The organism is Streptomyces glaucosporus (genome assembly GCF_039533345.1).
In the GTDB taxonomy this organism is placed as follows: domain Bacteria; phylum Actinomycetota; class Actinomycetes; order Streptomycetales; family Streptomycetaceae; genus Streptomyces; species Streptomyces glaucosporus.
On the sequence record NZ_BAAATJ010000006.1, the window covers coordinates 111121 to 167491 of the forward strand.

58 protein-coding genes (2 of these 58 running past the window's edge) are annotated in these 56371 nt (G+C 74.2%); 43 read left to right on the forward strand and 15 right to left on the reverse strand.

The genetic code is table 11. From position 1 onward, the window contains the following. From dop to prcA, 4 genes are all read left to right on the forward strand, one after another. Positions 1-256: the 3' end of a depupylase/deamidase Dop gene (gene dop / locus ABD358_RS09595; RefSeq protein WP_344630467.1), read on the forward strand. It extends 1256 nt beyond the left edge of the window; 256 of the gene's 1512 nt are visible here — the last part of the coding sequence; its start codon lies off the left edge, out of view; the stop codon is at positions 254-256. Between the two features lie 173 nt (positions 257-429). After that, complete coding sequence (locus ABD358_RS09600) at positions 430-648, forward strand: ubiquitin-like protein Pup (RefSeq protein WP_344630468.1); 219 nt, start codon at positions 430-432, stop codon at positions 646-648. Positions 649-771: 123 nt separating this feature from the next. Next, positions 772-1617 carry a proteasome subunit beta gene (gene prcB, locus ABD358_RS09605; protein ID WP_344630469.1) on the forward strand — a complete coding sequence of 282 codons (846 nt, stop codon included), beginning with the start codon at positions 772-774 and terminating at the stop codon, positions 1615-1617. 23 nt (positions 1618-1640) lie between these two features. Further along, entirely contained in the window at positions 1641-2432 is a 792-nt protein-coding gene (gene prcA / locus ABD358_RS09610) for a proteasome subunit alpha (RefSeq protein ID WP_344630470.1), read from the forward strand. A 33-nt stretch (positions 2433-2465) separates the two neighbouring features. Here the strand turns inward: prcA and ABD358_RS09615 are convergent, their stop codons facing one another. Continuing rightward, positions 2466-3530, reverse strand: coding sequence for a LacI family DNA-binding transcriptional regulator (locus ABD358_RS09615; protein ID WP_344630471.1), 1065 nt, complete (start codon positions 3528-3530; stop codon positions 2466-2468). 139 nt (positions 3531-3669) lie between these two features. Between ABD358_RS09615 and ABD358_RS09620 the strand changes: the two genes are divergently transcribed. The 11 genes from ABD358_RS09620 to ABD358_RS09670 all read left to right on the forward strand — a co-directional run bounded on the left by ABD358_RS09620 (position 3670) and on the right by ABD358_RS09670 (position 15765). Next, positions 3670-4929, forward strand: coding sequence for an MFS transporter (locus ABD358_RS09620; RefSeq protein ID WP_344630472.1), 1260 nt, complete (start codon positions 3670-3672; stop codon positions 4927-4929). A 161-nt stretch (positions 4930-5090) separates the two neighbouring features. Continuing rightward, positions 5091-6452, forward strand: a complete 1362-nt coding sequence (gene pafA / locus ABD358_RS09625; protein ID WP_344630473.1) for a Pup--protein ligase — start codon at positions 5091-5093, stop codon at positions 6450-6452. 123 nt (positions 6453-6575) lie between these two features. Then, positions 6576-7589 carry an FKBP-type peptidyl-prolyl cis-trans isomerase gene (locus ABD358_RS09630; protein WP_344630474.1) on the forward strand — a complete coding sequence of 338 codons (1014 nt, stop codon included), beginning with the start codon at positions 6576-6578 and terminating at the stop codon, positions 7587-7589. 77 nt (positions 7590-7666) lie between these two features. After that, the gene (locus ABD358_RS09635) at positions 7667-8038 is read left to right on the forward strand and encodes an FKBP-type peptidyl-prolyl cis-trans isomerase (RefSeq protein ID WP_344630475.1); all 372 of its coding nucleotides are present in this window, start codon (positions 7667-7669) and stop codon (positions 8036-8038) included. Positions 8039-8196: 158 nt separating this feature from the next. Beyond that, positions 8197-9186: a helix-turn-helix transcriptional regulator gene (locus ABD358_RS09640; protein ID WP_344630476.1), complete on the forward strand. Its 990-nt coding sequence runs from the start codon at positions 8197-8199 to the stop codon at positions 9184-9186. A gap of 15 nt (positions 9187-9201) precedes the next feature. Continuing rightward, positions 9202-10167, forward strand: a complete 966-nt coding sequence (locus ABD358_RS09645; protein WP_344630477.1) for a helix-turn-helix transcriptional regulator — start codon at positions 9202-9204, stop codon at positions 10165-10167. A 58-nt stretch (positions 10168-10225) separates the two neighbouring features. Further along, complete coding sequence (locus tag ABD358_RS09650; RefSeq protein WP_344630478.1) at positions 10226-10426, forward strand: hypothetical protein; 201 nt, start codon at positions 10226-10228, stop codon at positions 10424-10426. A gap of 251 nt (positions 10427-10677) precedes the next feature. Continuing rightward, entirely contained in the window at positions 10678-10962 is a 285-nt protein-coding gene (gene tatA, locus ABD358_RS09655; protein WP_344630479.1) for a Sec-independent protein translocase subunit TatA, read from the forward strand. 116 nt (positions 10963-11078) lie between these two features. Then, a complete protein-coding gene (gene tatC, locus ABD358_RS09660; RefSeq protein WP_344630480.1) occupies positions 11079-11984 on the forward strand; it encodes a twin-arginine translocase subunit TatC in 906 nt (301 codons plus the stop codon). A 16-nt stretch (positions 11985-12000) separates the two neighbouring features. Continuing rightward, entirely contained in the window at positions 12001-12909 is a 909-nt protein-coding gene (locus ABD358_RS09665) for a diacylglycerol kinase (protein WP_344630481.1), read from the forward strand. A gap of 45 nt (positions 12910-12954) precedes the next feature. Continuing rightward, the gene (locus ABD358_RS09670) at positions 12955-15765 is read left to right on the forward strand and encodes a DEAD/DEAH box helicase (RefSeq protein WP_344630482.1); all 2811 of its coding nucleotides are present in this window, start codon (positions 12955-12957) and stop codon (positions 15763-15765) included. 161 nt (positions 15766-15926) lie between these two features. Here the strand turns inward: ABD358_RS09670 and ABD358_RS09675 are convergent, their stop codons facing one another. Together ABD358_RS09675 and ABD358_RS09680 are read right to left on the reverse strand one after the other, a co-directional pair. Then, entirely contained in the window at positions 15927-16796 is an 870-nt protein-coding gene (locus ABD358_RS09675) for a siderophore-interacting protein (RefSeq protein ID WP_344630483.1), read from the reverse strand. Positions 16797-16870: 74 nt separating this feature from the next. Continuing rightward, the gene (locus tag ABD358_RS09680) at positions 16871-17803 is read right to left on the reverse strand and encodes a 5'-3' exonuclease (protein WP_344630576.1); all 933 of its coding nucleotides are present in this window, start codon (positions 17801-17803) and stop codon (positions 16871-16873) included. Between the two features lie 240 nt (positions 17804-18043). Here ABD358_RS09680 and ABD358_RS09685 point away from each other — a divergent pair, with 240 nt between their 5' ends. The 3 genes from ABD358_RS09685 (at position 18044) to ABD358_RS09695 (ending at position 21628) form a co-directional block, all read left to right on the forward strand. Next, positions 18044-19747 (forward strand): BCCT family transporter, encoded by a 1704-nt coding sequence (locus ABD358_RS09685; protein WP_344630484.1) that lies wholly within the window; start codon positions 18044-18046, stop codon positions 19745-19747. A gap of 117 nt (positions 19748-19864) precedes the next feature. Further along, a complete protein-coding gene (locus ABD358_RS09690; protein ID WP_344630485.1) occupies positions 19865-20614 on the forward strand; it encodes a helical backbone metal receptor in 750 nt (249 codons plus the stop codon). Positions 20615-20719: 105 nt separating this feature from the next. Further along, on the forward strand, positions 20720-21628 hold the full coding sequence (locus tag ABD358_RS09695) for a DUF2510 domain-containing protein (protein WP_344630486.1): 909 nt from the start codon (positions 20720-20722) through the stop codon (positions 21626-21628). A gap of 50 nt (positions 21629-21678) precedes the next feature. Here the strand turns inward: ABD358_RS09695 and ABD358_RS09700 are convergent, their stop codons facing one another. Continuing rightward, positions 21679-22830, reverse strand: a complete 1152-nt coding sequence (locus ABD358_RS09700; protein ID WP_344630577.1) for an amino acid deaminase/aldolase — start codon at positions 22828-22830, stop codon at positions 21679-21681. A gap of 531 nt (positions 22831-23361) precedes the next feature. Here ABD358_RS09700 and ABD358_RS09705 point away from each other — a divergent pair. The 3 genes from ABD358_RS09705 to ABD358_RS09715 are packed head-to-tail and all read left to right on the forward strand — an operon-like array spanning position 23362 to position 26158. Continuing rightward, the gene (locus ABD358_RS09705) at positions 23362-24126 is read left to right on the forward strand and encodes a hypothetical protein (protein ID WP_344630487.1); all 765 of its coding nucleotides are present in this window, start codon (positions 23362-23364) and stop codon (positions 24124-24126) included. Then, positions 24123-25388, forward strand: a complete 1266-nt coding sequence (gene mycP, locus ABD358_RS09710) for a type VII secretion-associated serine protease mycosin (protein WP_425576284.1) — start codon at positions 24123-24125, stop codon at positions 25386-25388. Before ABD358_RS09705 ends, mycP begins: the two co-directional genes overlap by 4 nt. Before the next feature lie 29 nt (positions 25389-25417). Beyond that, positions 25418-26158 (forward strand): SseB family protein, encoded by a 741-nt coding sequence (locus ABD358_RS09715; RefSeq protein WP_344630488.1) that lies wholly within the window; start codon positions 25418-25420, stop codon positions 26156-26158. Positions 26159-26190: 32 nt separating this feature from the next. Here the strand turns inward: ABD358_RS09715 and ABD358_RS09720 are convergent, their stop codons facing one another. Beyond that, positions 26191-26607, reverse strand: a complete 417-nt coding sequence (locus ABD358_RS09720; protein ID WP_425576285.1) for a DUF1844 domain-containing protein — start codon at positions 26605-26607, stop codon at positions 26191-26193. Between the two features lie 332 nt (positions 26608-26939). Here ABD358_RS09720 and infC point away from each other — a divergent pair, with 332 nt between their 5' ends. From infC to pheT, 7 genes are all read left to right on the forward strand, one after another. Next, positions 26940-27632 (forward strand): translation initiation factor IF-3, encoded by a 693-nt coding sequence (gene infC, locus ABD358_RS09725; protein ID WP_425576286.1) that lies wholly within the window; start codon positions 26940-26942, stop codon positions 27630-27632. 165 nt (positions 27633-27797) lie between these two features. Then, on the forward strand, positions 27798-27992 hold the full coding sequence (gene rpmI, locus ABD358_RS09730) for a 50S ribosomal protein L35 (protein ID WP_045865535.1): 195 nt from the start codon (positions 27798-27800) through the stop codon (positions 27990-27992). 137 nt (positions 27993-28129) lie between these two features. After that, positions 28130-28513 carry a 50S ribosomal protein L20 gene (rplT, locus tag ABD358_RS09735; RefSeq protein ID WP_031507618.1) on the forward strand — a complete coding sequence of 128 codons (384 nt, stop codon included), beginning with the start codon at positions 28130-28132 and terminating at the stop codon, positions 28511-28513. A 165-nt stretch (positions 28514-28678) separates the two neighbouring features. After that, a complete protein-coding gene (locus ABD358_RS09740; RefSeq protein WP_344630489.1) occupies positions 28679-29539 on the forward strand; it encodes a TrmH family RNA methyltransferase in 861 nt (286 codons plus the stop codon). A gap of 37 nt (positions 29540-29576) precedes the next feature. Beyond that, the gene (locus ABD358_RS09745; protein ID WP_425576287.1) at positions 29577-30716 is read left to right on the forward strand and encodes a sensor histidine kinase; all 1140 of its coding nucleotides are present in this window, start codon (positions 29577-29579) and stop codon (positions 30714-30716) included. Between the two features lie 175 nt (positions 30717-30891). Further along, positions 30892-32013 carry a phenylalanine--tRNA ligase subunit alpha gene (gene pheS, locus ABD358_RS09750; protein ID WP_344630490.1) on the forward strand — a complete coding sequence of 374 codons (1122 nt, stop codon included), beginning with the start codon at positions 30892-30894 and terminating at the stop codon, positions 32011-32013. Then, positions 32013-34532 carry a phenylalanine--tRNA ligase subunit beta gene (gene pheT / locus ABD358_RS09755; protein ID WP_344630491.1) on the forward strand — a complete coding sequence of 840 codons (2520 nt, stop codon included), beginning with the start codon at positions 32013-32015 and terminating at the stop codon, positions 34530-34532. Before pheS ends, pheT begins: the two co-directional genes overlap by 1 nt. A 129-nt stretch (positions 34533-34661) precedes the next feature. On the opposite strand, the gene ABD358_RS09760 is transcribed toward pheT, so the two are convergent. Then, positions 34662-35522, reverse strand: a complete 861-nt coding sequence (locus tag ABD358_RS09760) for a 3-hydroxybutyryl-CoA dehydrogenase (RefSeq protein ID WP_344630492.1) — start codon at positions 35520-35522, stop codon at positions 34662-34664. A 718-nt stretch (positions 35523-36240) separates the two neighbouring features. Between ABD358_RS09760 and ABD358_RS09765 the strand changes: the two genes are divergently transcribed. Next, positions 36241-37509, forward strand: coding sequence for a glycoside hydrolase family 10-like protein (locus ABD358_RS09765; protein WP_344630493.1), 1269 nt, complete (start codon positions 36241-36243; stop codon positions 37507-37509). Positions 37510-37528: 19 nt separating this feature from the next. Here ABD358_RS09765 and ABD358_RS09770 read toward each other — a convergent pair whose 3' ends face one another. Next, complete coding sequence (locus ABD358_RS09770; RefSeq protein WP_344630494.1) at positions 37529-37732, reverse strand: DUF1918 domain-containing protein; 204 nt, start codon at positions 37730-37732, stop codon at positions 37529-37531. A 226-nt stretch (positions 37733-37958) separates the two neighbouring features. On the opposite strand from ABD358_RS09770, the gene ABD358_RS09775 reads away from it, so the two are divergent. Beyond that, the gene (locus ABD358_RS09775) at positions 37959-38525 is read left to right on the forward strand and encodes a histidine phosphatase family protein (protein ID WP_344630495.1); all 567 of its coding nucleotides are present in this window, start codon (positions 37959-37961) and stop codon (positions 38523-38525) included. Positions 38526-38567: 42 nt separating this feature from the next. Here ABD358_RS09775 and ABD358_RS09780 read toward each other — a convergent pair whose 3' ends face one another. Together ABD358_RS09780 and ABD358_RS09785 are read right to left on the reverse strand one after the other, a co-directional pair. Continuing rightward, complete coding sequence (locus ABD358_RS09780; protein WP_344630496.1) at positions 38568-39317, reverse strand: MerR family transcriptional regulator; 750 nt, start codon at positions 39315-39317, stop codon at positions 38568-38570. A gap of 122 nt (positions 39318-39439) precedes the next feature. Continuing rightward, on the reverse strand, positions 39440-40228 hold the full coding sequence (locus tag ABD358_RS09785) for a LysR family transcriptional regulator substrate-binding protein (RefSeq protein WP_344630497.1): 789 nt from the start codon (positions 40226-40228) through the stop codon (positions 39440-39442). 57 nt (positions 40229-40285) lie between these two features. Here ABD358_RS09785 and ABD358_RS09790 point away from each other — a divergent pair, with 57 nt between their 5' ends. The 6 genes from ABD358_RS09790 to ABD358_RS09815 all read left to right on the forward strand — a co-directional run bounded on the left by ABD358_RS09790 (position 40286) and on the right by ABD358_RS09815 (position 45938). Then, on the forward strand, positions 40286-40723 hold the full coding sequence (locus ABD358_RS09790; RefSeq protein WP_344630498.1) for a DUF5997 family protein: 438 nt from the start codon (positions 40286-40288) through the stop codon (positions 40721-40723). Positions 40724-41009: 286 nt separating this feature from the next. Then, positions 41010-42038: an N-acetyl-gamma-glutamyl-phosphate reductase gene (gene argC / locus ABD358_RS09795; protein ID WP_344630499.1), complete on the forward strand. Its 1029-nt coding sequence runs from the start codon at positions 41010-41012 to the stop codon at positions 42036-42038. A gap of 58 nt (positions 42039-42096) precedes the next feature. Beyond that, entirely contained in the window at positions 42097-43251 is a 1155-nt protein-coding gene (argJ, locus tag ABD358_RS09800) for a bifunctional glutamate N-acetyltransferase/amino-acid acetyltransferase ArgJ (RefSeq protein ID WP_344630500.1), read from the forward strand. Beyond that, the gene (gene argB / locus ABD358_RS09805) at positions 43248-44150 is read left to right on the forward strand and encodes an acetylglutamate kinase (RefSeq protein ID WP_344630501.1); all 903 of its coding nucleotides are present in this window, start codon (positions 43248-43250) and stop codon (positions 44148-44150) included. Before argJ ends, argB begins: the two co-directional genes overlap by 4 nt. Next, a complete protein-coding gene (locus ABD358_RS09810) occupies positions 44147-45376 on the forward strand; it encodes an acetylornithine transaminase (protein WP_344630502.1) in 1230 nt (409 codons plus the stop codon). The genes argB and ABD358_RS09810 overlap by 4 nt, the downstream gene beginning before the upstream one ends. Positions 45377-45383: 7 nt before the next feature. Beyond that, on the forward strand, positions 45384-45938 hold the full coding sequence (locus ABD358_RS09815; protein WP_344630503.1) for an arginine repressor: 555 nt from the start codon (positions 45384-45386) through the stop codon (positions 45936-45938). A gap of 199 nt (positions 45939-46137) precedes the next feature. Here the strand turns inward: ABD358_RS09815 and ABD358_RS09820 are convergent, their stop codons facing one another. Continuing rightward, on the reverse strand, positions 46138-46704 hold the full coding sequence (locus tag ABD358_RS09820; protein ID WP_344630504.1) for a GNAT family N-acetyltransferase: 567 nt from the start codon (positions 46702-46704) through the stop codon (positions 46138-46140). A 134-nt stretch (positions 46705-46838) separates the two neighbouring features. Further along, a complete protein-coding gene (locus ABD358_RS09825; protein WP_344630505.1) occupies positions 46839-47405 on the reverse strand; it encodes a GNAT family N-acetyltransferase in 567 nt (188 codons plus the stop codon). 201 nt (positions 47406-47606) lie between these two features. Between ABD358_RS09825 and ABD358_RS09830 the strand changes: the two genes are divergently transcribed. From ABD358_RS09830 to argH, 3 genes are all read left to right on the forward strand, one after another. Continuing rightward, a complete protein-coding gene (locus ABD358_RS09830) occupies positions 47607-48011 on the forward strand; it encodes a DUF488 domain-containing protein (RefSeq protein ID WP_344630506.1) in 405 nt (134 codons plus the stop codon). A 149-nt stretch (positions 48012-48160) separates the two neighbouring features. Then, positions 48161-49357, forward strand: coding sequence for an argininosuccinate synthase (locus tag ABD358_RS09835; RefSeq protein ID WP_344630507.1), 1197 nt, complete (start codon positions 48161-48163; stop codon positions 49355-49357). Between the two features lie 119 nt (positions 49358-49476). Continuing rightward, positions 49477-50940, forward strand: a complete 1464-nt coding sequence (gene argH, locus ABD358_RS09840; protein WP_344630508.1) for an argininosuccinate lyase — start codon at positions 49477-49479, stop codon at positions 50938-50940. Between the two features lie 83 nt (positions 50941-51023). On the opposite strand, the gene ABD358_RS09845 is transcribed toward argH, so the two are convergent. Both ABD358_RS09845 and ABD358_RS09850 read right to left on the reverse strand, forming a co-directional pair. Beyond that, complete coding sequence (locus ABD358_RS09845; protein ID WP_344630509.1) at positions 51024-51173, reverse strand: hypothetical protein; 150 nt, start codon at positions 51171-51173, stop codon at positions 51024-51026. Between the two features lie 110 nt (positions 51174-51283). Next, a complete protein-coding gene (locus ABD358_RS09850; protein WP_344630582.1) occupies positions 51284-51964 on the reverse strand; it encodes a lysophospholipid acyltransferase family protein in 681 nt (226 codons plus the stop codon). A 245-nt stretch (positions 51965-52209) separates the two neighbouring features. Here ABD358_RS09850 and ABD358_RS09855 point away from each other — a divergent pair, with 245 nt between their 5' ends. The 3 genes from ABD358_RS09855 to ABD358_RS09865 all read left to right on the forward strand — a co-directional run bounded on the left by ABD358_RS09855 (position 52210) and on the right by ABD358_RS09865 (position 54668). Next, on the forward strand, positions 52210-53352 hold the full coding sequence (locus ABD358_RS09855) for a glycerophosphodiester phosphodiesterase (RefSeq protein WP_344630510.1): 1143 nt from the start codon (positions 52210-52212) through the stop codon (positions 53350-53352). 144 nt (positions 53353-53496) lie between these two features. Then, a complete protein-coding gene (locus tag ABD358_RS09860) occupies positions 53497-54063 on the forward strand; it encodes a sigma-70 RNA polymerase sigma factor region 4 domain-containing protein (RefSeq protein ID WP_425576288.1) in 567 nt (188 codons plus the stop codon). Positions 54064-54152: 89 nt separating this feature from the next. Further along, positions 54153-54668, forward strand: a complete 516-nt coding sequence (locus ABD358_RS09865) for a GNAT family N-acetyltransferase (protein ID WP_344630511.1) — start codon at positions 54153-54155, stop codon at positions 54666-54668. 111 nt (positions 54669-54779) lie between these two features. On the opposite strand, the gene ABD358_RS09870 is transcribed toward ABD358_RS09865, so the two are convergent. Then, positions 54780-55229 carry a hypothetical protein gene (locus ABD358_RS09870; protein ID WP_344630512.1) on the reverse strand — a complete coding sequence of 150 codons (450 nt, stop codon included), beginning with the start codon at positions 55227-55229 and terminating at the stop codon, positions 54780-54782. Then, positions 55222-55593 (reverse strand): hypothetical protein, encoded by a 372-nt coding sequence (locus ABD358_RS09875; protein ID WP_344630513.1) that lies wholly within the window; start codon positions 55591-55593, stop codon positions 55222-55224. The genes ABD358_RS09870 and ABD358_RS09875 overlap by 8 nt, the downstream gene beginning before the upstream one ends. A 642-nt stretch (positions 55594-56235) precedes the next feature. On the opposite strand from ABD358_RS09875, the gene ABD358_RS09880 reads away from it, so the two are divergent. Continuing rightward, a protein-coding gene (locus tag ABD358_RS09880) for a methionine ABC transporter ATP-binding protein (protein ID WP_344630514.1) crosses the window boundary here: on the forward strand, positions 56236-56371 show its 5' portion. 929 nt of this gene lie beyond the right edge of the window; only the first 136 of its 1065 coding nucleotides appear in the window; the start codon lies at positions 56236-56238; its stop codon lies beyond the right edge, outside the window.

Consider the following 56371-nt stretch of genomic DNA (forward strand, 5'->3'; position numbering starts at 1 on the left):
GGCCGAGGTGGAGCGGGCCTGCAGCAAGCCTCCGGAGGACACCAGGGCGTACTTCCGCGGCCGCTGCCTGGAGCAGTACGCCGACGCGGTGGCCGCCGCCTCCTGGGACTCGGTGATCTTCGACCTGCCCGGCCGCGACTCCCTGCAGCGGGTGCCCACCCTGGAGCCGCTGCGCGGCACGCGGGCGCACGTCGAGGGGCTGCTGGACCGCTGCCGCACGGCCGAGGAGCTGGTCCGCACGCTCTCCGGGCGCTGATCCCTGCCGCGGCGGACGGCTGAACACCGCCGTGCCGGGGAATCATGGAGGTGGCTTCCGGGCGTTGCGGCGACGAGTGGCAGTGAATCGTCGGAGACAGGAGAGAAGGGCCGATGTCGGACCCGGCCTGTAGGGTCCGATCTTGTACCGTCCAACCGAGCGGGGTGAGGTATATGGCGACCAAGGACACCGGCGGCGGTCAGCAGAAGGCGACGCGCTCCACCGAGGAGGTCGACGAGCAGGCGCAGGACGCGCAGGTCTCGGAGGACCTCAAGGAGCGCCACGAGGCGCTGTCGGACGAAGTGGACTCCGTCCTGGACGAGATCGACGACGTCCTCGAGGAGAACGCCGAGGACTTCGTGCGGTCCTTCGTCCAGAAGGGCGGCGAGTAAGGATGTCTCCCCGTCCCGCGCCCCCGCGACCGCGGGGGTGCGGGACGGATGACATCGGCCGCCGGGGGTAAGGTCCGTGCAGTGTTCCATGATCTGCTTTCATGATCTCGTGGAAGGAAACGTGTGGAAGCCAACACTCGTAGCTCAGGGCGTCTGCCGGCTGCCTTCCTGACGCCGGGCTCGTCCTCGTTCCTGGACTTCCTGTCCGAGCATGCGCCCGAGCAGCTCCCCGGCAACCGTCCGCTGCCCCCCGTGAAGGGCGCCGTCGAGGCGCCGCACGGCACGACGATCGTCGCGGTCGCCTTCCCCGGCGGCGTGGTGCTGGCCGGCGACCGGCGGGCGACGATGGGCAACATGATCGCGCAGCGCGACATCGAGAAGGTCTTCCCGGCCGACGAGTACAGCGCGGTCGGCATCGCCGGAACCGCCGGGATCGCCGTGGAGATGGTCAAGCTCTTCCAGCTCGAACTGGAGCACTTCGAGAAGGTGGAGGGCACCACCCTCTCGCTGGAGGGCAAGGCCAACCGTCTGTCCACGATGATCCGCGGCAACCTCGGCATGGCGATGCAGGGCCTGGCGGTGATCCCGCTGTTCGCCGGGTACGACATCGACCGGGAGAAGGGACGCATCTTCTCCTACGACGTCACCGGCGGCCGCTCGGAGGAGCTGGGCTTCGCGGCCGTCGGCTCCGGTTCGGTCTTCGCGCGCGGCTCCCTGAAGAAGCTCCACCGGGACGACCTCACCGAGCGGGAGGCGACCACGGTGGTCGTCCAGGCGCTGTACGACGCGGCGGAGGACGACTCCGCGACCGGCGGTCCCGACCTCGTCCGCCGCATCTACCCCGTGGTCACGGTGATCACCGAGGACGGCTTCAGGAAGCTCGCCGAGGACGAGGTCGCCGAGATCGCCCGTTCGGTGCACGACGGCCGGCTCCAGTCGCCCAACGGGCCCCAGGCCCCGGTGCTCTAACACAAGAAAGGGACGGATAGCCGGTGTCGACGCCGTTCTATGTCTCACCCCAGCAGGCGATGGCGGACCGCGCCGAGTACGCCCGCAAGGGCATCGCGCGCGGTCGCAGCGTGGTCGTTTTGCAGTACACCGACGGCATCGTGTTCGTCGCCGAGAACCCCTCTCGCGCACTGCACAAGGTCAGCGAGATCTACGACCGGATCGCCTTCGCGGCGGTGGGCAAGTACAACGAGTTCGAGAACCTCCGCATCGGCGGCGTCCGCTACGCCGACCTGCGGGGCTACACCTACGCCCGGACCGACGTCACCGCGCGGGGCCTGGCCAACGTGTACGCCCAGACCCTGGGCACCATCTTCTCCAGCGTGGCGGAGAAGCCGTACGAGGTGGAGCTGATCGTCGCCGAGGTCGGGGAGGGCCCCGAGGACGACCAGATCTACCGGCTCCCGCACGACGGCTCGATCGTCGACGAGCACGGCTCGGTGGCGGTGGGCGGCAACGCCGACCAGATCAGCAGCTACCTCGGCCAGCGCCACCGGGACGGGATGACCCTGGGCGAGGCGCTGAGGCTGGCGGTGGAGTCCCTGAGCCGGGACACCAACGGCGGTGAGCGGACCCTCACCGCCGACCAGCTGGAGGTCGCCGTCCTGGACCGCACCCGGCCCCGGCAGCGCAAGTTCAGGCGCATCCTGGGCGGCCAGCTCTCCCGGCTGCTGGAGGAGGGCGGCGCGCCCGCCGGCGGCGCCGCGGCCGAGGGAGCCGGGGGCGGGTCCTCCGGCTCTCCGGGCACCCCGGGGGACGACGCCTCCGGCGAGTGACCTCCGCTCCGACGCCCGCGCGCCCCGGCGGCCTCAGCGCCCGCCGGGGCGCGCGGGCGTGTCCGGAGGCGGGGCGGTGGAGCCCCGCACGGTCAGTGCCACCGGAAGGGTGGTGACCTCCGCCGGGCCGCCCTGGGCGCCACCGGGCACCCCGGTGGCGCCCAGGGCGGCCAGCAGGGCCCGCATGCCGGCCGCGCCCGCCTCCTCCGCGGGCAGCCGCACGGTCGTGAGCTCCGGTTCGAGCGCGGTGGCGAGGGAGAGGTCGTCGAAGCCGGTGACGGAGACGTCCTCCGGCACCCGCAGTCCCAGCCGCCGCGCCGCCTTGCAGGCGCCCGCGGCGAGCAGGTCGTCGTCGCACACCAGCGCGGTCGGGCGGGGGTCGGCCGCCAGCAGGTCCCGGGCGGCGCGCATCCCGCCGGCCACGGTCAGCGCGGCCGGCCGCGCGAGGGGCGGTTCGCACCCGGCCGCGCGCACCGCCGCGGCGAGGGCCTTCGCCCGCACCCGGAAGGTCCAGGAGTCCACGTCCGCAAAGATGTGGGCCAGCCGCCGGTGCCCCAGGCCGAGCAGGTGGGCCGCCACCTGCCGCATGCCGTCGGCGATGTCGAGGTTGACGGTGGCCGCCGCCCGGGTCCGCTCCGGTTCGCTGTCGAGCATGACCAGCGGCAGGTCGCCGCCGGCGTGCAGGGCGGCCAGCGCCTCGGAGGCCATCGAGGAGGCGATCACGCCGTCCAGCGCGGCGCTCGCGGAGTCGAAGGGGTCCCGCGCGGGCCCGACCCCTTCCGGGGACGGGTAGAGCACCACGCCGAAGCCGTGCTCGGCGGCGACCCGGGCGGTGCCCGCGTGGAGGCGGGCGAAGAACTCGTTGGTGAGTGCCGGAACGACCAGCAGGGCGGTGCGGGTCCGGCCCAGACGCAGGCTGCGCGCGGCCTGGTTGGGCCGGTAGCCCAGCTCGCGCGCCGCCGCGCGCACCGCCTCCGCCTTCCCCGGCGACACCCTGCCGCGCCACTTGCCGCGCAGCACCAGGGAGACGGCCGCCTGCGAGACCCCGGCCGCGCGGGCCACGTCCCGGCTCGTCGGCCGGGAACGGTCGCTGGTCACGGGCGGACTCCTCGGGGAAGGGGACGGGGCGGGCGGTCAGGCATGGACCGCGGGGCTGCCTCATGGTACGTATGACGGAGCACGTTATACGTAACACTCCACGAGTGCCGGGGAGAACCGGCGGAAGAGGGGCCGACACATGGCGACGGGCTACGCCGAACTGCTGCGGGCCAGACACGCGGTACGGCTCCTCGTGGGCACCCTGGTCGGACGACTGCCGAACGCCACGGCCGCCCTGGCCATCGTGCTGTTCGTCCGGGCGGAGGGCGGCGGCTACACGCTGGCGGGCGTCCTGTCGGCCGTCTACGGCCTGTCCAACGCCGTCGGCCAGCCGCTGCTGGGCCGCGCGGTGGACCTGTGGGGCCAGCCGAGGGTGATGCTGCCCGCCGCGCTGCTCTCCGGGACGGGCATGGCCGTCCTCGCCCTCGCCGGGATCGCCTCCCTGCCCGTCGCCTGCGCCGCGACGCTCGTCGCCGGGGTGTTCACCCCGCCCCTGGAGGGAGGTCTGCGCGCCCTGTGGCCCAGCGTCCTGAAGCGGCCCGACCGGGTGCACGCCGCCTACGCGCTCGACGCGGTCGCCCAGGAGGTGATGTTCACCCTCGGGCCGCTGGCCGTGACCGTGCTGGTGGCCGTCTGGAACGAGGCCGCCGCCCTGCTGGTGGTCAACGCCCTGGGGGTCCTGGGTGCCCTGTCCGTGGTGGTCTCGCCGCCCTCCCGCCGGTGGCGCTCCGCCCCGCGCGAGGCCCACTGGCTGGGCGCCCTGCGCTCCGGCGGCCTGCTGGCCCTGCTCGGCGGTTTCTTCTTCGTCGGCCTCGCCCTGGGGACGATCTCCGTGGCCGCGGTCGCCTACGCCGACGCCCACGGCGACAGCCTGATCTCCACCTGGCTGCTCTCGGCGCTGGGGGCGGGCGCCCTGGTCGGCGGCCTGGTCTACGGGGGACGGGAGTGGCCGGGGGAGCCGGAGACGAGGCTGCGCGTGCTGGTGGCGGCCCTGGCGGTGGGCTACCTGCCGCTGGTGCTGGTCCCGGGGCCGGCGGCGATGACCTTCCTGGCCGGTGTCTCCGGGGTGTTCCTGGCCCCCTCGATCGCCTGCGCCTTCGTCGTCGTGGACCGGCACGCCCCGGCCGGCACGGTCACCGAGGCGTTCTCCTGGCTGGTGACGGCCTTCGGCGTCGGCGCGGCGGCGGGCACGGCCGTGGTGGGCCCGGTCATCGAGCGGGGCGGCCCGGCGGCGGGCTTCTCCGTCGCCGGCGCGGGTGGCTTCGCCGCGCTGCTCGTCCTGCTGGCCACCCGCCGGGTCCTGGCGCCCCCGGTCTCCGGGCCGGGAGCCCTCACCCGGGTGAAAAGCGACCGGGCCGGAGACGCCGAAGCCGGTTTCACGGCCGGGCGGCAGGCGTAAGGTTCCATCGTGACTCCGCTCCCCGTCCGAGGAAGGAGGCTTCCGACCCGGGGGTCGCGGTCCCGCCGAACGATCCCCTGCGGGACTGACGTAAACCAGCACGAACCAGGGAATGAACTTCTCCACCGGCCAAAACCGGTAGTTCCCTCGTTAGGAGTCTGATGGACCGCCGAATCTTCGGACTGGAGAACGAGTACGGCGTCACGTGTACGTTCCGGGGGCAGCGGCGCCTGTCTCCTGACGAGGTGGCGCGGTACCTCTTCCGCCGTGTCGTGTCATGGGGCCGCAGCAGCAACGTCTTCCTCCGCAACGGCGCACGCCTCTACCTCGACGTGGGCTCGCACCCGGAGTACGCCACCCCGGAGTGCGACAACGTGGTCGAACTGGTCACCCACGACAAGGCCGGCGAGCGCATCCTCGAAGGCCTCCTCGTCGACGCCGAGCGCCGCCTGCACGAGGAGGGCATCGCGGGCGACGTCTACCTCTTCAAGAACAACACCGACTCGGCGGGGAACTCCTACGGGTGCCACGAGAACTACCTGGTGGCCCGGCACGGGGAGTTCTCGCGCCTGGCGGACGTCCTCATCCCGTTCCTCGTCACCCGGCAGCTCATCTGCGGCGCGGGCAAGGTGCTCCAGACCCCGCGCGGCGCGGTCTACTGCGTCAGCCAGCGGGCCGAGCACATCTGGGAAGGCGTCAGCTCCGCCACCACCCGCTCCCGGCCGATCATCAACACCCGCGACGAGCCGCACGCCGACGCCGAGCGCTACCGGCGCCTGCACGTCATCGTCGGCGACTCCAACATGTCCGAGACGACCATGCTGCTCAAGGTCGGCGCCACCGACCTGGTGCTGCGCATGATCGAGGCGGGCACGGTCATGCGCGACCTGACCCTGGAGAACCCGATCCGGGCGATCCGCGAGGTCAGCCACGACATCACCGGGCAGCGCAAGGTCCGGCTGGCCAACGGGCGCGAGGCCTCGGCGCTGGAGGTCCAGCAGGAGTACTACGAGAAGGCCGCCGACTTCTGCGAGCGCCGCGGCATCCGCACGGGCGTGGTCGACCGGGTCCTGGAGCTGTGGGGGCGCACCCTGGAGGCGGTCCGCACCCAGGAGCTCGACAAGGTCAACACCGAGATCGACTGGGTGATGAAATACCAGCTCATCGAGCGGTACCGGGCCAAGAACAACATCACCATGTCGCACCCGAGGGTCGCCCAGATAGACCTCGCGTACCACGACATCCACCGCCGCCGCGGGCTGTACTACCTGCTGGAGCGCAAGGGGCAGGCGGCCAGGGTCTGCAACGACGTCAGGATCTTCGAGGGCAAGTCGGTGCCGCCGCAGACCACCCGCGCCCGGCTGCGCGGCGACTTCATCCGCCGGGCCCAGGAGCAGCGCCGCGACTTCACCGTGGACTGGGTGCACCTGAAGCTGAACGACCAGGCCCAGCGCACGGTGCTGTGCAAGGACCCGTTCCGTTCGGTGGACGAGAGGGTGGAGAAACTCATCGCCGGAATGTGAGCGGGAGGCGAACCGGGAACGAAACCGGTTCTTCCGCGAGTTGTGGGAGGTGAGCCGGGCGGCCCGTAGAGTGGCCGACACGCGCCCGGAACGCCCGGACACCCCCTACCACGAGTTGGACTGATGCAGCAGAATCCCGGGGCACGTCCCCCCCACACCCGCTCCCTCAGGACGGTCGGCCGTCGCGTCGCCGCGGCCCTGGTCGTCCCCGCCCTGCTCTTCACCGCGGCGTGCGGCTCCGGCGACGAGGAAGGTCCCTCGGGGACCGCCACGAAGGTCACCGGCAAGGTCGGGGAGGAGCCGAAGATCACCGTCCCGGAGGACGCGGAGGCTCCCGAGGAGGCCGCCACGAAGGTCGTCGCCGAGGGCAAGGGCGACAAGATGGCCAAGGGCGACTTCGTCCGCATGAACGTCCTCATGACCAACAACGGCCAGGAGCTGATCAACACCTGGAAGCAGCAGCCGCAGGGCGCTCCCGAGGGCGGCGCGCAGCGCCAGGAGATCGTCCGGCTCGACGGGGAGCAGCAGGGGCTCCCCGCCCCGGTCATGGACGCCCTGATCGGCGAGCGGGCCGGCGGCCGTGTCCTGATCGAGGGCACCGCCAAGTCGATCATGGGCGGCGAGATCAACCCGCAGCTCGGGATCAACGAGTCGGACAGCATGGTCTGGGTGGTCGACGCCGTCGCCGCCGCCAAGACCGACGCCAAGGCCGAGGTCAGCGGTGAGCAGGCCCCCGTCGAGGAGGGCATGCCCGAGGTGGAGGCCAGGAAGCAGAAGGCCGCCGCCATCACCGTCCCCAAGGGCGAGAAGGCCCCGAAGAAGCTCAGGCAGCAGGTGCTGATCGAGGGCGACGGGCCCGAGGTGAAGGCCGGCGACGGCCTGATCGCGCAGTACACCGGGGTCAAGTGGGAGGACGGCGAGAAGTTCGACTCCTCCTGGGACCACGGGGGCGCCACCGCCTTCCAGATCGGCACGGGCTCGGTCGTCAAGGGCTGGGACCAGGCGCTGGTCGGCAAGAAGGTCGGCGACCGCGTGCTCCTGGTCATCCCGCCGGAGCTGGCCTACGGCAGCAACCCGCAGTCCGAGCTGGCCCGGAACACCCTGGTGTTCGTGGTCGACATCGTCGGCAAGGTCTGACGGCTTCGGCGATCACCACGGCGCCGGGTCTGCGAGACTGGCACGGTTGACCGAAAGAACTGCGTAGGAGCAACTTCGTGAGCATCGACAAGCCCGAGATCGACTTCCCGGGCGGCGAGCCCCCGGCGGACCTGGAGATCAAGGACATCTGGGAGGGCGACGGACCGGTCGCCAAGGCCGGGGACACCGTCTCCGTCCACTACGTGGGTGTCGCCTTCTCCACCGGCGAGGAGTTCGACGCGAGCTGGAACCGCGGCACCCCGCTGCGCTTCCAGCTCGGTGTCGGCCAGGTCATCCCCGGCTGGGACCAGGGCGTCCAGGGCATGAAGGTCGGCGGTCGCCGCCAGCTGACCATCCCGCCGCACCTGGCCTACGGCGACCGGGGCGCCGGCGGCCGGATCAAGCCCGGCGAGACGCTCATCTTCGTCTGCGACCTGGTCTCCGTCTGACCCCTCCGGCTCCGTGCGGGAGCCGGTGAAGGCGCGGACTCCGAAGCACCGGACACCGCGACCGGGGCCCGTGCCGCACGGCACGGGCCCCGGCTTTGTACCGGGCGTCCCCGGAGCGGTACGGTCGACGGTCGGGACGAGCACGAGAGAGGGCGTCGATGGCCATTGCCAAGGCCGAGCGGCTGATGAACCTGGCGCTGTGCCTGCTGGGGGCCCGGCGTCCGCTGACCAAGCGCGAGCTGCGGGCGTCGATCGAGGCGTACATGGAGGTCGGCGGGGGACCGGGCCGGGCCGGGAGCGAGGACGCCTTCAACCGGATGTTCGAGCGCGACAAGGACGACCTGCGCGAGCTCGGCATGGTCATCGAGACCGTGGAGAACCTCGACGGCGAGATCGCCTACCAGGCCCGCCGCGACAGCAACCGCCTCCCGCCCATCACCCTGGACGCCGAGGAGGCCGCCGCCCTGACCCTGGCCGCCAAGGTCTGGCAGCAGGCCCGCCTCGCCGGCGCCGCCAGCGGCGCCCTGCAGAAGCTGCGCGCCGCCGGGATGCCGCTGGCCGACACCGAGGGCGGCGGCGACCCCTACGGCGGCCACAGCGCCCTGGAGCCCCGCATCCCCGCCCGCGAGCCCGCCTTCGAGCCGCTGATGCTCGCCTGCCGCGACCGGCGCCCGGTCACCTTCGCCTACCGCAAGTCCAACGCCGCCCGCCCCGAGGCCCGGCACGTCGAGCCGTGGACCCTGGAGTGCTGGCGCGGCCACTGGTACCTGGCGGGCTTCGACCGCGACCGGGGCGCCGAGCGCGTCTTCCGGCTGTCCCGCATCACCGGCCCGGTCCGGTCCCGCGCCGGGGCCTACACCGCCGAGGTTCCCGACCACGTCACCGTGCGCGAGACCGTGGAGCGCTGGGCGGGGGAGATCGCCACCGCCACCGCCCGCATCCGGCTGCGGCAGGGCGCCGGCTACCCGCTGCGGGCCAGGGCCACCGAGGTGCGGGACGCCGGGGACGGCTGGGACGAACTGGAGATCCCCTACGGCCACGGGCTGGACGCCTGGCTCGTGGAGTTCGGGCCGGACGTGGTGGTGCTGGAGCCCGCCGAGCTGCGGGCCGACGTGGTGGACCGGCTGCGCGCCGTGGCCAAGGGCTGAGAAGGGACCACCGACATGGCAACCAACGCCATCGACCAGACCCGCCGGATGCTGTCCCTGGTGACCTATCTGCGCGAACGCCCCGGCGCCCGCGTGGAGGACGTCGCCCGGGCCTTCGGCATCACCACCGACGAGCTGATCTCCGACCTCCACGTCCTGCCGATGTGCGGCACCAGCTTCCGCGGCGGGGACCTGCTGGACATCGACACCGACGGCGAGCGCATCTGGTGGCACAACGCCGACGCGGTCGGCTCCGGCACCGGCGAGCCGCTGCGGCTCGCGGCGGACGAGGCCACCGCCCTGCTGGTCGCGGCCCGGGCCGTGGCCACCCTGCCGGGGCTGCGCGAGAGCGACCGCGACGCCCTCCAGCGCGCCACCGCCAAGATCGAGGCGGCGGCGGGCGAGAGCGCCGGGGCCAGCTCCCGGCTGTCGGTCACCTTCGAGTCCGAGGGCGGGGTCTTCGCCGACGTGGACCGGGCCATCGCCGAGCGGCGGCGGCTGTGGATCCGCTACTACTCGCCGGCGCGCGACGAGCTCACCGAGCGGGAGATCGACCCGATCCGGCTGTTCGCCGTGGGCCACACCTACGTCGAGGCGTGGTGCCGGCTGAGCGAGGCGCGCCGCACCTTCCGGCTGGACCGGGTGGCGGAGATCAAGCTGCTCGACGAGCCCTCCGACCCGCCGCCCATCGAGCTGCGCGACCTGTCCGAGGGGCTGGTCCAGCCCTCCGTCTCGGACCCCGAGGTGGTGGTCGAGGTGGGGCCGGGCGGACGCTGGGTCGCCGAGTACTACCCGCACGACAGCGCCGAGGAGCTTCCCGAGGGCGGACTGCGCATCACCCTGCGCACCCCCGACCCGGCCTCCCTGAAGCGCCTCGCCCTCCGGCTGGGCCGCGACGGCCGGATCGTCGCGCCCGAGGAACTGGCCGACAGCGCCCGCGACGCGGCGCGGGCGGCCCTGGCCGCGTACGACGCGGACTGACCGGCGCCGGGGCGGTACCGGGGCGTCGCGGAACCGGGACGTCCACTACGCTCGCCCCATGGCCTGGCCGATGTTCTTCCTCGCACTCGCCTTCTGCGGAATCGCCGTGCTCGGCGTGCTGGCCGTACGGGTCGGGCTGGAGGTGCGGCGCCTGGCCCGCGCGGTCGGCGACGGCTGCGAGCGCCTGGCCCGCGCCGCCGAGGACCTGGAGCGGGCCGCGACCCCGCTGGCGGCACGGGCGGGGCGGACCGACCGCTGACCTCCGCGGTGTCCCGGGCCGTGCTCCGGGAGGACACCGCGACGGGCGAGCCCTCCATACCCCGGCGCGGGGACTGTACTCTTCAAAAGGCGCGCGGTCGGCGACCGTGCCCGGCACCGGGATGACGCAGAGGCATTGCCCCCTGTTCACCCCCCAGGGTTACGATCGCTGCCAGCGCACACGCAGAGGAGCCCGTCCGCATCAGTAGGGCAGGCACGGACACCGCCGCCCCGGCGAGAAGGTAGTGGCACATGCTTGGCAACCTGAGGCCCATGGAGATCGTTCTGATCCTCCTCGTCATCCTGCTGCTGTTCGGCGCCAAGAAGCTCCCCGACATGGCTCGTTCGCTCGGCAAGTCGGCCCGCATCCTCAAGAGCGAGGCCAAGGCCATGAAGAAGGAGAGCGAGGACGAGGCGGCGGCCCGGCAGGACACCTCGGCCCAGCAGCCCGCGCCCAAGACCATCCAGGCCGCGCCCGGTGACGTGACCAGCTCGCGCCCGGTGACCGAGCCCAACCAGCAGGCCGGCAAGAACTGACCGAGCCGCCGCCGGCGCCGCTCGCACACTCCCAGACCACTGACACCGACCGAGGACGTGGGTTGCTCAAGTCCGCCCGCACACAGGGGAAACCGCAGAAGGATCCGGAAGGGCGCATGCCGCTCGCGGAGCACCTGCGGGAGCTGCGCAACCGCCTGATGAAGTCGGTGCTGGCCATCCTGGCCGTCACCGTCGTCGGGCTGGTCTACTACAAGCAGATCGCCGATTTCCTCACCGAGCCCCTCCGCGACTCCGTCGGCTGCACCGCGGGCTTCGGCAGGGCGGCCGAGGAGGGCGAGGCCTGCGCCGAGATCACCCTCAACGGTCTGATCGCCCCCTTCACGGTCATGCTCAAGGTGGGGCTCGCCACCGGTGTGGTGCTCGCCTGCCCGGTCTGGCTCTACCAGCTGTGGGCCTTCCTCGCGCCCGGCCTGCACAGCCACGAGAAGAAGTACGCCCGCGGCTTCGTCGCGGCCGGTGTGCCGCTCTTCCTCAGCGGCGCCTACCTGGCGTACCTGGTCCTGCCGACGATGGCCTCGACCCTGATCGAGTTCACCCCCGAGGGCACCGGCAACCTCGTTCCGCTGGACGACTTCCTCGACATCATCACGCGGATGGTGGTCGTCTTCGGCCTGGCCTTCGAGCTGCCCCTGGTGCTGGTGCTGCTGAACTTCGGCGGTGTCGTCACCGGTCGCAAGCTGCTCGGCTGGTGGCGGGGCATGGTGGTGTCCATCGCCGTCTTCGCCGCCGTCGCCACCCCCAGCGGCGAGCCGCTGACCATGGGCGCCCTGGCCCTGCCGATCGTGCTGCTGTACTTCATCGCCGTCGGGATCTGCCTCCTCAACGACCGCCGGCGCAAGCGCAAGGACCCCTACGCCGGCCTGAGCGACGACGAGGCGTCCCCGCTCGACCACACCCCGGAGACGGTCGGCACGGCCGAGCCCGTCGAAACCGCCGCCCTGCCCGAGAGCACCCCGGAGGACGGTCCGGCCAGGCGGAACGGTTACGACGACGCCACCTGAGCGGTATCGTCCGCGCGTGACCGGTGAGATCACCCTGTTCGTCAACCCCGCCGCGGGCCGCGGCAGGGGTGCGCGCGCCGCCCGGCCCGCCGCCCGCGTCCTGCGGGAGGCGGGCTTCGCCGTGCGGACGGTCGTCGGCGCCACCGCCGGCGACGCGCTGGAGCGGGCCCGCGAGGCCGTCCGCGGCGGCACCGGCGCACTGGTCGCCGTCGGCGGGGACGGCATGGTCTCCCTCGCCCTCCAGGCGGTGGCGGGGACGGGCACCCCGCTGGGCGTCGTCGCGGTCGGCACCGGCAACGACATCGCCCGCACCCTCGGCCTGCCGCTCCGCGCCCCGGCCGCCGCGGGCCGGGTGATCGCCGAGGCCCTCAGGGCGGGGCACGGGCGGACCGTCGACCTCGGCCGCGTCGGCGGGCGCTGGTTCGGCAGCGTGCTGGCCTCGGGCTTCGACTCCCGGGTCAACGACCGGGGCAACCGCATGCGGTGGCCCGCCGGCCGGCTCCGCTACGACCTGGCGATGCTGGCCGAGCTGGCCTCCCTGCGCCCCGTCCCGTACCGCATCGCCCTCGGGGACGGGCCGGCGCGCGAGGTGGAGGCCACGCTGGTGGCGGTCGGCAACGGGCCCTCCTACGGCGGCGGTATGCGGATCTGCTCCGGCGCCCGGCTGGACGACGGGCTGCTGGACGTCACCGTGGTGGGGGAGTGCAGCCGCACCACGCTGCTGCGGGTCTTCCCGCGCGTCTACTCCGGCACGCACCTCGGCCACCCCGCGGTGGCCGTGCACCGGGTGGCCAGGGTCACCCTGGAGGCCCCGGGGGTGACCGGCTACGCCGACGGCGAGCCGCTGGGCCCCCTGCCCCTGACGGCCGAGGCGGTCCCCCGGGCGGTGCGGGTGCTGACCGGGCCCGTGCCCGCCGGGCCGTGAAGATCGGGTGTGATGTCAGCGGCGGCCGGTAGGCTCGTAAGTACGATGACCGAGGACATGTCCCCCGCCGAGCGTTACGCCGCCGCCCGGAAACGCGCCGCCGAGCAGGCCACCGCTCTGGCTCCCTTCCGCGAGATGTACGACTTCGGGCTGGACCCGTTCCAGATCGAGGCGTGCAAGGCCCTGGAGGCCGGGAAGGGCGTACTGGTCGCCGCGCCCACCGGCTCCGGCAAGACGATCGTGGGCGAGTTCGCCGTCCACCTGGCCCTGACGCAGGGCCGCAAGTGCTTCTACACCACGCCCATCAAGGCGCTGTCCAACCAGAAGTACAACGACCTGGTCAAACGCTACGGCGCGAAGCGGGTCGGCCTGCTGACGGGCGACAACAGCATCAACTCCGACGCGCCGGTGGTCGTGATGACCACCGAGGTGCTGCGGAACATGCTCTACGCCGGATCCCAGGCCCTCGGCGGCCTGGGATACGTGGTGATGGACGAGGTCCACTACCTCTCCGACCGCTTCCGCGGCGCCGTCTGGGAGGAGGTCATCATCCACCTCCCGGACTCGGTCACCCTGGTGTCGCTCTCCGCGACGGTCTCCAACGCCGAGGAGTTCGGCGACTGGCTGGACACCGTCCGCGGCGACACCGAGGTGATCGTCTCCGAGCACCGGCCCGTCCCCCTGTGGCAGCACGTCCTGGCCGGGCGGCGGATGTACGACCTGTTCGAGGAGAAGGGCGGTCGGCGCGAGGTCAACCCGGACCTGGTGCGGATGGCCCAGCTGGAGAACAGCCGGCTGCCCGCCTTCCGCGACCGGCGCCGGGGGCGGCTGGTGCGCGAGGCCGACCGCGAGCGGGAGCGGCGCCAGCGCAGCCGGATCTGGACGCCGAGCCGCCCGGAGGTGATCGAGAAGCTGGACTCCGAGGGGCTGCTGCCCGCGATCACCTTCATCTTCAGCCGCGCCGGCTGCGAGGCGGCCGTCCAGCAGTGCCTGTACGCGGGGCTGCGCCTGAACACCGCGGAGCAGCGGGCCCGGGTGCGCGAGATCGTCGAGGAGCGCACCGCCTCCATCCCCGACGAGGACCTCCACGTCCTGGGCTACTTCGAGTGGCTGGAGGGCCTGGAGAGGGGCATCGCCGCGCACCACGCGGGCATGCTGCCCACCTTCAAGGAGGTCGTCGAGGAGCTGTTCGTCCGCGGTCTGGTCAAGGCCGTCTTCGCCACCGAGACGCTGGCGCTGGGCATCAACATGCCCGCCCGGTCGGTGGTGCTGGAGAAGCTGGTCAAGTGGAACGGCGAGCAGCACGTCGACATCACCCCGGGCGAGTACACCCAGCTCACCGGGCGGGCCGGACGGCGCGGGATCGACATCGAGGGGCACGCGGTGGTGCTGTGGCAGCGCGGCATGGACCCGGGCGCCCTGGCCGGGCTCGCCGGCACCCGCACCTACCCGCTGCGCTCCTCCTTCCGGCCGTCGTACAACATGGCCGTCAACCTGGTCTCGCAGTACGGGCGGCACCGCTCGCGCGAGCTGCTGGAGACGTCCTTCGCCCAGTTCCAGGCCGACCGCGCGGTCGTCGGGATCTCCCGCAGGGTGCAGCGCAACGAGGAGGGCCTGGAGGGCTACCGGGAGGCCATGACCTGCCACCTCGGCGACTTCGAGGAGTACGCGCGGCTGCGGCGCGAGCTGAAGGACCGTGAGACGGAGCTGGCCCGCCGGGGAGCCGCGCAGCGGCGGGCCGCGGCGGCCGACTCCCTGGAGAAGCTCCGGCCAGGCGACGTGATCCACGTGCCCACCGGCAAGTTCGCCGGGCTGGCGCTGGTGCTCGACCCGGGCGTCCCGGCCGGGCGCAGTACGGGGGGCCACCGCGGCTGGGAGCACAACGACGGCCCCCGTCCGCTGGTGCTGACCGCCGAGCGGCAGGTCAAGCGGCTGGCCTCCGTGGACTTCCCGGTGCCCGTCGAGCCGCTGGAGCGGATGAGGATCCCCAAGTCCTTCAACCCGCGCAGCCCGCAGTCCCGCCGCGACCTGGCCTCCGCGCTGCGGACCAAGGCCGGGCACCACGAGCCGGCGCGCGGCCGCCGCAGGCAGCGTTCGGAGGCGGCCGATGACACCGAACTCGCCCGGCTGCGCAAGGCCATCCGCGCCCACCCCTGCCACGGCTGCGACCAGCGGGAGGACCACGCCCGCTGGGCGGAGCGCTACTACCGCCTCCAGCGCGACACCCGCCAGCTGGAGCGCCGCATCGAGGGGCGGACGAACACCATCGCCCGCACCTTCGACCGGGTCTGCGCCGTGCTGTCCGACCTCGGCTACCTGCGCGGCGACGAGGTGACCGAGGACGGCAGGCGGCTGGCCCGGCTCTACGGCGAGCTGGACCTGCTGGCGAGCGAGTGCCTGCGGGAGGGCGTCTGGGAGGGCCTGTCCCCGACCGAGCTGGCAGCCTGCGCCTCGGCGCTGGTCTACGAGTCCCGCAGCGCCGACGACGCGCTGCCGCCGACCCTCCCCGGGGGGAACGCCAAGCACGCCCTCGGCGAGATGGTCCGCATCTGGGGCCGGCTGGACGCCCTGGAGGAGGAGCACCGGATCAACCAGGCGGAGGGCGTCGGCCAGCGCGAGCCCGACCTGGGCTTCGCCTGGGCCGCCTACCGCTGGGCGGAGGGCGACGGCCTGGACGCGGTGCTGAGGGAGACCGACATGCCCGCCGGCGACTTCGTGCGCTGGTGCAAGCAGCTCGTCGACGTCCTCGGCCAGATCGCCCAGGCCGCCCCGGAGGGCGGCACGGTCGCGCGCAACGCCCGCCGGGCCGTGGACAAGCTGCTGCGGGGCGTGGTGGCGTACAGCTCCGTCGGCTGACGCCGCCCCTCGCCCGAGAAAGGCCCCGGCCCGGCGCGCGGTACCGACCGCGCGCCGGGCCGGGGCCTTCTCCGGGTGCGACCACGGCGGATGCGCGCCGGCCGGGGGCGGGGCGTCCGGCGCGGCTCCGCCGTGGCCGCCGGGGGCGCGCCGTGTCCGGGTCAGCGTCCCGCCGGGCCGCCGGACGCGGCCGGCGTTCCCTCCTGCTCGGCCTCCACCTGCGCGTTCCACTCCCGCTTCGACGCCTGCCAGCCGTCCTCGTCGTGGCCCAGACGCCAGTAACCGGAGACGGACAGCCGCTCGCGCGGCACCCCCAGCTCCACGCGGAGGTGGCGGCGGAGCTCCCTCACCCAGCCCGCCTCGCCGTGGACGAACGCCTGCACCTCGCCGGGCGGGAGGTCCAGGGCGCGCACCGCCTCGACCAGCCGGTCGCCGATCCGCGCCGTGCCGCGGTGCAGCCAGCGCAGCTCCGCGTTCGGGGGCAGCGACAGCTCCTGCTCCTCCTCCGGCCCCGCGACCTCGACGAACGCGTGCACCGGAGCCCCGCCGGGGATCGCCTCCAGCGAGGCGGCGATGGCGGGCAGCGCGCTCTCGTCGCCCACGAGCAGGTGCCGCCCGGCCTCCGGGGAGGGGCGGTAGCCGCCGCCGGGCCCGAGGAAGAGGACCTCCTCGCCCGGCTCGACGCGCACCGCCCAGGGTCCGGCCAGGCCCTCGTCGCCGTGGAGCGCGAAGTCCAGGGCCAGTTCGCACGCCTCGGGGTCCCAGGCGCGCACGGTGTAGGTGCGGGTGACGGGCCACTGGTCGCGCGGGAGGCTCGCGCGGACGGCGGCGAGGTCGAACGGCTCGGGGTACCGCGCGCCCTCGGCCGGGAACAGCAGCTTGACGTAGTGGTCGGTGTACTCGCCCGCCGGGAAACCGGCGAGGCTCCCACCGCCGAGCACCACGCGGATCATCCGCGGGGTCAGGTACTGCTTGCGGACCACCCGGGCCCGGTTCAGGCGCGGTGTGCGACGGGCCGGACGCTCTGCCACGGGACTCCCTCGTAGGTTGGGTTAGGCATACCTAACCCAACCTACCCGATGGTTCCGCGGTCCGCCCCGTCCTCTCAGCCCGCCAGGGCGTCCAGCAGCCGCCGCAGGGAACCGCCCAGACCCCACGTTTGGCTCAGTTCCTCCAGCTCCCGCGGGTGCAGGGGCTCGGCCGGGAGCGCCGCGTCGAAGTCCGGCAGCGGCACGTCCCCGGCGACCCGCACGACCTTCGGCGCCACGGCGAGGTACTCCCGTGCCGCGTCCAGTCTCCTCCGCTGGGCGGGGGTGAGGCCCGAGGACGGGTCGTCGACCGCGGCGAGGATGCCGTCGAGGTCCCCGTGGGCCTCCAGCAGCCGGGCCGCGGTCTTCTCGCCGACGCCGGGGACGCCCGGCAGGCCGTCGCTGGGGTCGCCGCGCAGCAGCGCCAGGTCCGCGTAGGCCGCCCCGCCCGCCACGCCGTACTTCTCGCGCAGGACCGCCTCGTCGACGACCGTCGGGTCCCCCATGCCCTTGACCGGGTAGAGCACCCGCACCCCGCGCGCGTCGTCGACGAGCTGGAACAGGTCGCGGTCGCCGGTGACGACGTCCACGGGCCCGGAGGCGCGCCGCACGAGGGTGCCGATGACGTCGTCGGCCTCGTAGCCGTCCGCGCCGACGCGGGCGATGCCGACCGCGTCCAGCACCCGCTCGATCACCGGGATCTGCGGGGCCAGGGTGCCGGGCGTCTCCTCCTGCCCCGCCGCCGGCGCCCCCGCCGCGTCCGGGCCCCCGGCGACGGTCTCGGCGACCCGGTGGGCCTTGTAGGAGGGGACCAGCTCCACCCGCCACGCGGGCCGCCAGTCGTTGTCCATGCACGCCACCAGGTCGTCGGGGCGGTGGTCGCGCACCAGCCGGGCGATGAAGTCCAGCAGCCCGCGCACCGCGTTGACCGGTGTGCCGTCAGGGGCCTTCACCGACTCCGGGACCCCGAAGTAGGCGCGGTAGTAGAGGGAGGCGGTGTCGAGCAGCAGGCACTTTCGCGGCGTGGTCATGGGGACATCATGGCCGACCCCACCGACACGCTCCCCCCTCCCTTCCGGGCCGTGCCGCGCGGACGCGGCGGATCGCTCCGAACCTTCGGATAACGGCCCTTCACGGAACGGAGACCCACTCGTGACGCATGACACGACCGAGTCCGGGCAGGGACCCCCGCCGGGCCGCATCCCCCCACCGGCCCGTCAACACCCTTGAGAACAAAAGGAATTGCGCACGTGACAGCACAACAGGCAACAGGAAAACAGGGCGAGAGACAGAAGCGGGCGCCGAAGACCGGGGGAGGAGGGAGGATCACTCCGGGGGTGTTCTGGCCCTCCGCCGCCGTCATCGCCGCCTTCGTCGTCTTCGCCGTGGTCGGCCAGGATCGGGCGGCGGAGACCGTCGGCGAGGTCCACACCGCGATCGTCGGCGACCTCGGCTGGTACTACATGGCGCTGGTGTCGCTCTTCGTGATCTTCGCGCTCTGGGTCGGCATCGGCCGGTACGGCGACATCCGGCTCGGCAAGGACGGTGAGGAGGCCGAGTTCGGGCTGGGTTCCTGGCTCGCGATGCTCTTCGCCGCGGGCATGGGCATCGGCCTGGTCTACTGGGGCGTCGCCGAACCGCTGAACTTCTTCTCCTCCCCCAGGCCGGGCGTGGGCGAGGGCGAGGCCGAGCGCGCGGAGTTCGCCATGGTGCAGACGTTCCTGCACTGGGGCATCCACCCGTGGGCGATCTATGTCGTGGTCGGCCTCGCCGTGGCCTACGCCGTGCACCGCAAGGGCCGCCCGGTGTCGATCCGCTGGACGCTGGAACCGCTCCTCGGGGACCGGATCAGGGGACGGTGGGGCGACGTCATCGACACCGTCGCGATCGTCGGCACCGTCTTCGGCGTGGCCACCTCCCTGGGCCTGGGCGTGCTGCAGATATCCAGCGGCCTGGACTACCTCGGCTGGGCGGACAGCCCGGGCAAGGCCGTCCAGGTGGTTCTGATCATCGCCATCACGGCGATCGCGACCGTCTCCGTGGTGACGGGGGTCGCCAGGGGCATCAGGTGGCTCTCCAACATCAACATGGTGCTGGCCGCGGTCGTGGCGCTGTTCGTGCTGGTCGCCGGGCCGACGCTGTTCATCCTCAGCGGCCTGGTGCAGGACGTCGGCGTCTACCTGCAGGACCTGCTGCGGATGAGCTTCGACACCGGTGCCTCCCAGGGTGAGGAGGGCACCGGCTGGGTGAGCGGCTGGACCGTCTTCTACTGGGGCTGGTGGATCTCCTGGGCGCCGTTCGTGGGCATCTTCATCGCCCGCATCTCCCGCGGCCGGACCGTCCGGGAGTTCATCACCGGCGTGCTGCTGGTGCCGACCGCGCTGACCTTCTTCTGGTTCGCGGTGTTCGGCGGCTCGGCCCTGCACGGCCAGATGTTCGGCAACGACGAGGGGCTGATCGGCGAGGACGGCGCGGTCAGCACCGACAACGCCCTCTTCCAGCTCCTGGACACCCTGCCCGGCGGCGCCTTCATGGCCGGCGTGACGATCCTGCTGATCGTGTTGTTCTTCGTCACCTCCTCGGACTCCGGCTCGTACGTGGTGGCCGCGCTGGCCTCCGGAGGCGCCCCCGAGCCGCCGAGGTGGACCAGGGTGTTCTGGTCCGCCTCGGCGGGACTCGTCGCCATCGCGCTGCTGCTGGCATCCGGTTCCGGCACCGCCTCGCTCGACACGCTCAAGACGACGGCGATCATCATCGCGCTGCCGTTCAGCGTGGTGATGATCGGCATGTGCGCCGCCACGCTCGTCCAATTCCGCCGCGAGCGCCGGGCGTACCTGGAGGCCAGACGGCTGGCCGCCCGGGAGCGGATCGTCGAGGAGGCGGTGGCCGCCATGGAGGCGGACCTGGAGAACCGCGCCCTCCTCGGCCCGCCCGCCTCCCCGGACCGCACGTGACCCCACCGCCGCCCCGCCGGGAGCGGCCGGCGGGGCGGCGGGCCGCCACCGGAGCCGTCGTGCCGCCCGGGCCGGTCCGCCACTCGAACCCGGCACCCGTCCCGGTACGGTGACGCGGTGACCACCACCGTCCGCCGTGTCGTCTCGCTCGTCCCCTCCCTGACCGAGGCCGTCGCCGCCACCGCGCCGGAACTGCTGGTCGGGGTCACGGACTGGTGCACCCACCCGCCCGGCCTGGACGCCGTCCGCGTACGGGGCACCAAGAACCCCGACCTGCAGCGGATCACCGCCCTCGCCCCCGACCTCGTCGTCGCCAACGAGGAGGAGAACCGCCCCGCCGACCTCGCCGCGCTGCGGGCCGCCGGGATCGAGGTGCTGGTCACCGAGATCCGCACGCTCCCGCAGGCCCTCTCCGAGCTGGAGCGGGTGCTCACCGCCGGCTGCGGGCTGCCCCGGCCCGCCTGGCTGGACGAGGCCGGCGCCGCCTGGCGCGAGGCGCGGCCCGTCGCCGACGCCGCCGCCGTGGTGCCGGTCTGGCGGCGCCCCTGGACGGTGCTGGGCCGGGACACCTTCGCGGGCGACCTCCTGGCCCGTCTCGGGGTCCGCAACGCCTACGGCGGGCACCCCGAGCGCTATCCGCGGGTCCCGGTGGAGGAGCTGAACGAGCCGGGCCGCGCCGACCTCGTCGTCCTCCCCGACGAGCCGTACCGCTTCACCGCCGCCGACGGCCCCGAGGCCTTCCCCCGCCTGCCCGCCGCGCTCGTCAGCGGACGGCACCTGACCTGGTACGGGCCCTCGCTGGTCGAGGCGCCCGCCGTGCTCGGCGCGGCGCTGGCCGCCGCCGCGGAAGCCGTTCCGCCGCGCTGACCGGCGCCCTCCCGACCGCCGGACCCCGGGCCGTCCGCCCCGCCGGACCGTCCGGAGCCGTCACACCCGTGCCGCCCGGAACCGGGTGCCGCTACTGTGCACGGCGTGAGCACGACGACACCGCCCGGCTGGTATCCGGACCCCGGGCACACGGGCCCCGGGCCGGCGTCCGACCGCTGGTGGGACGGCTCCGCCTGGACGGGGCACACCCGTGTCCCCCCGCACGCGCACGAGCCGGCGGACGCCTTCCCCGACCCCGGGGGACGCCCGTCGCACGGCCCCCTGGTGGCCGCCGTCATCACCGCCGCGGTCGTGGTGACCGCGCTCATAGCCGGGGGCCTGCTCCTGCTCGGCGGCGCCGGCGGCCCGGGCGGCTCCGACGGCGACCGGGCGCGTCCCCACGCCTCCCCCGGCCCGAGCGAGGACCCCGGCGACGGGCCGCCGGACGGCACGGAGGACGGCGCGGACGACGGGGGCCGGGGCGGGGACGGCACCCCCGGCAGGGCGGTCGACCGGGCCAACGGCGTCAGCCTGCCCCTCCTGGACGGCTGGCGCGAGGCGCGGACCGGCCAGGGGATCTGGCTCTCGACCGGCTCCCACCCCTGCCCGGGCGACTCCTCCCTCACCTGCGTCCGCGCCGGGGTCTCCCTGCGTCCCGCCGGCGGCCCGGCGGACGCCACCCCCCGGGAGCTCGCCGAGGAGGACATCGCGCGCAACGCCGAGGAGTCCTACAGCGCCGACGCCTACGGAGGGGTCGAGGACCACGAGGTCGTCTCCTCCGGCGAGGTCACCGTCGAGGGCCGGCGCGGGTACCGCGTCCGCTGGCGGATCGCCAACCGGCTCGGGCCGGACGCCCACGTGGAGTCGGTGGTCTTCCCCGCGCCCGGGAACGGCGGCCCGATGCTCCTGCTGCGGCTGGGCTTCGACGTCCACGCCGACGCCCCGGACACCGGCGACATGGACCGGATCGTGGCGGGCGTCCGCGCCGCCCGGGGTCCGGGCATGGCGGTCTGACGCCGCACCGGGGACCTCCCGCGTCCCTCTCCCCGCGGTCCGGCGGGGACTCACAGGAAGGCGCGGCCCTCACCGCGGTACGTCGGCACCGTCGCCACCACCCGGTCCCCCTCCACCAGGTGCAGCGCGTCGAAACGCTCGCACAGCTCACCGGCCTTGGCGTGCCGGAACCACACCTTGTCCCCGATCAGCAGGTCGTCCGCGGCCGGACCGAGCAGCGGCGTCTGCACCTCGCCCGGCCCCTCCCGCGGGTCGTAGCGGAGTCCGGCCGGCAGGTACGGCACCGGCAGCCGGTCCTGTCCCGCCGGGCCGGAGGCCGGGTAGCCGCCGCCGAGCACCGTCACCACGCCCACGCCCGGCCGCCGCACCACCGGCTGAGCGAACAGGGCCGCGGGCCGGCCCCCGAACGAGGTGTAGTGGTCGAACAGCCGCGGCATCAACAGCCCCGAACCCGCGGCCACTTCGGTGACCGCATCCTCGGCGGCGGTGTGCTGCACGCTCCCGGTGCCGCCGCCGTTGACGAACTCCAGCTCCGGCACGACCTCCCGCACCGCCCGCACCGCCGCCGCCCGCCGTCCGGCCAGCTCCCGCCGCGCGGCGGCCTGCATCAGCCGCACCGCGCGCGACCGCAGCGGGCGCCCGGGCAGCGCGTCCCCCACGCCCGCGACGTGCCCCTCGTACGCCATCAGCCCCACCAGCCGGAAACCCGGACGGCGCGTCACCACGCGGGCCAGCGCGGCCAGCCGGCCGGGGGAGTGCAGCGGGGAGCGGCGGGCGCCGATCCGCACCCGGCCGCCGAGCAGCCGCAGGGAGGTGTCCAGCTCCAGGCAGACCCGGATCTCCTCCCGCCCGCCGCCGCGGGCCGCGTCGATCAGGTCCAGCTGGGCGGGGTCGTCGACCACCACGGTCACGGCCGCGGCCAGTTCCGGGTCCGAGGCCAGTTCGGCGTACCCGGCCCGGTCCGCGGACGGGTAGGCGAGCAGGACGTCGGTGATCCCGGAACGGGCCAGCCACAGGGACTCGGCGAGGGTGAAGCTCATGACCCCGGCGAAGCCGTCCCGCGCCAGCACGCGCTCCAGCAGGGCGCGGCAGCGCACGGACTTGCTCGCCACCCGGACCGGCTTGCCGCCCGCGCGGCGCACCAGATCGGCGGCGTTGGCGTCGAACGCCGCCAGGTCGACGACGGCGAGCGGTGCGTCCAGGTGGGCGGTGGCCCGGTCGTAGCGGACCCGGTCGGCGGTGGTGTCGGCGGTGGTGTCGGCGGTGGTGCCGGCGGTGGTGCCGGCGGTGGTGTCGGACACCCCGGCAGCTTGCCAGAGCCCGCCGCGCCGGGAACAGCCCCGTACCGGCCTCCCGTACGGCGTTCCGCGCCGGGCCGGACCCGCGCCCCGGCCGGGCCGCGGGTTGCCGTGACCATGCCCGCTGCCCGTAGAGTGACGCGCACACCGCCGCCGGCCACAGGTCGGGGCGTGATGTCCGGAATACCGATGGCCCGCCCCGCACGGGAGCCGGCGGGGCGGCTTTTCGACCACGAGGGGGTGCCGGTGAGCACTGAGGCCGACCCGGTCCGGGCTCCGCTCCCGCCCGTCGCACCACCGCGGCCCGCCGCCGCGCCGGGGGCGCCGCGCACGGCGGCCGGCGCGCCTCCCATACCCACCGGACCGCCGTCCCCGGCGCTCCGGTCCCCCCTGCCGCCTCCCGCGCCGCAGCCTCCCGCCGCACCCACCGCCCCGGTGCCGCCCCCGCCCGCGCGGCCGCCGGGCCGCACGGCCGCCGCGGCCGTCTGCCTCGTCCTCGGCCTCGGGCTGCTCGGCGGGGCCGCGGCCGGGACCTGGCTCACCGGGGACGGGGAGCGCGCCGCCGGCGGCTACGCCCGGGCGCGTTCGCTGTGGCACGAGACACCCGTCGACACGCTGTTCCCCCGCACCCTGAAGGGGGACGGGGCCGGGCCGGGGGGAGCCGACCGGCGCTGGACACGCGTCGCGGTCGCCCCCGACGGCGACTGCGCGGGCGCCTTCGACCCGACGCTGGCCGAGGCGCTCGCACCGGCGGGCTGCGCCCGCCTGCTGCGCGCCACCTACGTGGACGAGACCAGCAGCAGCGTCACCACGGTCGGCCTGCTGTTCACCGAGGCGGACGCCAAGGGCATGCGGGCCCTGCGGAAACGGTTCGACCGCGAGGACCTCCGGCGGCGCACCGACCTGATGCCCCGCCCCTACCCCGCGCGCGGCACCGCCGCCGCCCGCTTCGGCGACGCCCAGCGCGCGAGCTGGACGATCCGCCCCCTCACCGACGTCCCGGTCGTGGTCTACGCCGTCTCCGGCTTCGCCGACGGCCGCACCGTCGGCGACCCGCAGCCGGCGGAGGAGGCAGTCGCCCCGGGCCGGACCGACGCCCCCGCCCAGGCCGGCCTCGGCCACGAGGCCCGCGGCATCGCCGACCGCGTCGAGCGCGGTCTGCGCCGCATCGCCGCCCGGGGAACCGCACAGGACCGATGAAGGCGACGGACACCTCCGTGAACATCTCCGCGAACACCTCCGCGCACCCTCCCGGGCGTCCCCGCGCCCGCCGCACCGCGGTCCCCGCCGTGCTCGCCGTCCTGGCGGTGCTCGCCGTGCTCGGCTCGTTCTCCCTGGCCACCGCCCCCGCGGCGCTCGCCGACGGCATACGCGACCGGCAGTGGGGCCTGGACGCGGTGGGCGCCCGCGAGGCGTGGAAGACCACCAAGGGCGAGGGCGTCACCGTCGCGGTGCTCGACACCGGGGTCGACGCCGGGCACCCCGACCTGAGGGACCGCGTGCTGGAGGGCAGGGACCTCATCGGCTTCGGCGCCCGCGAGGGGGACCCCCACTGGGCCCGCCACGGCACCGCCATGGCCGGGATCATCGCCGGGCGCGGCCACGGCCCCGGCGACGGCCAGGGCGTCCTCGGCGTCGCCCCCGAGGCGCGGATCCTGCCCGTGCGGGTGCTGCTGGAGGACGGCGACCCACAGCGGAAGCGGGCCCGCGAGGAGCGGGGCGGCGCGCTGGCCGAGGGCATCCGCTGGGCGGCCGACCACGGCGCCGACGTCATCAACCTCTCCCTCGGCGACGACAGCGCCTCCGCCCACCCCGACCCGGAAGAGGACGCCGCCGTGCGCTACGCCCTGGGCAAGGGCGCCGTGGTGGTCGCCTCCGCGGGCAACGGCGGGGAGGACGGCGACCGGGTCTCCTACCCGGCGGCCTACCCCGGCGTGATCGCGGTGACCGCCGTGGACCGCACCGGCGCCCGCGCGCCCTTCTCCACCCGCCGCTGGTACGCCACCGTCAGCGCCCCCGGCGACGACGTGGTCATCACCTACCCCGACGGCGAGTACTACGAGGGCTGGGGCACCAGCGCCGCGGCCGCCTTCGTCTCCGGCTGCGTCGCCCTGGTCCGGGCCGCGCACCCGGACCTCAGCCCCGCCCAGGTCAAGGAGCTGATCGCCGGGACCGCCCGGGACACCCCGCCCGGCGGGCGCAGCGACGAACTGGGCACCGGCATCGTGAACCCGGCCGCCGCGATCGAGCTGGGCGCGGGCGTCGAGCCGCGTCGGCAGCGGCCGGCGGCCGAGGCGTACCCGGGGGAGTACTTCGGCCCGGGTCCGGCCTCCGACGGCGTGCCCGGCGGCCGGCTGGCGCCCGCCGCCGCGGCCGCGGGCACGCTGCTGGTGGTGTGCGCCGGGGTGCTGTACCGCGGCGCCCGGACGTCGGGACGGGCCGGACGGGAGCCCCTGGGCTGAGGGCGGCCGTCCTCGTCTACCCTCGTCGCGTGGCGCTCAAGAACATCCCGGACCCCGGTTTCCCCGACGACGACGGCTCCGCCGACCCCGAGCTGGCCGCGGCGCTCGCCGCCTGGGCCGAGGACCGCTCGGCCGAGCCCCGGGTGCTGGCCGCACTGGCCGGGGCCCGGCTGCTGGTGCCGGTGGTCGCCGTGCTGGGCGAGGTGGAGACCGACGAGAAGGGGCTGCGCCGGGAGAAGACCAGCGACATGGCGGTGCCCACGCTCAACGCCCCCGGCGGCCGCCGGGCCCTGCCCGCCTTCACCTCCACCGGCAGCCTCGCCCGGTGGCGTCCGGACGCCCGCCCGGTCGCCGTGCCCCTGCGGCAGGCGCTCCAGGCCCTCGCCCAGGAGGGGGCCGACACCCTGGTGCTGGACCTGGCCGGGCCGGTGACCTACCAGCTGACCGGACCCGCGCTGCGCGCCCTCGCCGAGGGCCGCACGGAGGTCGCCGATCCCCTGGGCGACCCGGCCGTCGTCGAGGCGCTGCGCAGAGCCCTGGCCGCCGAGCCGGCCGTGAACGCCGCCCGGCTGGGCCCCGGCCGCGACACCGACGGCGTACTGGCCCTGCGTCTGGACCCGGGGGCCCCGGTCCGCGAGGTCGCCGGGCGGGTGGCGGCGGCGCTGGCGGAGGACGAGACGCTCCGGGCCCGTCTGGTGCGCGGTCTGGACCTGGCCCTGCTGCCGCCGGACGGCGACCTGCCGGGCCGGCCGCTGTACGACCGCCCCTGACCGGACGGCGGCCGTCCGGTCAGGGGCGCCGGTCAGCGCAGCACCGGGCCGGTGTACTTCTCGCCCGGCCCCTGGCCCGGCTCGTCCGGCACCACCGACGCCTCGCGGAAGGCCAGCTGGAGCGACTTCAGGCCGTCGCGCAGCGGCGCCGCGTGGTAGGTGCCGATGTCGGGGGCGGCGGCGGTGACGAGCCCGGCCAGCGCGTTGATCAGCTTGCGGGCCTCGTCGAGGTCCTTGTGCTCCTCGCCGCCCTCGGCCAGGCCGAGGTTGACCGCGGCCGAGCTCATCAGGTGCACCGCGACGGTGGTGATCACCTCGACCGCGGGCACGTCCGCGATGTCGCGGGTCATCGACTCGAAACCGGGGGACCGCCCGGCCTCGGGGTCCCCGGGGTTCCCGGTGGTCCCGGAGGGCTCGGGGGAGGAGGGGACGCCGCTGGTGTCGCTCATCGTTCTTCGCTTCCTGCTGGACGGGTTCGGTCCAGCCTAGGTCCCGCCGGCGGGAAGGGCGCACGGCACCCCTCGCACTCCGGAAGGGGCTTCTGGCCGACCCTGGTATGCTGGGATATCGACCGGCCGGACCAGGCGTCCCGCCGTGGGCGCGTGCCGCCCGCGGAGAGGGAGGCACGATCCGGCCCGCAAGTGGAGGCTCCAGTGCTCCCACCTGACCGGCCTGAGGGTCGGCGGGTCAACGGTCAGGCTGCGCCCCGCGGTGTACCGCGGCGGTGCTCCCGGTCATCGTGGAGCCCCGCCTGCGTCCCGTCCGGGGCGTTTTCCGCGTCTTGGGCCGGTGGGTCACACCGAAACACAGACCGTGCGCGGCTGTCCGCCAGGCAACCGCGTGGTGCAACCGAGGAGGCCCCATCAGCGCCGAGCCCCGCATCAACGACCGGATTCGCGTCCCCGAGGTGCGACTCGTCGGTCCCAGTGGCGAGCAGGTCGGCATCGTGCCGCTTGCCAAGGCCCTGGAGCTTGCCCAGGAGTACGACCTGGACCTGGTCGAGGTCGCGGCGAACGCCCGCCCGCCGGTGTGCAAGCTCATGGACTACGGGAAGTTCAAGTACGAGTCGGCCATGAAGGCCCGTGAGGCGCGCAAGAACCAGGCGCACACGGTCATCAAGGAGATGAAGCTCCGGCCGAAGATCGATCCGCACGACTACGACACCAAGAAGGGTCACGTCGTCCGGTTCCTCAAGCAGGGGGACAAGGTCAAGATCACGATCATGTTCCGCGGTCGTGAGCAGTCCCGTCCCGAGCTGGGCTACCGGCTGCTCCAGCGGCTCGCGGAGGACGTCCAGGACCTGGGCTTCGTGGAGTCCAGCCCCAAGCAGGACGGCCGGAACATGATCATGGTTCTCGGTCCGCACAAGAAGAAGACCGAGGCGATGGCCGAAGCCCGTGAGGCGCAGGCCGCCCGCAAGGCCGGCCGCCGGCAGGAGAGCGACGCCCCCGCCGAGGAACGCGCCGAGGCATGATCCGGCGGCCGGGAGCCGGCCGCCGGATCACCACGGGATCCCCGGATCCCGGAAGCAACCGAAACAGCTGACGCTTCCGCACGCCGACCCGCGGTCGGCGATGCTGGGGCACCCCCCGGGCCGAACGGCTCCGGGGGGAGGCACCGACGAGGAGAGAACGGCGACATGCCGAAGAACAAGACGCACAGTGGTGCACGCAAGCGCTTCAAGATCACCGGCTCCGGCAAGGTGATGCGCCAGCGCGCCGGCCGCCGCCACCTTCTCGAGCACAAGCCGTCCACGCTGACGCGCCGCCTCGCCGGCAAGACCGAGATGGCTCCGGCCGACGCCAAGAAGGTCAAGAAGCTTCTGGGCAAGTGAGCCCCGCCGCCCGCTGATCCCCGAATCCGGCGGGCGGAGGACTTCGAAGACCGGGACCCCATCGAACCCCCGGGCCGGCGGCGCCGCGACAGCGGCGACCGGACCACCGCGCCGGCCCCGCGACAAGGAGTAATCACGTGGCACGCGTCAAGCGGGCGCTCAACGCCCACAAGAAGCGCAGGGCGATCCTCGAGCAGGCCAGCGGCTACCGCGGTCAGCGTTCCCGCCTGTACCGCAAGGCGAAGGAGCAGGTCACCCACTCCCTCGTCTACAACTACAACGACCGCAAGCGCCGCAAGGGCGACTTCCGGCAGCTGTGGATCCAGCGCATCAACGCCGCGGCCCGCGCCAACGGCATCACCTACAACCGCTTCATCCAGGGCCTGAAGGCCGCCGAGATCGAGGTGGACCGCAAGATCCTGGCCGACCTCGCGGTCAACGACCCGAACGCGTTCGCCGCGCTGGTCGAGGTGGCCCAGAAGGCGCTGCCGAGCGACGTCAACGCCCCGAAGGCCGCCTGACGACGGCACGGGACGTCACCGGACCCGCGGGCCCCGCCGCCCGCGGGTCCGGCGTTTGCCCGCCCCACCGCGCCACGCCCCACCGCGCCCCGCCCCGCCCCGCCCTGCGTCCCCGCAGACCATCACGCCGCAGACAACCACGCCCAGAAGCGAGAACGCCGCGCCATGGCCGCCGCACCGGAACTGACCTCCCCGCGCTCCTCCCGCGTCGCCGCCGTCCGGCGGCTGGCCCGCCGCAACACCCGGGGCCGGGAACGCCTCTTCCTCGCCGAGGGCCCCCAGGCCGTGCGCGAGGCGGTCGGCCACCGCAGCGGCGGCGAGCCCACGCTCACCGAGCTGTTCACCACGCCGGAGGCCGCCGAGCGGCACGCCGGCATCGTCGCCGCCGCCCGGGCGGCGGGCGCCCGGGTCCGCACCGCCACCGACGAGGTGATCGCGGAACTCTCGCAGACCGTCACCCCGCAGGGGCTGGTCGGCGTCTGCCGCTTCCTCGACCTGCCCTTCGACCGCGTGCTGGCCGCCCGCCCCCGCCTGGTGGCCGTCCTCGCCCACGTCCGCGACCCCGGGAACGCCGGGACCGTGCTGCGCTGCGCGGACGCGGCCGGAGCCGACGCCGTGGTGCTCACCGACGCCTCGGTGGACCTGTACAACCCCAAGGCCGTGCGCGCCTCCGTCGGCAGCATCTTCCACCTGCCCGTCGCCGTCGGCGTCCCCGTGGAACGGGCCGTGACCGGGCTCCGCGAGGCCGGGGTGCGGGTGCTGGCGGCCGACGGCGCGGGCGAACGGGACCTGGACACCGAACTGGACGAGGGGCGCATGGGCGGCCCCACCGCCTGGATCTTCGGCAACGAGGCCTGGGGACTCCCGGAGGAGACCCGCGCGCTGGCCGACGAGGTGGTGCGCGTCCCCATCCACGGGCGCGCCGAGAGCCTGAACCTCGCCACCGCCGCGGCCGTGTGCCTCTACGCGTCGGCCCGTGCGCAGCGCGCGTCCGGAGGGTGCCGCTCCGTCACGCCGGGCCAGTAGGGTGGCGTGACCGGGGCCCGAAGGGGGTGAGCGGGGAGTGGACGTGAGGACTTCCGGTGGACGGGACGGCGGTGCGCCCCGGAGCGCCCCGGAGCGCCCGCGGAACCCCGCCTTCGGCCCGGACGGGCTCGGACTGCACCCCGACGACCTCCCCGACGGGCTGGTCGTCGCCGACGCCCGGGGCCTGGTCGCCTGCTTCAACGCGGCCGCCGCCCGCATCACCGGACTGCCCCCGGCCGAGGCGCTGGGCCGCCCCGTCGAGCACGTCCTGCCGCTGGAGGACCTGGAGGGGCGCCGCTGGTGGAGGCTCACCGACCCCTACGGCGGCCTCGCCATCCGCACCGGCCAGCCCGAGCGCAACCTCTTACTGCCCGGCGGCCGGGAGGTCCTGGTCTCCGCCCGCTACGTCCGCCCGTACCGCACCGGACCGGTCCACCGGCTCGTGGTCACCCTGCGCGGCACCGAGGCCCGGCGGCGCACCGAGCGCAGCCACGCCGAACTGATCGCCACCGTCGCGCACGAACTGCGCTCGCCGCTCACCTCCGTCAAGGGCTTCACCGCGACCCTGCTCGCCAAGTGGGAGAGGTTCACCGACGACCAGAAGCGGCTGATGCTGGAGACCGTGGACGCCGACGCCGACCGCGTCACCCGGCTCATCACCGAGCTGCTGGACATCTCGCGCATCGACTCCGGGCGGCTGGAGATCCGGCGCCAGCCCGTGGACATGGCCGACGCCGTCGACCGCCACCTGCGGGCCCACGTCGCCGCCGGACAGGACCCGGACCGGTTCGTCCGCCGGATCGCCCGGCCGCTGCCCGCGCTGTGGGCGGACCCCGACAAGATCGACCAGGTCCTCGGCAACCTCCTGGAAAACGCCGTGCGCCACGGCGAGGGAACCATCACCATAGAAGTGGCACCGGCACGGACGAAGAGCGGCGACGAAGGAACGGCGGTCACGGTGAGCGACGAGGGCCCCGGCATCCCCGAGGAGTCGATGAGCCGCGTCTTCACCCGCTTCTGGCGCGGCAGCAAGCGCGGCGGCACCGGGCTGGGCCTGTACATCGTCAAGGGCATCGTCGAGGCCCACGGCGGAACGATCACGGTCGGCCGCTCGCCCGCGGGCGGCGCCGAGTTCCGATTTACCCTGCCCGTAGGGGCTCCGGCCTTCCTGGCCTGAGGCCCCGCGGGCACCTCCGCGTCAGAGCGACACCGTTACGCGCCGTAGACTCGGCATCCGGCACCCTCGAACGGCCCGGGCCCAGGCCTCCGCCGAGACGAGGTGCCGGAGCGCCGAGGCGGAGCGCGAAAGCAGCCAACCGAAAGCACGGGCCAACCGAAAAGCACGGGAAGAGATGTCGGCACCCAACAAGTCGTACGACCCTGTCGAGGTCGAGGCACTGAAACCGGAAGAGATCGACCGGGCACGGGACGCGGCCCTCGCCGCGATCGCCGCCGCGGGAGATCTGGAGGCGCTGCGCGAGGTGAAGGCCGCCCACACCGGCGACCGCTCCCCGCTGGCCCTGGCCAACCGCGAGATCGGCGCCCTGCCGCCGCACGCCAGGGCCGAGGCGGGCAAGCGCGTCGGCCAGGCCCGCGGAGCGGTGGGCCAGGCCCTCAGGAAGCGCCAGGAGGAGCTGGAGGCCGAGCGCGACGAGCGCGTACTGGTCGAGGAGGCGGTGGACGTCACCCTGCCCTTCGACCGAGTCCCCGCCGGGGCCCGCCACCCCCTGACCACCCTGATGGAGCGCATCGAGGACGTCTTCGTCGCGATGGGCTACGAGGTCGCCGAGGGGCCCGAGGCCGAGGCCGAGTGGTTCAACTTCGACGCCCTCAACATCGCCCCGGACCACCCGGCCCGGACCATGCAGGACACCTTCTTCGTCCAGGCGCCGGGCGGAGGGGAGGAGTCCGGCGTGGTGCTGCGCACCCACACCTCGCCGGTGCAGATCCGCTCCCTGCTGGACCGCGAGCCGCCGGTGTACGTCGTCTGCCCCGGCCGGGTCTACCGCACCGACGAGCTGGACGCGACCCACACCCCGGTCTTCCACCAGGTCGAGCTGCTCGCCGTGGACGAGGGCCTGACCATGGCGGACCTCAAGGGCACCATCGACCACATGGTCCGCTCCCTGTTCGGCGAGGACCTGGGCACCCGGCTGCGCCCGTCGTACTTCCCGTTCACCGAGCCGTCCGCCGAGATGGACATGGTGTGCTTCGCCTGCCGCGGCGCGTCCGTCGGCAACCCCGACCGCCCCTGCCGCACCTGCTCCTCCGAGGGCTGGATCGAGCTGGGCGGCTGCGGCATGGTCAACCCGCGCGTGCTCACCGCGTGCGGTGTGGACCCGGAGCGCTACAGCGGCTTCGCCTTCGGGTTCGGCATCGAGCGGATGCTGATGTTCCGCCACAACGTCGAGGACATGCGAGACATGGTCGAAGGTGACGTCCGGTTCACCCGGCCGTTCGGGATGGAGATCTGATGCGGGCCCCGCTTTCGTGGCTGCGGGAGTACGTCGACCTGCCGGCCGGTGAGACCGGCCGCGACGTCGCGGCGAGGCTGATCGCCGCCGGGCTGGAGGTCGAGACCGTCGAACAGCTCGGCGCCGGGCTCGAGGGCCCGCTCGTCGTCGGCCGGGTGCTGGCGATCGAGGAGCTGTCGGGCTTCAAGAAGCCGATCCGGTACTGCCAGGTCGACGTCGGCGACGCCAACGGCACCGGCGAGCCGCAGAACATCGTCTGCGGCGCCACCAACTTCGCCGTCGGCGACAAGGTCGTGGTGATCCTGCCCGGCGGCAGCCTGCCCGGCGGATTCCGGATCGGCGCCCGCAAGACCTACGGCAAGCTGTCGGAGGGCATGATCTGCTCGGCCAGCGAGCTGGGCATGAGCGACGACCACGAGGGCATCATCGTGCTCCCGCCGGAGCACGAGGCGGGCACCGACGCGATCGAGCTGCTCGAACTCGTCGACGAGGTGCTCGACATCGCCGTCACGCCCGACCGCGGCTACTGCCTGTCCATGCGCGGCATCGCCCGGGAGACGGCCACCGCCTACGGCCTGCCGCTGCGGGACCCGGCGCTGCTGGACGTCCCCGTCCCCAACGACTACGGCCACCCGGTGACGGTCGAGGACCGGCTCGGCTGCGACCGCTTCACCGCCCGCACCGTCACCGGGGTGCGCCCCGACGCGCGCTCCCCGATCTGGCTCCAGCGGCGGCTGCAGAAGGCCGGGATGCGCCCGATCTCCCTGGCCGTCGACATCACCAACTACGTGATGCTCGAACTCGGCCAGCCGCTGCACGCCTACGACCGCTCACGCGTCAACGGGGCGATCGGGGTGCGCCGCGCCCGGCCGGGCGAGAAGCTCACCACCCTCGACGGCACCAAGCGCGAGCTGCACCCCGAGGACCTGGTCATCACCGACGACAGCGGGCCGATCGGCCTGGCCGGGGTGATGGGCGGCGCCGACACCGAGATCGCCGACGCGCAGGGCGCCGCGGGCACCACCGAGATCGTCATCGAGGCCGCCCACTTCGACCCGGTCTCCATCGCCCGCACCGCCCGCCGCCACAAGCTGTCCTCCGAGGCGTCCCGGCGCTTCGAGCGCGGCGTGGACCCGCAGGCCGCCTCCGCCGCCGCCCAGCGCACCGTCGACCTGCTGGTGCTGCTGGCGGGCGGCACCGCCGAGGCGGGCGTCACCGAGATCGTCTCGGCCGGCGGCCCGCACACCGTCAAGATGCGCGCCGACCACCCGGACAAGGTCGCGGGCGTGGTCTACGGCCGGGAGACCGTCGTACGCCGCCTCCAGGACGTGGGCTGCGACGTCTACGGCACCGACGAGCTGACGGTGACCGTGCCCTCGTGGCGGCCCGACCTCACCGACCCCAACGACCTGGCCGAAGAGGTCATCCGGCTGGAGGGCTACGAGGACCTGCCCGCCACCCTGCCGCGCCTGCCCTCGGGCCGGGGCCTGACCGAGCGGCAGCGGCTGCACCGCCGGGTCGGACGCGCCCTGGCCGGGGCCGGCTACGTCGAGGCGCTGAACTACCCGTTCGTCGGCGACGCCGTCCTGGACCGGCTCGGCCTGGAGGAGGACGACCCCCGCCGCCGCACGGTGCGGCTGACCAACCCGCTCTCCGACGAGGAGCCGGCGCTGCGCACCACGCTGCTGCCGGGACTGCTCGCCGCACTGCGGCGCAACGACGGGCGCGGCAGCCAGGGCGGTCAGGGAGGACTGGCCCTGTTCGAGACCGGTCTGGTCTTCCGCCCCACCGGGGAGGAGCCCGCCGCCGTCCGGCTGCCGGTCGACCGCCGCCCGACGGACGAGGAACTCGCCGCGCTGACCGCCGCGCTGCCCGACCAGCCGCGCCTGGCCGCGGTGGTCCTGGCCGGGACGCGCGAGCAGGCCGGCTGGTGGGGCGGGGGACGCCCGGCGACCTGGGCCGACGCCGTCGAGGCGGCCCGCACCGTCGCCCGCGAGGCCGGTGTGGAGCTGACCGTGACGGCCGACCGGTACGCCCCCTGGCACCCCGGCCGCTGCGCCGCGCTCCACGTCGGGATCGACGGCGAGCGCACGCTCGTCGGGCACGCCGGCGAACTCCACCCGCGCGTGGTCAAGGCGCTCCACCTGCCCGCCCGCACCTGCGCGATGGAGATCGACCTGGACCTGCTGGAGCGCGCCTCCACCGGGCCCGTGGAGGCCCCGCGGGTGTCCGCCTTCCCGGTGGCCACCCAGGACGTCGCACTGGTGGTGGACGCCTCCGTCCCGGCCGCCGAGGTCGAGGCGGCGCTGCGCACCGGCGCGGGCGAGCTGCTGGAGTCGCTGCGGCTGTTCGACGTCTTCACCGGCGAGCAGATCGGCGAGGGCAGGAAGTCCCTGGCGTACGCGCTGCGCTTCCGCGCCCCCGACCGGACGCTGACCGCCGAGGAGGCCACCGCCGCCCGCGAGGCCGCCGTGGCCGAGGCGGTCGAGCGCACCGGCGCGGTGCTGCGCGGCGCGTAGCGCGCCCGGGTCCGCGGCCCGCGGAACACGACGGCGGGGCGCCCCCTCACAGGGGGCGCCCCGCCGCTGTTCGCGAGGCCCGGCGGGCGCCGGACGGTCAGGGGCTCCGGCGCCGGCCTCCGGCCGCCGTCAGTCGTAGGTGTAGAAGCCCGCGCCCGTCTTGCGGCCCAGCCGTCCCGCGTCGACCATCCGCTGGAGCAGCGGCGGGGCGGCGTACAGCGGCTCCTTGTACTCCTCGTACATCGAGCGGGCCACCGAGGCGACGGTGTCCAGACCGATGAGGTCGGAGAGCTTGAGCGGGCCCATGGGGTGGGCGCAGCCCAGCTCCATGCCGTTGTCGATGTCCTCGCGGCTGGCGATGCCCGACTCGAACATCCGGATCGCGGAGAGCAGGTACGGGATCAGCAGCGCGTTGACCACGAAGCCCGAGCGGTCCTGGGCGCGGATGGCGTGCTTGCCCAGCAGCTTGGTGACCGTCGCCTCGGCACGGGCGATGGTGTCGTCGGAGGTGGTCAGCGCGGGGATCAGCTCGACGAGCTTCTGCACCGGCGCCGGGTTGAAGAAGTGGATGCCGATCACCCGGTCCGGGCGGGAGGTCGCCACGGCCAGCTTCACCAGCGGGATGGAGGAGGTGTTGGAGGCCAGGATGGCGTCCGGGCGGGTCACCACCTGGTCGAGGATCTGGAAGATCTCGGTCTTGACCTGCTCGTTCTCCACGACCGCCTCGATCACCAGATCGCGGTCGGCGAACTCGCCCAGGTCGGTGGTGAAGGAGAGCCGCTCCAGGGCGGCGTCGCGCTCGGCCTCGCTGATCTTGCCGCGCCCGGCCGCTCTGTCCAGGGAGTTCACCAGGCGGGTGCGCCCTATCTCCAGGGCCTCGCCGGTGGTCTCGGCGACCCTGACCTCCAGCCCGGACCGCGCGCAGACCTCGGCGATACCCGAGCCCATCTGGCCGCAGCCCACTACTCCGACGCGTTCGATGTCGGTCACATCGTGCCTTTCGCTGTTCGACGGGTCCGTGACGCCGCCCCCGTACGGTTCCGGCCACGGCGCCTCGCCGTCCGACGTTACCCGTCCCGCGGGGCGGGGGACCGGCCGGGGCGCGCGTCCCCGGCCGGTCCCCCCGGCGTCCGGCCGGTCCGCGGCCGGACGCCGTCAGCCCGTGGCGCGGGCCGCGCCGTTGACCGTGAAGGTCTTCGGGACGCCGTTGGAGCCCGACCAGGAGCCGGTGAAGCCGGAGGCCGCCGAGGGCCCCGGTGCCGGTGTTCCGCACGGTCACGTCCGCCCGGAAGCCGCCCTGCCACTGGCCGGCGATCCTGCGGACGGCCGTGCACCGGGCCGCGCCCGGGTCCGTGGGGCCGGCCGGGTCGGTCGTCCCGGCGGTGTCGCCGTAGACGGTCCTCGTCCGGTTGCCGGAGGTGCCGGTGGTCTCGTCGGAGACCACCCGGACGACGCCCGCCTCGTCGGTCGGGCAGCTGTTGTCGCCGGTGGGGTCGGGGACGCAGTCGCCGGGGTCGGGGAAGGAGGAGACCTTCGACCATGTGGCGCCGGAGCCGGTGCTGCGCCACAGGCCGTGGCCGCTGGGGGCGCCCAGGGGGCGCCGGAGGTGCGGCGGCCCGGGGCAGGCGCTTGCCGGCCGGGTACGAGGAGTTGCCACTCCGTTGCGCAGCGCTCATGCTCGGGTGAGGTGTCGTCGGCAGGAGGCAGCATGGGGCATCTCTCTCGAAGGACCTTCAGCGCGGTGGCGGCCGGAGCGCTCTCCGGCGCGCTGCTGGCCGGATCCGGGGCCGGGAGCGCGGCGGCGTGGGGCGGACGCGGTCGGCGCGGCCGGCGCGGCCGGCACGGGCAGCGACCCGAGTTGCGCGGCATGTGGGTGGCCACCGTCTCCAACATCGACTGGCCGGCGAGGGCGGGGCTGAGCGCCGCCGAGCAGCAGGCCCAGCTGCGGGCCCACCTGGACACGGCGGTCGAACGCCGCCTCAACACCGTGATCCTCCAGGTGCGGCCCACGGCGGACGCGCTGTGGCCCTCGCCCCACGAACCCTGGTCGCAGTACCTCACCGGAACGCAGGGCAGGGACCCGGGCTGGGACCCGCTGGGCTTCGCCGTGCGCGAGGCGCACGACCGCGGCCTGGAGCTGCACGCCTGGTTCAACCCGTACCGCGTGGCCAACCACGCCGCCCCGGAGCGGCTGGCCCCGGACCACCCCGCGCGGCGGAACCCGGACTGGGTGGTGCCCTACGGCGGGAAGCTGTACTACAACCCCGGGCTGCCCGAGGTCCGCCGCTTCGTGCAGGACGCGATGTTCGACGCGGTGGAGCGCTACGACATCGACGCCATGCACTGGGACGACTACTTCTACCCGTACCCGGTGGCGGGCGAGGACTTCGACGACGACGAGGCGTACGAGCGGTACGGCGGCGACTTCGAGGACCGGGCCGACTGGCGGCGGCACAACATCGACCTGCTGGTGCGCGAGACGGCCGAGCGCCTGAGACGGACCAGGCCGCAGGCCCGCCTCGGGGTCAGCCCCTTCGCCGTGTGGCGCAACAAGGGCACCGACCCGGAGGGCTCCGACACCCGCGCGGGAGTGGAGACGTACGACGACCTGTACGCCGACACCCGCAAGTGGGTGCGCGAGCGCTGGATCGACCACATCGTCCCGCAGGTCTACTGGAACATCGGCTTCACCGCCGCGGACTACGCCGAGCTGGTGCCCTGGTGGGCCGACGTGGTGCGGGGCACCGGCGTGGAGCTCTACATCGGCGAGGCGCTGTACAAGGTGGCCGACCCGGCCCAGGGCCCGGCCTGGCACGACCCGGCCGAGCTCTCCCGGCACGTCGCGCTCTGCCGGAGCCACCCCGAGGTGCGCGGCAACGTCTACTTCTCGGCCAAGCACGTCGCCGCCGACCCGATCGGGGCGATGACCCGGGTGGTGGAGGACCACTACCAGGACCGGGTCCGGCCGCCTCGCTAGCCCTCACGCCCCGCCGGGGTCACCGGCGCCGGGGCTCGGCGGCGTGGTGGCGCACCACGGAGTCGGGCCCCGGCGACACCACGGTCTCGTGGCCGTCCTCGAAGCGGACCCGGTACGGCGGCTCGCCGTCCGTTCCCAGGACCTCGACGATCTCCGCGATCCTGTCGTGCTGTCCCACCGTCCTGCCGTGGACCAGCAGCAGGTCTCCCTCATTCGCCCGCATCGAAAGCTCCCTTCTGTGGCATTCGCGAGGATTGCCCTCGAATTACCGATTCTAGGTCCGACGGGCGGACCCGGCCCTCCGGCCGGCGGCCCCGGGGCAGGCGGGGCAGGCCGGGCAGACCGGAGGGAGAACCGGGGAAGACCGGGAGGAGACCGGAGAAGAAAGGCCGGAAACCGGTGCCGACGGACCGTCGAACAAACCGGCCCGCCGGGCCTACCATCCGGTAATGCACCTCCGGATCGCGCTGCTCGCCGCCGCTCGCAGCTCCTCCCTGCTGGACGTGCGGTTCGAGGACGACCGTCCCCTGGACGCCGCCGGCCGGTGGGAGGCCGTGCGGGCCGTTCCGGTGTACGCGCACCTGGCGGACGCGGAGCTGCGCTACTGCTCCCCGACCCTGCGGTGCCGGGAGACGGCGGAGATCCTGGGGCTGCGGCCCATCGCGCAGCCCGCGCTGCGCGAGTGCGACATGGGCCGCTGGCGAGGCCGCACCCTCGGGGAGGTCGCCGCGTACGAGCCGCAGGCCGTGGACGTCTGGCTCACCGACCCCCAGGCGGCCCCGCACGGCGGGGAGTCGCTGCTCTCCTTCGTCCTGCGGGTCGGTTCCTGGCTGGACACCCGGCCCGGCGTCGACAGCCTGATCGCGGCGGTCGTCGAGCCGACGGTGCTCCGCGCGGCCACCGTCTACGCGCTGAAGGCGCCCCCGCACACCTACTGGCGCGTCGACGTCCGGCCCCTGTCGTCGGTCACCCTGACCGGGCGGGCGGGGGACTGGACGCTCAGCATGGACCACTGAGGGCCCGGTGGGGCGCGGCGGCCGTCCGCGCCCCACCGGGCGTCACAGCTCCCGCTCGGCGTAGGCGATCATCGCGTCCCGGACGAACGCCGCCGTGCCCTCGCCGTGCCGGTCGTAGGTGGCGGCGAAGCGCGGGTCGTCGGTGTACATCCGCCCGAGTCCGGCGAAGGACTCGGCGGTCGGGCGCCGGCCCTGCCAGCCGACGGCGACCCACTCGTAGTGCCGCCGCGTGATCGCCCGCACCTCGTCGGCGTCCGGCGCGAGGCCCGCCCGGTGGGCGCGGGCGAAGTCGGCGGCGATGTCGGTCTGCCGCCGCATGAACTCCTTCCTGTCGTCCTCCGACAGGGAGCGCCACCAGCGGTCGCCCTTCTCATAGGCGTCGCGGCCCCAGCGCTCGATCACCTCGTCCTTGTGGCGGGTGTGGTCGAAACCGTCGAGAACCTCGTCGGGCATCAGAGGTTCGCCTCCTTCCAGCTTGGCCAGTGTGGTCCGCACCGACTCGATCTGCCGTCCCAGCCGCTCCCGCTCCTGTTCGAGCAGTTCCAGATGGGTGCGCAGGGCTGCGGTCTCGTCCCGCTGCCCGTCGATGGCCTCGGAGATGGCGGCCAGCCCCAGGCCCAGCTCGCGCAGGAGCAGGATCCGCTGGAGCCGCAGCAGTGCGCGCTCGTCGTAGTAGCGGGTCCCGCCGTGCCCGACCCGGCTGGGACGCAGCAGCCCGATGGCGTCGTAGTGACGCAGGGTGCGGCTGGTGGTCCCGGCCGAGCGGGCGATCTCCCGGATCGACCACTCCATCGCCTCGAGCCTCCGATTCGCCGGCGATTCCGTCGGTGGCGACGACGGTAGGCGTTTACGCTGCGTCAACTTCAACCCCTGAGGGCCGGGCGCCGCCGCGCCCGGAGGCGTGGGCCCGGGGGCTATGGCCGGCGACGGGGTTTGCCGCGCCTGCCGCCCTTGGGACCGCCGGAGCCGCCGGAGCCGCGCCGGGGGTTCCGGCCGGCCGCTCCGCCCGCGGGCTTCCGCGGCTTCCGCGGCTCCTGCCGCGAGCCGTCCCTGCCGGACTGCCTGCGCCCGGCCTCCTCCTGGGCCGCGGGGCGGCGGCCCCGTGTGCTGTTGACGGTCCGCCCGCGGACGATCCCGATGAAGTCCTCCACCATGTCGGTGGTCCGGTCCTCCCGCCACGACAGCGCGACGCGCGACTGGGGGGTGCCGGTGACCGGCCGGTACGTGAGGTCCCTGCGGTGGTACAGGCGGGCGAGCGACTGCGGGACGACGAGCAGCCCCACCCCGGCCGCCACCAGCTCGATCGCGTCCGCCGTCGTGGCGGGGCGCTCGAACGCGGGCCGCCCCGGGGGACGCTCCCACTCCAGGGTGTCGTCGAGGGGGTGGAGCACGATCTCGTCGGCCAGGTCCTCCGGGGACACCTCGTCGACCGCGGTCACGACGTGGTCCTTCGGGACGACGACCACCGTCGTCTCGGTGTAGAGGGGGATCGCGCTGAGGTCCGTCCGGTCGGTCGGCAGCCGCAGGAAACCCGCGTCGGCGCCGCCGTCCCGGAGGACGCCGGACGCCTCGGCGGCGGGCACCTGGACGAGGTCGAGGGGGATGCCGGGCAGGCGCTCGTTCCAGATCCGCACCCACTTGGTGGGCGTCACTCCCGGGACGTACGCCAGCCGGAACGAGGGAGGTGCTTCCGAGCCTGTCACCGAGCCAGGCTACCGGGCGCGGCGGGGGACACCGCGAACGGTCGATACCCTGGGAGCATGAAGTCGCAGCAGACCGCCCAGACGATGAAGCCCGCCACCGCGGCGAAGAAGCTGGGCGTGTACCTCGAGGCCACCCCCGCCGAGTTCCAGGAGGGTGTCGTCTCGCGCGCCGAGCTCAACGCGCTCCAGGCCGATCCGCCCGCGTGGCTGCGGGAGCTGCGGCGCAACGGCCCGCACCCCCGGCCGGTGGTCGCGGCGAAGCTGGGCGTCTCCAACTCGGGCCTCGCGCGCGGCGGGATCACCGGGCCCCTCACCACGGAGCAGATCGAGGCCCTGAAGGCGGAGAACCCCGAGTGGCTGCAGAAGGAGCGCGCCACCCAGGCCGAGGTCCGCAAGGAAGCGGCGCGCATCAGGGAGAAGAACGCCGGCAAGGGCGCGGAGGACACCGGGAAGGGCGCCGGGCAGGCCGACCGTCCCCGCCGGCCGCGTTCCTGATCCCTGTCCCTCCGCCGGGGCCGCCGGCGGGGCGGTTCCGGCCCCGTCCCGCGCCGCCCGCCGTCCCCGTTCCCGCCTCCGCGGTGCCGTCGTCCGGCCCGCCGCCCGGTCCCTCCCGGCCGGGCGGCGGGCCGGACGTCTCCGTCCGCACGGCCGCCCGGGGCGGTGGGCGTTCCGGGCCGCCCGGCGGCCTCCCGTCCTCGTCGGAGGCCGCGCCGCCGCACGACTCCATTGCATAAAACTGCCAACGTACGTATAGTCATGCCATCCACGAGGAGGGACACCGATGGCGGTACGAGCGGCAGTGGCCGGAGCGAGCGGATACGCCGGCGGCGAGATCCTGCGCCTGCTGGCCGGACACCCCGGGGTCGAGATCGGGGCGCTGACGGGCAACTCCAACGCGGGGCAGCGCCTGGGAGCGCTCCAGCCCCACCTGGCGCCGCTGGCCGACCGCGTGCTGGAGCCGACGTCCGCCGAGACGCTGGCCGGGCACGACGTGGTCTTCCTCGCCCTGCCGCACGGGCAGTCCGCGGCCGTCGCCGAACAGCTCGGGGACGAGGTGCTGGTCGTCGACTGCGGCGCCGACTTCCGGCTGAGGGACGCACAGGACTGGGAGCGCTTCTACGGCACGCCGCACGCCGGCACCTGGCCGTACGGCCTCCCCGAGCTGCCGGGGGCCCGTGACGCGCTGAGGGGGTCCCGGCGCGTCGCGGTCCCCGGCTGCTACCCGACGACCGTCTCGCTGGCGCTGTTCCCGGCGTTCGCCGCCGGCCTGGTCGAGCCCGACGTGGTGGTCGTCGCCGCCAGCGGGACCTCCGGCGCGGGGAAGGCCCTCAAGCCCCACCTGCTGGGCAGCGAGGTGATGGGCTCGATGAGCCCGTACGGCGTCGGCGGCGTCCACCGGCACATCCCGGAGATGGTCCAGAACCTCTCGGCCGTCGCGGGCGAGCGGGTCACGGTCTCCTTCACCCCGACCCTCGCCCCCATGCCGCGCGGCATCCTCGCCACCTGCACCGCCAGGGCCCGGCCCGGGCTGACCGCCGGCCGGCTGCGCGAGGCGTACGGCAAGGCGCTGGCCGCCGAGCCGTTCGTCCGCCTCCTGCCGGAGGGGCAGTGGCCGTCCACCGCGGCCGTGTACGGCTCCAACACGGTGCTGCTCCAGGTCGCGTACGACGAGGCGGCGAACCGCGTCATCGCCGTCGGAGCCCTCGACAACCTCACCAAGGGCACCGCCGGCGGCGCGGTGCAGAGCATGAACATCGCCCTCGGCATCCCCGAGGAGACCGGACTTCCCGTGACGGGGGTCGCCCCGTGAGCGCCCCGCACGCGGGAACCGGCGAGACGACGACGGACGGGACGGACGGAGAGAAGCTGTGAGCGTCACCGCGGCGAAGGGATTCACGGCGGCGGGCATCGCCGCCGGGATCAAGGAGAACGGCAGCCCCGACCTGGCCCTGGTCGTCAACAACGGGCCGCGTCTGGCGGCCGCGGGGGTGTTCACCTCCAACCGCGTCAAGGCCGCCCCGGTGCTGTGGTCCGAGCAGGTCCTCAAGGGCGGGCTGGTCTCGGCGGTCGTCCTCAACTCCGGCGGCGCCAACGCCTGCACCGGACCGCAGGGCTTCCAGGACACCCACGCCACCGCCGAGAAGGCGGCCGAGGTGCTCGGCCACAACGCCGGCGAGGTGGCCGTGTGCTCCACCGGCCTGATCGGGGTGCGGCTGCCGATGGACAAGCTGCTGCCGGGCGTCGAGCAGGCCGCGAAGGCGCTCTCCGCGCACGGCGGCGAGAAGGCCGCCATCGCCATCAAGACCACCGACACCGTCCACAAGACCGCCGTCGCCGAGTCCGGGGGAGGCTGGGTCGTGGGCGGTATGGCCAAGGGCGCGGGGATGCTCGCCCCCGGCCTGGCCACCATGCTCGTCGTCCTCACCACCGACGCCGACGTGGACGCCGCCACCCTCGACGCGGTGCTGCGGGAGGCGACCCGCACCACCTTCGACCGGATCGACTCCGACGGCTGCATGTCCACCAACGACACCGTGCTGCTGCTGGCCTCCGGGGCCTCCGAAGTGGTGCCCGACGAGGCGGAGTTCGCCGAGGCCGTCCGCACCGTCTGCGCCGACCTGGCCCGGCAGCTCATCGGCGACGCCGAGGGGGCCTCCAAGGACATCCGCATCGAGGTGGTGGGCGCGGCCACCGAGGACGACGCCGTGGAGGTCGGCCGCAGCATCGCCCGCAACAACCTCCTCAAGTGCGCCGTCCACGGCGAGGACCCCAACTGGGGCCGGGTGCTCTCCGCCATCGGCACCACCTCCGCCGCCTTCGAGCCCGACCGGCTCAACGTCGCCATCAACGGCGTGTGGGTCTGCAGGAACGGCTCCGTCGGCGAGGACCGCGAGCTGGTGGACATGCGCTACCGCGAGGTCCGCATCACCGCCGACCTGGCCGCGGGCGACGCCTCCGCCGTCATCTGGACCAACGACCTGACCGCCGACTACGTCCACGAGAACAGCGCCTACTCGTCATGAGCACCCGCAAGCACAAGGTCCTGCCCAAGGCCGAGACCCTCATCGAGGCCCTGCCCTGGCTGACCCGCCACCACGGCAGGACGGTCGTCATCAAGTTCGGCGGCAACGCCATGGTCGACGAGGACCTGAAGGCCGCCTTCGCCCAGGACGTGGTCTTCCTGCGGCACGCCGGACTCAAGCCGGTCGTCGTCCACGGCGGCGGCCCCCAGATCAACGCCCACCTCGACAAGCTGGGCCTGGTCAGCGAGTTCAAGGCCGGACTGCGGGTCACCACCGACGAGGCGATGGACGTCGTGCGGATGGTGCTGGCCGGCCAGGTCCAGCGCGAACTGGTCGGCCTCCTCAACCGGCACGGCCCCCTGGCCGTCGGCATGACCGGCGAGGACGCCCACACCATGACCGCCACCAAGCGCTACGCCGAGATCGGGGGCGAGCGGGTGGACATCGGCCGGGTCGGCGAGATCACCGAGGTCGACACGGGCGCCATCCAGGCGCTGCTGGACGACGGCCGCATCCCGGTGGTCTCCTCCATCGCCCGCAGCGCCGACGACGGCAACGGGGTCTACAACATCAACGCCGACCTCGCCGCCGCCGCGCTCGCCGCCGCGCTCGGAGCCGAGACGCTGATCGTCCTCACCGACGTCGAGGGGCTGTACGCGGACTGGCCGGACAGCGACGAGGTGATCAGCCAGCTCACCGCGAGCGAGCTGGAGAAGCTGCTGCCGGACCTGGCCAGCGGGATGGTCCCCAAGATGGAGGGCTGCCTGTACGCCGTGCGCAACGGCGTCAACACCGCCCGCGTCCTCGACGGGCGCGTCCAGCACTCCATCCTGCTGGAGATCTTCACCGACGAGGGCATCGGAACCATGATCGTGCCGGACCAGGGAGAACAGGAATGAGCACCGCCGACAGCACCGGTGGCACCGACGAGACCGGCAACGCACACCTCGTCCGGCGCTGGCAGGGCGCGCTGATGGACAACTACGGCACCCCCCGCATCCCCATCGTCCGCGGGGAGGGCGCCCGGCTGTGGGACGCCGACGGCAGGGAGTACCTGGACTTCGTCGGCGGCATCGCCGTCAACTCCCTCGGCACCGCGCACCCGGCGGTCGTACGGGCCGTCTCCGAGCAGATCGCCACGCTCGGCCACGTCTCCAACCTGTTCGTCGCCGAGCCCCCGGTCGCCCTGGCCGAACGGCTGCTGGGCCTCTTCGGACGGCCCGGACGCGTCTACTTCTGCAACTCCGGCGCGGAGGCCGTCGAGGCCGCCTTCAAGATCGGCCGCCGGACGGGCCGGACGCACATGGTCGCCACCGCCGGGGGCTTCCACGGACGCACCATGGGCGCCCTCGCGCTGACCGGCCAGCCCGCCAAGCGCGACCCCTTCCTGCCGCTGCCCGCCGACGTCACCCACGTCCCCTACGGCGACGCCGACGCGCTGCGCGGGGCCGTCACCGAGGAGACGGCCCTGGTGGTCCTGGAACCGATCCAGGGCGAGAACGGCGTCGTCGTCCCGCCCGAGGGCTACCTCGCCGCGGCCCGCGAGATCACCGCCGCCACCGGCACCCTGCTGGTGCTGGACGAGGTGCAGACGGGCATCGGGCGCACCGGGCACTGGTTCGCCTGCCAGGCGCAGGGCGTCGAGCCCGACGTCGTCACCCTCGCCAAGGGACTGGGGGCCGGGCTGCCCATCGGCGCCACGGTCGCCTTCGGGAAGGCGGCCGAGCTGCTGGCGCCCGGCCACCACGGCTCCACCTTCGGCGGCAACCCGGTGTCCTGCGCGGCGGCGCTGGCCGTCCTGGACACCATCGCCGGCGAGGGGGTCCTCGACCACGTCAAGCGCGTCGGCGACCGCCTGCGCGAGGCCATCCGGGGGCTGGGGCACCCGCTGGTCGACCGGGTCCGCGGCGCCGGGCTGCTGCTGGGTATCGTACTGACCGAACCCGTCGCGCCCCAGGTGCAGAAGGCGGCCCAGGACGCGGGCTTCCTGGTGAACGCGTGCGTCCCGGACGTCGTCCGGCTCGCCCCGCCGCTGATCGTCGGCGAGGACGAGGCGGACGCGCTGGTCCGCGCCCTTCCCGGCATCCTCGACGCCGTCGACGGGACCCGACGAGCCGGAGACTGACGAGACGATGACCGAGGCGCAGGGCAGCAACCACGGGGGCCCGGCCGTACCCCACACGCGTACGGCCCGGCACCGCCGGATCGTGGAGATCCTGAGCCGCGAGCCGGTCCGCTCCCAGAGCCAGCTCGCCAAGCTCCTCGCCGACGACGGGCTGAGCGTCACCCAGGCGACGCTCAGCCGCGACCTCGACGAACTGGGCGCGGTGAAGATCCGCAACACCGGCGGCGAGCTGATCTACGCCGTTCCGGGCGAGGGCGGCGACCGCACCCCCCGGGCTCCGCTGGGGGAGTCCGCGAGCGAGGCCCGGATGGCGCGGCTGGCGGGCGAACTGCTCATCTCCGCCGAGGCCTCGGCCAATCTCGTGGTCCTGCGCACCCCGCCCGGGGCCGCCCAGTTCCTCGCCTCGGCCATCGACCAGGCGGAGGTCCACGACATCATCGGCACCATCGCGGGCGACGACACCGTGCTGCTGATCAGCCGCCACCCCACCGGCGGCCAGGCCCTCGCCGACCATCTGCTGCGGCTGGCGCAGAAGAACTCCGCCCAGCGCGGCCACTCCTGAGAGGGGGTCGGCGTCCGGGGCCGGCGCTTCCGGTCCGCGGACGGACGGCTCCGCGACCGCGACGGCCGCCGGATCCACCGCATCCCCGCCGGCGAGCAGGGCGAGCACCGCGGGCGGGGCGGGCCGGCGGCGGGTCGCGGAGCGCGGCGCGGGAGGGAGCGCGGCGCGGAGGCCGGGGGTGGCGGACGCGGTACGGACCCTAGGCGGATCCCCCGCGGACGGCCCCGGCCCTCCACTCCTCGGCCAGCAGGGACCAGACCTGGAGGTCGTGGCGGCGGCCTCCCATGGGGAACACGCCGCGCAGGGTCCCCTCGTGCGTCATGCCCAGCCGTTCGGCCACCGCGATGCTGGGGGCGTTCTCGGGGGAGACCATCCACTCCACCCGGGACAGGCCGCGGACGCCGACCGCCCAGTCGATCATGCGGCGGGCGGCGGTGGTGACCAGTCCCCGCCCCCGGGCCCCGGGGGCGAGCCAGGCGCCCAGCTCGCAGGAGCCCCCCTCGGCGTCGAACAGCCGGAACATCATGCCGCCGACCAGTTCGCCGTCGAGCCGGATGCCGTAGACGCGCCCCTGGTCGGCGGCCTGCTTGTCCGCGTAGCGCTGGAGGAAGGCCCGCGCGGAGGCGGTGTCGGTGACGGAGTGCGCCCACGGCAGCCAGGGCGTGAGGTGGTCGCGCACCCGCTCGGTGAACGCGGCCAGCTCCGCCGCCTGCCACGGCTCCAGGGGGCACAGTTCCGCGCCGTCGCCGAGAGGGGTGCTGAGCATGGGCGTCTCCTGGGGTCGGGGTACGGCCGCCTGCGGCCCCGGCGACCGGGGGCGCCCGCCACGATCGATTCGCTGTCACGGTAGCCGCACCCCGACGCGCCGCACCACCGGGGCGGCCGGGGCCGTCCCCCGGCTCAGCCGGTCCCTCCGCGGGGGCCGGTCCTCTTGTGGAAGAGGGTGGTGGGCCGCAGAACGCCCTCGGTGTCGGCGGCGTAGTCCGGGATCGTGCCCGCCTCGGTCCAGCCGGCCGAGCGGTAGAGGCGCTCGGCCGGGCTGCCGGTCTGGGTGTCCAGGACCAGCAGGGAGACGCCCGAGGCCGCCGCCTCCCGCTCGGCCGTCGCCAGCAGCGCGCGGCCGAGGCCCCGGCCGCGCGCGTCCCGGCGCACGATCAGCTTGGCGATCTCGGCGCGGTGACGTCCGTTGGGCATGCCGCCTCTGCGCAGCTGCACGGTGCCGACGATCCGGCCGTCCCCGCCGCGGGCGGCCCACACCGCGGTCCCGCCCGCGGCCACATCGGGAGCCAGACCCTCCCACCAGGCCGTGATCCCCGTCCGGTCGGGAGGGGCGAGGAAGCCGATCGAGGAGCCGCCCTCGACGGCGTCGCACACCAGATCGGCCAGTTCACGGCGGGCGGCGAGAAGTCCGGGGGCCGACAGCCGGACGATCGCCGGCTCGGCGCTGTTCGCGTGTTCGGTTCGCACCGCCCGATGGAACGCCCCCGCGCTCCCGCCGCGCAAGGGCGTTCCGCCTGCCGGTCACACGGGCCGGAATCCCTCGACGCCGCCGGCGTGCCCCTTCCCGGGGAAGCGGACGGCCGGCCGTGCGGTCGCGGGTCTTTCCCCGGCCGCGCCGCGTCCGGGCGTGCGCGTGCGGGCCCGGGGTTTCCGGCGCAGGCTGGGGTCATGGGAGACACGGAGCACGGACAGGCCGCGGAGGGATTCGCGGTGCGGACGCGCCGGGTGTACGAGGCCGCCGCGCCCGGCGACGGGAAGCGGGTGCTGGTGGACCGGCTGTGGCCGCGCGGCCTGGCGAAGGAGCGGGCCGGGCTGGACGAGTGGGCCAAGGACGTCGCCCCCTCGGACGGCCTGCGCCGCTGGTACGGCCACGATCCCGGCCGGTACGCGGAGTTCGCCGGGCGCTACCGGGCGGAACTGGCCGAGCCCGGACGGCACGAGGCGGTGGAACGGCTGCGGGAACTCGCCGGGGACGGGCCGATCACCCTGCTGACGGCGACCGGGGAGGTGGACCGCAGCCACCTCCCCGTCCTGGCGGAGGTCCTGCGGAACACGCCCGGCAGCGCCGGCTGACCGGTCCGGCCGCCCTCCGGCGGCGCAGGGGCGTCCCGCCGTCCGCCACCGGGCCGGCCCCCGGCCTCCCCGGGGAGCCGCGCGTTGACGAAACATACGGTGGAATGCATACTTATACCAGTCGCCGCATGCATCATAAGGAGCCCTCCGTGACCGAGCGCGTCGTACTCGCCTACTCCGGCGGCCTGGACACCTCCGTCTGCATCGGCTGGATCGCCGAGGAGACGGGCGCGGAGGTCGTCGCCGTCGCGGTGGACGTCGGCCAGGGCGGGGAGGACCTGGACGTCATCCGCAAGCGCGCGCTCGCCTGCGGTGCCGTCGAGGCGGAGGTCGCCGACGCCAGGGACGAGTTCGCCGAGGAGTACTGCCTCCCGGCGATCAAGGCCAACGCGCTCTACATGGACCGCTACCCGCTGGTCTCCGCCCTCTCCCGGCCGGTCATCGTCAAGCACCTGGTGGCGGCGGCCAGGAAGCACGGAGCCACCACCGTCGCCCACGGCTGCACCGGCAAGGGCAACGACCAGGTGCGGTTCGAGGCGGGCATCGCCTCCCTCGCGCCCGACCTGACCTGCATCGCGCCCGTGCGGGACTACGCCATGACCCGCGACAGGGCCATCGCCTTCGCCGAGTCCAAGGGCCTGCCGATCGCGACCACCAGGAAGTCGCCGTACTCCATCGACCAGAACGTCTTCGGACGGGCCGTGGAGACCGGCTTCCTGGAGGACATCTGGAACGCGCCGACCGAGGACGTCTACGACTACACCGAGAACCCGGCCGTCCCGCGCGAGGCCGACGAGGTCGTCATCACCTTCGACAAGGGAGTCCCCGTCGCCGTCGACGGCAGGCCCGTCACCGTCCTGCAGGCCATCCAGCAGCTCAACGAGCGCGCCGGAGCCCAGGGCGTGGGCCGCATCGACATGGTCGAGGACCGCCTGGTGGGCATCAAGTCCCGCGAGGTGTACGAGGCCCCGGGCGCCATCGCGCTGATCACCGCCCACCAGGAGCTGGAGAACGTCACCGTCGAGCGCGAACTGGCCCGCTACAAGCGGCAGGTCGAGCAGCGGTGGAGCGAACTGGTCTACGACGGCCTGTGGTTCTCCCCGCTCAAGCGGGCCCTGGACGGCTTCGTCGCCGAGGCCAACGAGCACGTCTCCGGCGACATCCGGATGACCCTCCACGCAGGCCGCGCCGTCGTCACCGGCCGGCGCTCCCGGGAGTCGCTGTACGACTTCGACCTGGCCACCTACGACACCGGCGACACCTTCGACCAGTCGATGTCCAAGGGCTTCATCGAGATCTTCGGCATGAGCAGCAAGATCGCCGCCAAGCGGGACCTCGGGCAGTAACCTGCCCCCCGCGGCAGCCGCACCCCGCCCGTCCCCCCTTCCGCCCGCAGCGGGGGAGACGGGCGTCCTTCCACCCCAGCCACGCACCAGTACCACCGGTACGCGCACGAGGAGCAGCGATGACCAACGGCCCCCGGACCCCCGCCCCCTCCGCAGGCGGCGACGTACGGCTGTGGGGCGGCCGGTTCGCCGACGGGCCGGCCGAGGCCCTGGCGAAACTCTCGGCCTCCGTCCACTTCGACTGGCGGCTGGCCCCCTACGACATCGCCGGCTCGCGGGCGCACGCCCGGGCGCTGCACAAGGCCGGGCTGCTGACCGACGCCGAACTGGAGCGGATGCTGGCCGGACTCGACCGGCTGGCCGCCGACGTCGCCGACGGGTCCTTCACCGGCACCGTCGCCGACGAGGACGTCCACACCGCCCTGGAGCGCGGACTGCTGGAGCGCCTCGGCCCCGAACTGGGCGGCAAGCTCCGCGCCGGACGCTCCCGCAACGACCAGGTCGCCACCCTGTTCCGGATGTACCTGCGCGACCACGCCCGGATCATCGGCGGTCTGCTGGCCGACCTGAACGAGGCGCTGGTCTCCCTGGCCGAGGCGCACCCGGACGTGGCGATGCCCGGCCGCACCCACCTCCAGCACGCCCAGCCGGTGCTCTTCGCCCACCACGTCCTCGCCCACGTCCAGGCGTTCTCCCGGGACGCCGAACGGCTGCGGCAGTGGGACGAGCGCACCGCCGTCTCGCCCTACGGCTCGGGGGCGCTCGCCGGTTCCTCCCTCGGCCTGGACCCGCGGGCGGTCGCCGCCGACCTGGGCTTCGAGCGCGGCTCGGCGGCCAACTCCATCGACGGCACCGCTTCCCGCGACTTCGTCGCCGAGTTCGCCTTCATCACCGCGATGATCGGCGTCGACCTCTCCCGGCTCGCGGAGGAGGTGATCATCTGGAACACCAAGGAGTTCTCCTTCGTCACCCTCCACGACGCCTTCTCCACCGGCTCGTCGATCATGCCGCAGAAGAAGAACCCCGACATCGCCGAGCTGGCGCGCGGCAAGTCCGGGCGGCTCATCGGCAACCTCACCGGACTGCTGGCCACCCTCAAGGCGCTGCCGCTGGCGTACAACCGCGACCTCCAGGAGGACAAGGAGCCCGTCTTCGACTCCTGCGACGAACTGGAGGTCCTGCTCCCGGCGTTCACGGGGATGATGGCCACCCTCACCGTCAACTGCGAGCGGATGGAGGAGCTGGCCCCGGCCGGTTTCTCCCTCGCCACCGACGTCGCCGAGTGGCTGGTGAAGCGGGGTGTGCCGTTCCGGGAGGCGCACGAGATCGCGGGGGAGTGCGTCAAGGTCTGCGAGGCCGCCGGGATCGAACTGGACCAGCTCACCGACGAGCAGTTCGCGAAGATCTCCCCGCACCTGACCGGCGAGGTCCGCTCCGTGCTGAGCGTCGCCGGGGCGCTGGCCTCCCGCGACGGGCGCGGCGGCACCGCGCCGTCGGCGGTCGCCGTCCAGCTCGCCGAGGTCAGGGAGGACCTGGCCGTCCAGCGGGCCTGGGCCCAGGCGGCCCCGGGGACGGGGGAGTAGCCCGCCCCCGAGACACCCCTCCACGGGGATCCGGGTGGCGCCCGCCGGCGACGGCGGGCGCCACCCGGGCGTCCTCCCCCGCGTCAGCGGGCCGTCCAGCCGCCGTCCACCGAAAGCACCGCGCCGGTGAGGTACGACGCGACGGGGGAGGCCGGCGGCAGCGCCGCGCCGGAGAGTTCGGCCGGCTCCGCCCAGCGCCCCGCCGGACCGAAGCCGGGAACACCGGCGAACACCCCTCGTCCACGCGCGGCCCCCTCCGCCCTCCGCGGCCGGCCGCGGAGGGCGGAGGGGGCCGGGAGCGCCTGCCGGGAGCCCGCGGGGAAGGGAGCCCGCGGGGAAGACCTCAGGCCGCCTTCGCCTTGGTGGCGTACACGTCCACGTACTCCTGGCCCGACAGCCGCATCACGTGGCTCATCACCTCGTCCGTCACGGCCCGCAGGACGTAGCGGTCGCGGTCCATGCCGTCGTAGCGGGAGAAGTCCAGCGGCTCGCCGAAGCGGACGGTGATCCGGCGGTCCCGGCCGATCCGGGGAAGGCCCCGGCCGTCCGGCTGGACGCGGTCGGTGCCGATCATCGCGAACGGGACCACCGGCGCCCCCGTCATCAGCGTCAGCCGGGCGATGCCGGTGCGCCCGCGGTACAGCCGGCCGTCGGGGGAGCGGGTGCCCTCCGGGTAGATGCCGAAGACCTTGCCCTCCTCCAGCACCCGGCGGCCGGTCATCAGCGCGGCCACGCCGCCGCGCCCGCCGTCGCGGTTCACCGGGATCATCCCGACGCCGGTGAAGAACCAGGCCATCAGGCGGCCCTTGAGGCCCTTGCCCGTGACGTACTCGTCCTTGCCGATGAAGAAGACCTGCCGGTCGACGACGAGCGGGAGGATCAGCGAGTCGATGAACGTGAGGTGGTTCCCGGCCAGGATCACCGGACCGCTGCCGGGAATGCGCTCGGCGCCCTCGACCCGCGGACGGAACAGCACGCGCAGGAGCGGGCCGAGCAGCGCCTTGATGATCTGGAAGCGGGACAACATGCCCTCCGGTCGTGGACGGTCAGCGCGCACACCCGCGCAGATGAGGACCATACTCGCGGTCCCCGGCGGGCCGGGCGCCGGGTTCATCCGACGGATACCCGGTGTCGGGGCGCTTTGTCAGCCGTTTGCGCCACGTTCCCCTCGCGGTCTCCCGGCGGACAGCGCTGCGCGCCTACCATGCGCGGGTTCCGCCGCTTGTCGTGTGCGGGACAGGCAAGAGCAGAAACGGGAGAGGAGTGTCCATGGGACAGGTGCAGCGGCCGGGGCGCAGAACCGTGCTGGGCGCGGCGGTGCTGGGGGCCGGGGCGGCGGCGCTGGGACCGGCGGCCACGGCCGCGGCGGCCGCCGGCGGTGCGGGCCGGGGACGTCCGAGGCTGCCGTCGCCCGCCGTGATCGCCCACCGGGGCGCCAGCGGCTACCGGCCCGAGCACACCCTGGGGGCGTACCAGCTCGCCCTCGACATGGGCGCGGACGTCATCGAGCAGGACCTCGTCCCCACCAGGGACGGCCATCTGGTGTGCCGTCACGAGAACGACATCACCGGCACCACGGACGTGGCCGACCACCCGGAGTTCGCCGACCGCAGGACCACCAAGACGGTGGACGGCGTGCAGCTCACCGGCTGGTTCACCGAGGACTTCACCCTCGCCGAGCTCAAGACGCTGCGCGCCACCGAGCGCATCCCCGACACCCGCCCGGACAACACCCTCTACGACGGCCGCTGGGAGGTGCCCTCCTTCGAGGAGGTGCTGCGCTGGGCCGAGCGCGAGGGCCGCCGGCGCGGACGCCCGGTCTGGCTCCACGTCGAGACCAAGCACCCGAGCTACTTCCGCAAGCTGGGCCTGGGCCTGGAGGAGCGGCTGGCGAAGCTGCTGCGGAAGTACGGGCGGCACCGCGCGAACTCCCCGACGTTCCTGCAGTCCTTCGAGCCGAGCAGCATGCAGAGGCTGAACCGGCTGGTGGACACCCCGTGCGTGGTGCTGCTGTCCTCCGCCTCCTCCCGCCCGTGGGACTTCACGGAGTCCGGCGACCCGCGCACCGTGGCCGACCTGGTCACGCCCGAGGGCCTGAAGTGGATCTCCGGCTTCGCCCAGGGCATCGGCCCCACGCTCGACCTGGTCGTCCCCAGGACGGCGGACGGCCGGCTCGGCGAACCCACCACCCTGGTGCGCGACGCCCACGCCCGCGGCCTGCTCCTCCACCCCTACACCCAGCGCAACGAGAACCGCTTCCTGCCCGCCGACTTCCGCCGCGGCACCGACCCCGACGCCTACGGGGACGCCTTCGGCGCCCTGCGCGCGTACCTCGCCACCGGCATCGACGGCATCTTCTCCGACAACCCGGACACGGCCCTGCTGGCCGCCGAGGAGTTCCGCCGCGGCTGAGCACCCGTCACCCCGGCCCTCCCGCCGCCCGGTTCCGGTGCCGCCTCCGGTCCCGGCACCGGAGGTGGCACCGGAGGCCACCCGTCCGGGTGGCCTCCGGCCGGCCGCGCAACCGGCGCGCCGCCCGGAGCCGTCCCGGCAGCCGTGACACCGGACGATCCCCTTCCCCTCTCCCTGCCCATGCCGCCGCCGCTGCGTTCCCTGCTGGCGGCCGAGTGCGCCGCGGAGGCGGCGGGCCACGGCGTCGAACCCGGCGACCTCGAACAGGCCGTCTGGCTGCGCTGGCTGGAACACGGCAGGAGGGCCGGCCCGCCGCCCCGCCCGGCCCACTGGCTGCGGACGGCGGTACGGGCCGAGGTGCGGGCCGCGCGCCGCCGGACGCGCCGCGAAGTGGCCTACGACCCGGCGGAGTCCGGGGCGGGCGCCCTCCCGGCGCAGGGCGCCGGTGAGGCCGGCAGCGCCGAGAACCGCGCCCTGCTCCGCGAACGGCGGCGGGCCCTGCGCGCGGCGATCGGGGAACTGCCCGGCCGCTGCCCCGCGCTGCTCACCGCCCTGCTGTCGCACCGGGACCCCACCTACCCGGAGATCGCACGCGAGTTGGGAATCTCACAGGGCAGCCTGGGGCCGGTCCGTTCCCGTTGCATCGACTGCCTGCGCAGAATGCTCCCGACGGAGGTTGCGGCTCCCGGACCACGGGGAAGGGTGCGGTAGACAACCGGCGTCATCAGGGCAGACAGTTCGGGCGCGCGACCCTCGTCCCACACGCGCGCCCGGACGCGACCATCAGGAGACGTGCGCACATGGGAACGAGCGTGACCATCTCTGCGGCGAGGGAAAGCGACGCCGAGCAGATCCTCAAACTGCAGTACCTGTGCTACCAGTCCGAGGCCGCGCTGTACGGCGACTACCGCATCGAACCGCTCGTCCAGACCCTCGAGGACCTGCGCGCCGAACTGGCCGGCGGCTGCGTGCTCGTGGCCCGGCTCGGCGAGGAGGTCGTCGGCTCGGTCCGCGGCAGCGTCGGCGAGGACGGCACGGCGACCATCGCCAAACTGATCGTGCACCCCCGCATGCAGCGGCACGGCCTCGGCCGGCGGCTGCTGACCGCGATCGAGGAGAAACTGGCGGAGGAGCGGTCCGCCCGGCGCTACCGGCTGTTCACCGGCCACCGCAGCGACGGCAACCTCCGCCTCTACCGCAGGCTCGGCTACGCCACCGTCTCCACCGAGCGGGTGTCCCCCCGGCTGAGCCTGGTCTTCATGGAGAAGGAGGCCGTGCGCGAGGCACTGCCCGAGGACTTCGCCGCCAGCGCCTGAACCGGAGGACCGCCCGGAGGAGCCGAGGGCGTGCGGGGAACGGCACGACGCCGCCCCGCACGCCCTTTTCCCGCGGACGGAAGCCCGGAGGCGTCCGGGTGCGGCGGCCCGTTACGCCGCCCGCCGCGAGCGCCGCAGCCACACCAGGCCGAGGACCGGCAGCACCAGCGGAAGCAGCAGGTACCCCAGGCCGTAGTCCGACCAGACCGTCGAGTCCGGGAAGGCGGCCGGGTCGAGCACGGTCCAGGTGCCGACCGTCAGCACCCCGGCCAGTTCCGCCGCGCAGCCGGCCGTCGCCACCCTGCGGGCGGCCTCGCCGCCGCGGACCAGGGCGAAGGTGATGACCACGTACACCACCGCGGCCACCGCCGAGAGCGAGTAGGCCAGCGGCGCCTCCCCGAAACGGGTGGCGAGCTGGTAGACCGAGCGGGAGGTGGCACCGACGGCGAAGACCGCGTACACGGCCAGCAGCGGGCGGCCCGGCCCGTGGCCGAGCCCCCGTGAGCCGTCCCGCCCGGCGGACGCGGTCCGGCCGGGCCCTTCGGAGGGCGTCTCAGACATGGCCGCCGCCTCCCCACACGTCGTACAGCCGCACCTGGAGCACCGCCATCACCACCGCGCCCGCGGCCACCGTCGCCGAGCCCCAGCGGGTGCGCTCGGCCAGCGACATGAACCCGACGGCGGGCACGCAGGCCACGACGCCCAGCAGATAGCCGACGAAGACGACCGTGCCGCCGTCCGGCCGCTCGCCGCGCGCGAGCTGCACGATCCCGACGACCAGCTGGACCAGGGCGAGCGCGGTCACCACGGCCATGCCCGCGAAGTGCCAGTCCTTGGTCGGCTGGTCCCGGTAGGCCGCGAAACCGCACCAGGCGGCCAGGGCGAGCGCGGCCACGGCGACTACGACCGTCAGCGGGGTGAACATGCCGAGACTGTATTACGGGCGGAACGGCGGACGGGAAAGGCCCCCGCCCCGCCCTCGTCCCCGCTTCCCGGGCCGCCCGGGCCCGCCGCACCGGACGGACCGGAGACGGCCGGCGCGGCGGGCCCGGGAACGTGGTCTTGGCCACAGTCCGCCGCCCGGCGGGCCGCCCGGAAGCGCCCCGAGGGGGGCGCCGCAGGCCGCGTCCGCCCAGGCCACCGCCGGTGACCTGGGATCGTCTCGGAAGGCGGGCGTCCGGAGACCACCCCCGATGTCCACTATGCGGACAACTGATTCCGTTTTTTTGCGTGCCCCCCTCAGGCATCTGGTTTACTCGTCCTCATGACCGCGACGAGCCACAGCACCCCCGAGACCGAAGCGGCGATGCCGCCCGGGGCCGGCCGCGCGTGTCGAATGTGTGACCGCTGAGGGCCCCCGCCCGAGCCGCCTCGCGCCCCGAAGCGAGACCCGAGCCCCCGCCCGCGCCGTCCGCGGGCACGGAGGACACGCTCGGCCCGCGCTCATCCGCAGTCCCGCCGCCGCGGCGCCCGGGACTGCCGGTCCCCCCTCCGCCGGGATCCGGCCAGGAACATCCGTGCCCGGCGCGCCACCGCGCGCCGCGCACCCGACAGTGATGGACACCCAGTGATCACCACCACGGGACTCACCAAGGTCTACCGCTCCCGCGGCCGCGACGTGACCGCGCTCGACGGCGTCGACCTGCACGTCCGCGAGGGCGAGGTCTTCGGCGTCGTCGGCCGCAGCGGCGCGGGGAAGTCGT

Coding starts and splice junctions, on each gene's coding strand:
- tatA (WP_344630479.1), top strand. CDS start 10,678: ATGCTTGGCAACCTGAGGCCCATGGAGATCGTTCTGATCCTCCTCGTC.
- argH (WP_344630508.1), top strand. CDS start 49,477: ATGACCAACGGCCCCCGGACCCCCGCCCCCTCCGCAGGCGGCGACGTA.
- rpmI (WP_045865535.1), top strand. CDS start 27,798: ATGCCGAAGAACAAGACGCACAGTGGTGCACGCAAGCGCTTCAAGATC.
- ABD358_RS09775 (WP_344630495.1), top strand. CDS start 37,959: ATGCACCTCCGGATCGCGCTGCTCGCCGCCGCTCGCAGCTCCTCCCTG.
- ABD358_RS09770 (WP_344630494.1), bottom strand. CDS start 37,732: ATGCGGGCGAATGAGGGAGACCTGCTGCTGGTCCACGGCAGGACGGTG.
- argB (WP_344630501.1), top strand. CDS start 43,248: ATGAGCACCCGCAAGCACAAGGTCCTGCCCAAGGCCGAGACCCTCATC.
- ABD358_RS09780 (WP_344630496.1), bottom strand. CDS start 39,317: ATGGAGTGGTCGATCCGGGAGATCGCCCGCTCGGCCGGGACCACCAGC.
- ABD358_RS09790 (WP_344630498.1), top strand. CDS start 40,286: ATGAAGTCGCAGCAGACCGCCCAGACGATGAAGCCCGCCACCGCGGCG.
- pheS (WP_344630490.1), top strand. CDS start 30,892: ATGTCGGCACCCAACAAGTCGTACGACCCTGTCGAGGTCGAGGCACTG.
- ABD358_RS09875 (WP_344630513.1), bottom strand. CDS start 55,593: ATGTTCACCCCGCTGACGGTCGTAGTCGCCGTGGCCGCGCTCGCCCTG.
- ABD358_RS09830 (WP_344630506.1), top strand. CDS start 47,607: ATGGGAGACACGGAGCACGGACAGGCCGCGGAGGGATTCGCGGTGCGG.
- ABD358_RS09645 (WP_344630477.1), top strand. CDS start 9,202: ATGGCAACCAACGCCATCGACCAGACCCGCCGGATGCTGTCCCTGGTG.
- argC (WP_344630499.1), top strand. CDS start 41,010: ATGGCGGTACGAGCGGCAGTGGCCGGAGCGAGCGGATACGCCGGCGGC.
- ABD358_RS09810 (WP_344630502.1), top strand. CDS start 44,147: ATGAGCACCGCCGACAGCACCGGTGGCACCGACGAGACCGGCAACGCA.
- ABD358_RS09870 (WP_344630512.1), bottom strand. CDS start 55,229: ATGTCTGAGACGCCCTCCGAAGGGCCCGGCCGGACCGCGTCCGCCGGG.
- ABD358_RS09670 (WP_344630482.1), top strand. CDS start 12,955: ATGACCGAGGACATGTCCCCCGCCGAGCGTTACGCCGCCGCCCGGAAA.
- pafA (WP_344630473.1), top strand. CDS start 5,091: ATGGACCGCCGAATCTTCGGACTGGAGAACGAGTACGGCGTCACGTGT.
- tatC (WP_344630480.1), top strand. CDS start 11,079: ATGCCGCTCGCGGAGCACCTGCGGGAGCTGCGCAACCGCCTGATGAAG.
- ABD358_RS09855 (WP_344630510.1), top strand. CDS start 52,210: ATGGGACAGGTGCAGCGGCCGGGGCGCAGAACCGTGCTGGGCGCGGCG.
- ABD358_RS09640 (WP_344630476.1), top strand. CDS start 8,197: ATGGCCATTGCCAAGGCCGAGCGGCTGATGAACCTGGCGCTGTGCCTG.
- ABD358_RS09620 (WP_344630472.1), top strand. CDS start 3,670: ATGGCGACGGGCTACGCCGAACTGCTGCGGGCCAGACACGCGGTACGG.
- mycP (WP_425576284.1), top strand. CDS start 24,123: ATGAAGGCGACGGACACCTCCGTGAACATCTCCGCGAACACCTCCGCG.
- ABD358_RS09600 (WP_344630468.1), top strand. CDS start 430: ATGGCGACCAAGGACACCGGCGGCGGTCAGCAGAAGGCGACGCGCTCC.
- ABD358_RS09630 (WP_344630474.1), top strand. CDS start 6,576: ATGCAGCAGAATCCCGGGGCACGTCCCCCCCACACCCGCTCCCTCAGG.
- pheT (WP_344630491.1), top strand. CDS start 32,013: ATGCGGGCCCCGCTTTCGTGGCTGCGGGAGTACGTCGACCTGCCGGCC.
- ABD358_RS09865 (WP_344630511.1), top strand. CDS start 54,153: ATGGGAACGAGCGTGACCATCTCTGCGGCGAGGGAAAGCGACGCCGAG.
- ABD358_RS09820 (WP_344630504.1), bottom strand. CDS start 46,704: ATGCTCAGCACCCCTCTCGGCGACGGCGCGGAACTGTGCCCCCTGGAG.
- ABD358_RS09815 (WP_344630503.1), top strand. CDS start 45,384: ATGACCGAGGCGCAGGGCAGCAACCACGGGGGCCCGGCCGTACCCCAC.
- ABD358_RS09650 (WP_344630478.1), top strand. CDS start 10,226: ATGGCCTGGCCGATGTTCTTCCTCGCACTCGCCTTCTGCGGAATCGCC.
- ABD358_RS09720 (WP_425576285.1), bottom strand. CDS start 26,607: ATGAGCGACACCAGCGGCGTCCCCTCCTCCCCCGAGCCCTCCGGGACC.
- ABD358_RS09740 (WP_344630489.1), top strand. CDS start 28,679: ATGGCCGCCGCACCGGAACTGACCTCCCCGCGCTCCTCCCGCGTCGCC.
- ABD358_RS09765 (WP_344630493.1), top strand. CDS start 36,241: ATGGGGCATCTCTCTCGAAGGACCTTCAGCGCGGTGGCGGCCGGAGCG.